We start from the raw sequence: 55,741 nt of genomic DNA, 5'->3' as shown, positions 1-55,741 counted from the left end.
GGTGCCCGACGAGCCGGCCATGGCGACGCAGGCGGTGGACGCGCGCGACCTCGCGGCCTGGCTGCTCGACGCCGCCGAGGCGGGCACGGTCGGCACGTACGACGCCGTCGGCCCGATCGTGCCCTTCGGGGAGTGGATCGAGCTGTCCAGGACGCTCGGCGGGCACACCGGCCCGGTGGTGACCGCCGAGTCGGCGTGGCTGGTCGCCAACGGCGTGGCCGAGTGGATGGGGCCGGAGTCGCTGCCGATGTGGGTGGGCCAGGAGGGCTGGGAGGGGTTCGCGACCAGGAAGGGGGCCGCCGCGCTGGCGGCGGGGCTGCGTCACAGGCCGAGGGACGAGATGCTGGCCGACACGCTGCGCTGGGAACGCGAGCAGGGCCTCGACCGGCCGCGCAGGGCGGGCCTCAGCGCCCAGCGCGAGCGCGAACTGCTCGACGCGCTCGGCTGACGGACACAGGAAGGCGCTCGGCTGACGGCCATACAGGAAGGTAGGAATGTCACTTCTGGCGCAATCGGGTGCGGGTGGCGGCTCGGTCTCCCTAGAGTCGTCCTCGTGATCGACAGGACCGTACGTGAGATCCGTCAGGCCACCAGAGCGGGTATGACCGGCTGATGGGCTTCTTCGGCACCTACCTGTACGACGGGCAGCGGTGGACCGCCCACGAGGACGACCCGCCGCCTCCCGCGACCGAGCCGTGGCTGATGGTCAACATCTACGACAGCGACATCGCGACGGTCGTCTACCAGCCGCAGGGGCGGGGGAGCGGCGTCGCGTACCTGGGGTTCACCCCTCGGACGTACTTCGAGGACGACGAGGCGTCGCCGCCCACGGACGTCGTACGCGAGGCGATGGGCCTCGCCGACTGGTGGATGTGGCGCGGCAGGGGCGAGGGCGAGGTCGAGCACGCCGTGAAGGCGAGCGAGCTGCTCGGCTACCTCGCCCACGACCAGGACCCGGAGGAGATCGAGCTGGACGACGAGGAGAACGTCGTCGATCTCGACGACGCCGACGTCTTCGTCGAGGTCAAGGCCGCCCGCTTCCTTGAGGCGCTCGACCTGCCGATCCCCGAGTTCTTCTCCGACTGACGCGCGATCACGACGATGGAGAGGGGCGGCGGCGTGAACGTGGGAGCGGCGCGGGCGGCGGCTGGCCGGTGGGTGGCGGGCCACCGGGTCGCGGGGTTCGTGGGCGCGTACGTGAGCGGTTCCGCCGCGTGGCTGCCGCCGGAGGCGGAGCTGCCGTACGCCTCCGACGTGGACGTCGTGATCGTGGTCGACGGAGACGTCCCGCCCAAGCTGGGCAAGTTCCGGCACGAGGGGGTGCTGCTGGACGTCGGGTACGTCCCGCTGGAGCCCGCGGAGCGGGTGCTGGCCTCGCCGGCCCTGGCGCCCGGGGCCAGCAGGGGCGTCGTCCTGGCCGACTCGGGCGGGCGGCTCGCCGCGCTGCACGCCGCCGTGGCCGCGGAGTTCGACCGGCCGTCCTGGGTGCGGGCCCGGTGCGCCGCCCTGGAGGAGCGGATCTCCGCCCTGTCGCGTCTCGACGTACGCCTGCCGCTCGCCGACCGGGTGCTCGCCTGGGTGTTCCCCGCCAGCCTGCCCACCCTGGTGGTGCTGACCGCGGCCCGCGCCAACCCGACCGTGCGCCGCCGGTACGCCGCCGCCCGTGACGTCCTCGCCGCCCGCGGGCTGGCCGGGTTCCACGAGGACCTGCTCGGCCTGCTCGGCTGCGCCCACCTCACGCAGGAACGGGTCGCCTGGCACCTCGACCGGCTGGCCGCCGTCTACGACGGCGTCCCGCGCGACCACGCGGGACCGTACCGGAGCGACCTGGCCCCGGAGGCCAGGAACGTCTCCATCGACGGCACCCGCGAACTGGTCGAGCGGGGCCTGCACCGGGAGGCGGTGTGGTGGATCGCGGTGACCTTCGCCCGGTGCCTGACGTCGGGCCCGTACGGCGCGGACGCCCTGCGGGACCTGCTCGACGACCTGGGCGCCGGGACGCCGGAGGCGATGCGCGGCAGGGCTGCGGCGGCGGTGGCGGCCCTGCCCGAGCTGCGCCGCGTGCGGGACACGCTGATCGGATGAGCCGCCCCGCCGGGGTCAGCCGCGCGAGGACAGTGACCAGCCGTTGTTCACCGGCGAGAACGCCACGTCGTGCAGCGGCCACCCGCCCGCCTGGAACGTCTTCATCTGCTGGAAGCACTCGTCGTCGATGCCGCGCGCGTGGAACGCGTCCTGGGCGACCACCGTCCAGCCGCCCGTGTACGGGAACGCGACCCGGGTGACGCGCCGGCCGCGCGACAGCTCGCGCATCTTCTGGTAGCACGCGTCGTCGACGCCCCGGGCGAAGAAGCCGTCGGTGCCGACGACGACCCAGCGGTCGCCTCCCGCCGGGGGGAACGCCACATGGACGACCGGCTGGTCCGCGGCGTAGTACCCGCCGATGCGCTTGTAGCACTCGTCCGGGATGTTGCGGGCGAAGAAGCTCCGGTCAGCCGTGATCACCCAGCGGTTGCCGCCCTCGGGGGCGAAGGCGACGCAGTGGATGCGCATGCCGGAGCGGATCATCTGGCCGAGCTTGGCGAAGCACTCGTCGGGGATGCCGCGCGCGAAGTACCGGCCGTTCTGGGCGACGACCACCCAGCCGTTGGACGGCGTGAACGAGAACGACGTGATGCCGGACGGCGCCAGCTCACCGATCTTCTTGTGCGCCTCGTCCGGGATGCGGCGGTTGAAGAAGCGGTAGCCGGCCGCCTGCGCGGGCGCGGCGAGGCCCCCCAGGGTGGCCAGGCCGGCGGCGCCGGTCAGGGCGAGGAAATGCCTGCGTTCCACGCGTCACCTCTCGGTCAGGTCCACGGTCAGGAGAGACCCGCCTCATTATGCGACGCGCGTCCCTCAGGACACGCGGGTTTCCGCCTGGTCGCCCTCCAGCAGCGCCAGGCACCGGAGCGCCTGGCGTTCCAGGGTGCCTGGCGGGTTGCGCGGATGGGCCGGGTCCTCGCGGGTGAGCATCATCAGCCACACGAGCGCCGCGACCAGCCGGCAGGCACGCAGCCGCCCGGCCTCCTCGGCGTCCAGCCCGCACGCTCCGAGGAACAGCGCGGCGTCGAACGTCGAGTCCACCCAGGCGGACACGTGCTCGACGATCGTCGCCAGGTCGAAGACGCGGTCGGTACGTCCCGAGTCCTCGAAGTCGACGAGGCGCACCCGGGAGCCGTCCCAGAGGAAGTTGGCGAGGTTGCCGTCGACAGGGCCGAAGACGGGCGTGACGCCGCGCTGTCCCGGGCCCGTGAGCGGCGAGCTGCCGAGCCAGCGCTCGCCGTGCTCGAACGCCTCCCGGGCCGGCCCGCCGAGACTCCGCCAGGAGCCCTCGCGGTAGTAGGACTCCAGCAGCGCGACCGCCCTGCCCGCCGTCCACGGGGCCTCCGGCAGCTCGGCGACCCGCGCGGGCGGCACGGCGGCGTGCATGGACGTGACGGCGGCGGCCAGCGCCGTCACCTGCGCGGACGTCACGCGGGCGCCGCGCAGCGGCTCGCCGGGCAGGCGCGACATCACGATCACGGGCGGGTCGGCGTCGAGGTCGGCCCGGACCGGCGCGGGAGCGAGGCCGGGCGCGTGCTCGGCCAGCAGGGTCAGCGCCCGCCACTCGCGGCGGTGCTCGTCGCGGCCGTGCGCCCGGAACCGCTTGACGACGACGCCGTCGCCCAGCTCGATGTCATGGGTGCTCCACCGTCCAGCCACGCCGCCTCCCCCTCGGTACGCCAGGTGGGCGAGCGTAGCGGAGCCTCCCGCCCCGGCGCGGCCATCCGGGAGTCCTTCGGCGACCGGCCTTCCGGGCCGTGCCTGGTGACCGGCTTCTGGAAGGCGGCGTCGAGGAGCGCGGACAGCGCGGGGTCCGCGGTGCCCCGCTCCTCGATCAGCGTGCGCGCATCGGACTCGGCGCCGACGGACGGTCAGCCCCTGGTGTCGGTCCAGCCGGACTCCAGCACGGTCGTGGAGTTCCACACCGCGCCGGGACGCAGGTCCGCCTGGAGCCCGCCGGGCTCGACGACGACGGTCTCGGTGGCGAGCGCCCGCCCGGTCGCCGCGTCGAAGATGAGCCGGCTCCGCAGCACGGCCCCGCCGTTGACCCGGAAGGGCTCCTTCAGCGCGACCGCGGTGCCGGAGCGGCCCTCGGCGTCGGTGACGTCCTCGGTGACGTCCACGCCGTCGAGCGCGGCCAGCATGCGGAACGCGGCCCCCCGCACCTCGGGCGTGACCGGCATGTCGGAGATGAGCCCCACGCTCACCTGGAACAGCCACGTGTCGGACGACATCGGCTCGTCGGACTCGGTGCTGTGGCCCCCGTACGAGCGCAGCAGCCAGGCCTTGAGCCGGTCCGGGTCGGACGGCAGCTCCCGCAGGTCCTTCATCGTCACGTTGCGGCCGAGCCAGAACACCTTGTCGCCGTCGACCAGCGGCGTGTGCCGGGTGCTCGGCTTCCCCGGTGAGGTGGACAGCGTCATCGGCTCCAGCTTCTTGCCGGGCACCTGGACGGTGAGCCGGGACGGCGACCCGGCCCGCTCCCAGGCCGCGCGGTCCTCGTCGGTGGCGGGGACGGCGCCGAGGTTCTGGTCGCGGCCCCACTGCTCGCCGCCGATCGCCCTGGGCGTCCACATCTCGCTCCGCTGGCGGTCCACCACCTGGTAGCCGCCGTCCTCGACGGTGTAGACGCTCCTGCTGACGGACACGGTGTGCCAGTACGCGGCGGTGGCCTCCGGCTGGTCGGCGGCCTTCTCCGCGGCGGCCAGCAGGATGGCGCGCGCCGGGAGCCGTACCTTGTGAGGCGCGCTGGAGGCGGGCGGGGCGGCGGCCGACGTGGGCGGCGCGCCACCGCCGCCGGTGCCGTTCACCACGACCACGGCCGCCGCGGTGAGCGCCGCCGCGGCCCCTGCCAGCCCGAGCCCCCAGACCGGCCGCGCGACGGCGCGCCTGCGCCGCTCCCGCGGCCGCGCCATCGCGTACGCCAGCTCGGCGGCCCTCGTACGCTCGTCCACGGGCGTGTCGCCCAGGTGGGCGGGCCTGGCGGCCCGCAGCTCGTCGATGGGGTTCATGACCACTCCTCGCTGAGGTTGCGCACCCGCGGACGCGACTCCTGACCCTGCGGCTCCCCGCCGCGCGGCTCCTGCCCGTGCCGCTCCTGCCCGTGCCGCTCCTGGCCGGGCTCCGCGGCCTGCATGGCCTGCTTGAGCCGTTTGCGCGCGCGGTGCAGGCGGACGCGGAAGGCGGTGGCGGAGCAGCCGACGACGCGGGCGGCGTCGCGCGGCGACAGGCCCTGCCAGGCGACGAGGACGAGGATCTCCCTGTCGTCGTCGGGCAGGGAGGCCAGCGCCCGCAGGACGCCCATCCGCTCGGCCACCTCGTCGGCGACGTCGCCCTCGGTCCAGGAGCGCAGCTCGGCGGCGAGCGCGTCGCGCCTGGCCTCGGCCCTGATGGTGTCGCGCAGGACGTTGCGCGCGACGCCGAGCAGCCACGGCAGGGCGGGGCTGGGGACGTCGTCGAGCCGCCGCCAGGCGATCGCGAACGTCTCGCTCACCACCTCGTCCGCCACCTGTCTGCCCGCGCGGCTGACCACGTAGGCCCAGACGCGTTGCCGACATTCGTCGTACATGCTGGTGAACCGGTGAGAATCATCCGTCACCGCCTCGCCCCCTCGTCCCGGGTGTCGTGCTTCTGTCACCAGGAAGTGGTACGAGCCCGCCCGTTGTTACCGCGAAGCCGAGAAATCCGTCAGGTGGGGGATCATGGGGGCCATGGACGTTCTCGCAGCCGTCGTGGCGGTCCTCGCCGTCGTGCTGAACGGCGTGATGGCAGGCGTGTTCTTCGCGTTCTCGGTGTCGGTGATGCCCGGCCTGGACGCGATCGACGAGGAGCGGGCGGCGGACGCCATGCGCAGTGCCAACAGGAAGATCCTCAACCCGGCGTTCCTGGCGGCGTTCACGCTCTCGCCGGTGGCGTCGCTCGCCGCGGGCGTGCTCATGCTGCTGGACGGCCGGACGGGGGCCGGGGTGCTGCTCCTCGCCGCCGCGCTCGCCTACGCCGTCGGCTGCTTCGCCGTCACCGCCGCCGTGAACGTCCCGATGAACAACGCGCTGGAGGCGGGAACGCTGGCCTGGAGCGGCTACTCGCCCCGCTGGACCCGCTGGAACCACCTGCGGACCTGGGTGTCGACGGCCGCCCTCGCGCTCGCCGGAGCGGCCCTGTGCCTGCCGGGGTGATCGGTACGGCGGGGCCGTACCGATCGCATCACCGGGACGCTCACATGTTGATCATGTGACCGGCGAGGCCGTGGACGGCCTCCTTGACCGCCTCACCGAGCGTCGGGTGGGCGTGCACGTTGCGCGCCACCTCGTGCACGGTCAGGTCCCACTGCTGGGCCAGGGTCAGCTCGGGCAGCAGCTCGGTGACCTCCGGGCCGATCAGGTGCGCGCCCAGCAGCTCGCCGTGCGTGTCGTCACTGATGATCTTCACGAAGCCGTTGCTGTCGCCCAGGCCGTGCGCCTTGCCGTTCGCCGTGAACGGGAACTTCGCCACCTTCACGTCGTAGCCCAGGTCGCGGGCCTGCGCCTCGGTGTAGCCGAAGCTCGCCACCTGCGGCTGGCAGTACGTGGCCCGCGGGATCATCACGTAGTCGAGCTCCATCGTCTCGGCGTCGCCGATGGTCTCGGCCGCGACGATGCCCATCGACTCCGCCGCGTGCGCCAGCATGAGCTTGGCCGTGACGTCGCCGATGGCGTAGATGTGCGGGACGTTCGTGCGGCAGCGGCCGTCGACGGCGATGGCGCCGCGCTCGGTCAGCGCGACCCCGGTCTTGTCCAGGCCGTAGCCCTCGACGCGCGGCTGGAAGCCGATGGCCTGCATGACCTTGTCGGCCTCGAGCACCTGCGTCTGGCCGTCGCGGGTCACCGTGACCTTGACGGAGGCGCCGTTGTCGTCGATGGCGTCGACGCGGGTGGAGGTCATCACCTCGATGCCGAGGCGCTTGTAGCGCTTGGCCAGCTCGGCGGAGACCTCTTCGTCCTCCAGCGGCACGATCCTGTCGAGGAACTCGACGATGGTCACCTTGACGCCGTAGTTGTGCAGCACGTACGCGAACTCCACGCCGATGGCGCCGGCGCCCGCGATGATGATGCTGGACGGCAGCCTGTCGGACATGATCTGCTCTTCGTACGTCACCACCCGCTCGGACAGCGACGTGCCGGGGATCAGCCTGGTGGTGGCCCCGGTGGCGATGATGCAGTTGGAGAAGGTGATCGTCTCGCCGTTCACCTGGATCGTGTTGGCGTCCAGGAACGTGCCGCGCCCGTCGAACTCGGTGATGGCGTTCTTCTTCATCAGGTAGTGAACGCCCTTGACCCGGCCGTCGGCCACCTTGCGGCTGCGCTGGAAGGCGGCGCCGTAGTCGAAGCTGACCTCACCGCTGATGCCGAAGGTCTTGGCCTCGTGGTGGAAGATGTGGGCGAGCTCGGCGTTGCGCAGCAGCGCCTTGGACGGGATGCAGCCCACGTTCAGGCAGACGCCACCCCAGTATTTCTCCTCGATGACCGCGGTACGCAGCCCGAGCTGGGCGGCGCGGACGGCGGCCGTGTATCCCCCCGGACCCGCGCCGAGAACGACGACGTCGTAGTGAGTGCTCATGAGTCGGACCATACCGCTGCCGGGAGAGCGCTCTGACGCTAGACCTCCACCTTGTACCCCAGGGCCAGCTCTTCGGCCGGAACCCCGCGAATACCCCAGTTGACCTTGGGCATCTCGATGATCACAATTTCCACATCTTCCGGGTCGTATCCCGACTTCTCGTAGATCTCCCGGATGAGGGCGCGCTTGGCGTCGTCGGTGCGCCCGGTGAAGCAGACGACCTCGATGACGAGGTAGTTCTCGCCGCGCTGCGGGCAGACGAAGTCCTCGGCGTCCAGCAGGAGGAACCGGTGGAACCGCTTGTCCTCGGGCAGCCCCCACGCGCTCACCAGGCACGCCTGCAGGAGATCGGAGACCTCCCGCTGCCTGCCCGCCCACACGTCCCGCCGGCCGTAGACCTTCACCTGTGCCATGCGAGGACTATAGGTCCGTCACCATGGAAGGCGTGATCCGCATACTCCTGGCCGACGACGAAGCCATGATGCGCGCGGGCGTCCGCGCGATCCTCGCCTCCGACCCCGAGCTGGAGGTCGTGGCGGAGGCGGGCGACGGCAGGCAGGCCGTCGAGCTGGCCATCGCCCACCGCCCCGACGTCGCCCTCCTGGACATCAGGATGCCCAGGCTCGACGGCCTCGCCGCCGCCGCCGAGCTGCGCCGCGCCGCCCCCGCCACCGGCGTCGTGATGCTCACCACGTTCGGCGAGGACGACTACATCGCCAAGGCGCTGGAGGTGGGCGCCAGCGGATTCCTCCTCAAGTCGGGCGACCCGCGCGAGCTGATCGCCGGGATCCACGCCGTGGCGGGCGGGGCGGCGTACCTGTCGCCCGAGGTCGCCAAGCGGGTCATCGCGCACCTCGGCGCGTCCAGGATGGCCAGGGGCGCCAAGGCGCGCGACCGCGTCGAGACGCTGACCGAGCGGGAGCGCGAGGTGCTGGCGCTCGTCGGCGCCGGCCTGTCCAACGCCGAGATCGCCCGCGAGCTGCACATCGTCGAGGGCACGGTCAAGGCGTACGTGAGCGCCATCCTCACCAGGCTCGACGTGCGCAACCGCGTACAGGCCGCGATCATCGCCCACGAGGCCGGGTTGGTAGCCTGACCCGTGATGTATCGCCTCGTGTTCACGCAGGTCTTGCGGCGGTTCGACGCCGAGGCCGTGCACCATTCGACCGTCAGGGGCCTCGCCGTGCTGGCGCGGACACCCCTGCTCAAGCGACTGCTCCATCGGGCGCTCGCACCGCACGACCCGGCCCTGCGGATCACCGCGTTCGGCGTGCACTTCCCCGGCCCGCTCGGCCTGGCCGCCGGATTCGACAAGGACGCCGCCTGCGCCGAGGGTCTCGCCGCGCTCGGGTTCGGCCACGTCGAGGTCGGCACCCTCACCGCGCACGCCCAGCCCGGCAACCCGCGTCCACGCCTGTTCCGCCTCGTGAAGGAGCGGGCGGTCATCAACAGGATGGGGTTCAACAACGAGGGCGCCGCCGCCGCGGCCCGCAGGCTGCGCCGCCCGCGCGGCGTGCCCGTGGTGGTCGGGGTGAACATCGGCAAGACGAAGGTGGTGCCGGAGTCCGGCGCCACGGCCGACTACGTCACCAGCGCCAAGGAGCTGGCCCCGCTGGCCGACTACCTCGTCGTCAACGTCAGCTCGCCCAACACCCCCGGCCTGCGCGACCTGCAGGCCGTGTCGCTGCTGCGTCCCCTGCTGACCGCCGTCAAGGAGGTCTGCGACGGCACCCCGCGCCGTACGCCGCTGCTGGTGAAGATCGCCCCCGACCTGGCCGACGACGACGTCGACGCCATCGCCGACCTCGCGCTCGACCTGGGCCTCGACGGCATCATCGCGACCAACACCACGATCAGGCACGGCGGCGAGAAGGGCGGCCTGTCGGGACGCCCGCTCAAGGCCCGCTCCCTGGAGGTGCTGCGCCGCCTGCGCGCCCGCGTGGGCGACCGTCTCACCCTCGTGTCCGTCGGCGGCGTCGAGGACGAGGACGACGTCTGGGAGCGCCTCCTCGCGGGCGCCACGCTCGTGCAGGGCTACACCGGATGGATCTACGGCGGGCCGCTGTGGGCGTCGCGCATCCACCGGGGGCTCGCGCGCAGGCTGCGCCGCCACGGCATGTCCTCCATCACCGAGGCCATCGGCCGCACCGCCTGACCGCCCCGCGCAGGGCGGTCAGGCCCCGCGCGCTCCCGCCGTGGGGTCAGAGGCTGGGACGGGTCGACTCCGCGTCGTGCGTCATCGCGTCGATGCGGGCCATCACCTGCTCCACGTCCACCACGCTCGGGCGGTGCGGGCGGCGGCGCTGCCACGGGTGCGGGCCGGCCAGGGGCCGGTACTCCACGCCCAGCGCGTCGAGCCGCCCGAGGTGGCGCTCCAGCCGGGCCGTGAAGTCGGGCCCCGCCGCGCCCGACCAGGTCACCTCGGCCAGCGCGCAGGCTCGCGGCCACATCCGGTAGTCGAGCGTGCGGGCGTCGGCCACCCGCTCCGTCCACAGCTGCGCCTGCGCGCCGACGACGCGGGCCCGCTCCTCCTCCGCCCACTCCTCGGGCGCGGGACGGAACGCGGCGACGTCCGCCACGGTGATCGTGTCGCCGATCGCCATCGGCTCGTCGGCCGAGGCGGACTCGGCGTAGTCGAAGTACAGCGGGAACACCGGCGTGGCGATCACCTCGTGCCCGGCCGCGGCGGCCCGCCTGCCGACGTTCATGCCGCGCCACGGCATGACGAGGGTGTCGAGCCGCAGCCCGCCGCTGACGAACGCCTCGTCCCACACCACGGCCCGCGTGCCGCGCTCGGCCAGCACGTCGGCCAGGCGGCGCAGGAACCACGCCTGGAGCTCGTTGGACGTCGCCAGGCCGAGCGAGTCGCGGTAGGCGGAGATCTCGGGCGAGGACGTCCAGTGGTCGAGCACGACCTCGTCGCCCCCGATGTGGACGTACGGGGTGTCGCCCAGCGCGCCGATCAGCTCGTCGAAGATCGCGGTGAGGAACTCGACGGTCGGCGGCAGCGGCGACAGGATCGCGGGGGAGATGCCCCACCGGTCGAGCACCTCGTACGGCTCCCCGGTGGCCCCCAGCATCGGGTACGCGGCCAGGATCGCCGAGGCGTGGCCGGGGACGTCGATCTCGGGCACGACGGTGACCGCGCGGGCCCGCGCGTACGCGCCGATCTCGGCGAGGTCGTCCAGGGTGTAGTAGCCGCCGTGCGGGATGTCGTCGTAGGTCTCGGGCTCGCGGTAGTAGTGCGTGGCGGTGCGCGGCCGGTGCGAGGAGACCTCGTGCAGCAGGGGGTAGGCGCGGCTCTCCACCCGCCAGCCCTGGTCGTCGGCCAGGTGCAGGTGCAGCCGGTTCAGCTTGTGGGCGGCCATGAGGTCGATCAGCCGCAGGATCTCCCGCTTGGGGAAGAAGTGCCTGGCCACGTCGAGGTGCAGGCCTCGCCAGGAGAACGCCGGGGAGTCCTCGATCCGCACGCCGGGCACGGGCCAGGACGCCCGCCCGGCCGTCCTGAACGCGGCGTCGGGGAGTAACTGGCGCAGCGACTGCGCCGCGTAGAAGGCGCCCGCCCGGCCGCCCGCGGCGATCTCGACGCCCCGCGAGCCGCTGACCAGGCGGTAGCCCTCGGCGTCGAGCGCGGGGTCCTCACGCAGCGCGATCTCCCCCGAGTCGCCGGGCCGCAGGTCGAGCACGGGCAGCGCGACCCGTACGGCGTCGACCAGGTCGGCGGGCCCGGAGACGACGGCGCCCGCCGTCAGCTCGAAGGAACCGGAGAGCTCGTTGAGCAGGTGTGGGCGAGGAATCATGATTGGAGATAGTGCTGCAATCCGTTCGCCAGCGCCAGGGCCATCCTCTGCCGGAAGCGGGGGTCCTGGAACTTGGCCGCCTCGGCGGCGTTGCGCATGTTGCCGCACTCGATGAAGATCTTCGGCACGGTCGAGAGGTTGAGCCCGCCCAGGTCGTTGCGGTAGTTCAGGGCGTCACGCCCGATGTACGTCGAGTACGGCAGCCCGGTGCCCTTGTGGAAGGCGTCGCGCACGTCGATGCCGAGCCTGCTCGACTTGGCCACGACCGGGTCGACCGGCCCGTTGATCTTCTTCGGCATGATCACATGGAAGCCGTGGTTCGCCGGGGCGGCGCCGTCGCCGTGGATCGAGATGGCGGCGTCGGCCTTGGCCTTGTTGCCGATGGCGGCCCGCTGGGTGATGCAGGGCCCGACGCCGTCGTTGCTGTTCCTCGTCAGCTTGACCGTGGCGCCGCGGGCCTTGAGGATCTTCGCCAGGCGGTTGGAGACGTCCCAGGAGAACGCGGCCTCGCTGTAGCCGCTGTTGGTCGAGGTGCCGGTGGTGTCGCAGGGCTTCCACTGGGTCAGGACGTTGACCTTGCGGTTGATGGCCTGCGGGTCGCGGTAGTTGCCGCCGTTGTGACCGGGGTCGATGACCACGACCTTGCCGGTGAGCGGCTCGGCCTCCTTCATCGGCGGGGTCGTCGCGGCCGGCGCGGCGGCCTTGGCCGCCGCGGGACCGCCGTTCACGACGGCCTGCCCGGCCGCGGAGCCGCCGGTGGCGGTGGCGGCGCCGCCGCACGCGGAGACGATCAGGCCGCAGGCGGCGAGTACGGAGGCTGGGAAAACGCGCATGGCCTCCAAAATACGTCACGCGCCGGGCCCCGGCCCGGTCCTTGGCGGAGTAAGGGGTGAACCGGGACCGGCCCCTCACCCATACCAAACACCCCCAAAACGGGCGCTTCCCCTGGTGGGGTTCCCGCCGCGGGTCAGGGCGTCACCAGACGCGCTCGCCGACCTCCTGGCGCTGCAGCAGCGCGGCGAGCTCCCGCGCGTCCTCCGCGTCGAGCCCCAGCACGACGCGGGGACGGCCCCACGGGTGGTCCAGCGAGTGGGCGACGTAGCTGGCGACCGACTCGGGGGCGGAGTCGGCGCCCCGCCCCCTGCCCGCTCTCCACTGCGCCCAGGCCCGCTCCAACTCGGCAGCGGCGCGCTGGGCGCAGGACACCAGTTCCGGATCACGCATGACTGTCCCCCGGATCAGACCGTGACCGGACGGCGCCGGCCACCACAAGCATGACCCTGACGAGTAAACCGCGACCCGGTGTCGCGGCCATGCGGCTTGACCCAGCCTTGGCACGCTCTTAGGCGGGGCCCGTACTCCGGCGGACGATCAGCTCGGGCTGCACCTCGCGCAACCTCGCCGCCTTGCCCGGGTCTCCGATCCTGTCGCTGAGCAGGGCGGCGGCCGACCTGCCCATGGAGCGCCTGGCCTGGTCCACCGAGGTGAGCGAGATGTGGTGCGAGGCCGACAAGTGGGTGTTGTCGTAGCCGACCACCGAGAGGTCCTCGGGGACTCTGAGGCCCAGCTCGCCCGCCGCGGACAGCACGCCGAGCGCCACCACGTCGTTGGCGGCGAAGATCGCGGTGGGCCTGGGTTCGCGGGTGAGCAGCGCGCGGGCGGCCTCCCTGCCGCCCTCCTCGGTCGAGTCCGCGGCCTCGACCATGATGTACGGCGCCAGCGCGTGCCGCCGCATGGCCACGAGGTAGCCCTCGCAGCGCGACGGTCGCGGCCCCTCGATGTGCGCGATGCGCTTGTGCCCGAGCCCGACCAGGTGGTCGATGGCCAGGCGGGCGCCGAGCTGGTCGTCGTCGACGACGATGTCGACGCCGTCGAGGAGGATGTCACGTTCCCCGACGACGACCGTGGGGGTGTAGGCCGTGGCCTCGACGAGCGTCTCGCTGGTGGGCGCGATGCCTAACAGGACGAGCCCGTCCACCCTGAGTTCGAGGAAGGACTCGACGGCCTCGTCCTCGAACGCCGGGTCCCACTGGCTGTTGCCGATCAGCATGCGCAGGCCGTCGCCGTGCAGGCTCTCCTGCAGGCCGTCCAGGAACTGCGCGTAGAACGGGTTGTGCAGGTCGGCCACGAGGGCTCCGACGAGGTGGGTGCGGCCCTCGACCAGGCTGCGCGCGACCGCGTTGGGCCGGTAGCCGAGCTCGCGGGCCGCCTGGAGCACGGCCTGGCGCCGGTGCTCGCTCACGTGCGGAGATCCGCGCAGCACGAGCGAGACCAGCGATTTCGAGACGCCGGCTCGCTCGGCGACGTTGCGGATCGTGGGTCGGGGCCGAGGCAACGCGTCCGGTTCGCGAAGCTCGGCGATGGTTGAAGTGTTGACGGGTGGTCCTGACATGTGTCTCCCCCGCGACGCGGAAATGGGCACCTGTCTGACCAAACGATCGAGGACGCGACAGGGTACGGCCTGAGGTTAGGACAGCCTGATATTGATCTCTGCGACACCCGCCGACATGGCCTGTGGCGTCGGATACTGTGCACCTGTGACCCCAGGAGAGCCAGCCGGGAACCCGCGGCCGGCACGCCGCAGGCTCAGCGTCGACCGGCGCCGCGAAGAGCTGATCGCGGCCGCCCTGGAGCTGTTCGGCGCCCGCGACGCCGAGGACGTCTCGATCGACGACGTGGCGTCGGCGGCGGGCGCGTCGAGGGCGCTGGTGTACCACTACTTCGGCGGCAAGCAGGAGCTCTACGTGGCCGCGCTGAGGAGCGCGGCGGAGCGGCTGGAGTCGCGGCTGCGCCCGCAGGAGGGCGGCACCCCGCTGGAGGAGCTGGCCTCGGGGCTCGGGCACTACTTCGACTTCGTCGAGGAGCACGCCGCCGGATTCGCCGCGCTGCTGCGCGGCGGGCCCGCCAACCGGGCGGGCGAGGTCGGGGAGATCGTCGACGGGGTCAGGCGGCGCCTGTTCCACCTGGTGCTCAGGCAGCTGAACGCCGACGAGCCGAGCCCGGTGCTGCGCGCGACCCTGAGGTCGTGGATCGCCTCGGTGGAGACGGCCGGACTCGACTGGCTGGAGCACCGCGACGTGGAGCGCGGGACGCTGGAGCGTGTGCTCGTGGACCAGATGGTGGCGCTGCTGGGGGTCGCCGCCGCGCACGACCCGGGCGTGCGCCTGCTGCTGGAGCAGCTCGAAGGAGAGCCGGCGGCCCGGGAGCCGGCCGCGCGGTGAGGCGATCGCCCTGCGGTCGGGGGATCTGCTCGTGCTCGGGGCGGGGTCGGGGGGATCTCTGCGGGTGCCCGGCTCGCGCCGGGGAAGGATGGCGCCGGGCGGGCGGCGCCAGCTTCCATGTGCACGTCATGTCGTCACGGTGGTGGACCGGGTCAGGCGCGAACCTGGTCCACCGCTACCCCCCTGAGGTGCGTGACGACCTCTCCCGACTACTCCGAGCGCTGCTGCGGAATGCCCGCCAGCAGCGCACGGACCTCGGTCTCGCGGTAACGCCGATGACCGCCGAGGGTGCGGATCGACGTCAACTTACCCGCCTTGGCCCACCGCGTGACGGTCTTGGGGTCGACCCTGAACATGGTCGCGACCTCGGCGGGCGTGAGCAGTGGCTCGGCCTCGGGTGTACGAGCTGACATTTGTGCGGCCTCTCCTCCGTGTGGACCGGCTTAGCGATCCTGTGACTGCCTTTGCGCGTGTCACGGATGTCCCCCTATGGCGCAGAGCGTGCGGCTTTTCTGAGCCATATGCGGCATCACCCGATGTGACCATACCGCCACGTAGAGCGATTGGCGAGCCCTTCTTTGACCCAACTGCCCGCCCTCGTGGCCATGTCACGCTCGGTGATTCTAGCGACACGTTTCGTGGTATCGCAGTGAAAACGGCAAACTACTCAGTTCGCAGAAGAGAGCAGCCGCGAGACGTGACCTACTCATGCAGGTCAGACGGTTGTTATGGGGCTCAGTTGGCAGATTCCAGAGATTGCATTGACTTCCAGCGAAGGATGACCCTCTGGTACATGGCGTAGGCAAGTTCTTCTTGACCCGTGTCCAGGCCCGTCAGCGCGGCCGACAGCTCCGCCACCGACTGGTCGGCCTGCAGAGCGTCGTCGTTCATCAGGTGGACCAGGCCGCCGTAGTCGAGCTCGACCAGCGAGTGCGGGTGGAACTCCTCCAGCCACCTCGCGACGTCCTCGACGTCCAGGTTCGCCGGCGCCGTGCCCAGGTGCTTGCGCACCACCTGCAGCGCCCGCGCCGCCCGCCTCCTCGCCTGCGCCATCGAGGTGACGTAGATGAGGTTGCGCCCCGTCGCCGTGGTGACGTCCTGGCCCGGGTTGGCCGTGCCCAGCACCAGCCAGCGCTCGTTCGCGTCGAAGGGCACGAACCACGCCTGTGGCACGTGCCAGGCCGTGGTGCGGATGTGCGTGCGCAACCCGGACGCGCCGGCCCTGCGCTTGTAGCGGTCGAAGTCGTCGGCCGTCTGGTCGGCGATGGCCTTCGGCACCAGACGGTCCATCATCTTCTTCGGAGTGGCGCCGCGCAGCCGCGAGAAGGCCAGCCACGAGCGCAGGCGGGTCTGCCAGGGGCAGACGTACAGGCGGTCCTCCACGCGCCGCAGATAGGCGTTGGGGCTCTCCTGGGCGGGCACCGGCTGCGGCGGCTTGCCGAGCAGCCGCATGACGGACTCCGCGTGCTCGACGTTGAGGGCGTTGGCCCGGCGGGGCCGGTCGCGCGACTCGGCGTACTCGGCCCACATCGTGCGCTCGGACTCGGGGAAGGCCGACAGTGGCTCATACACGCGGAGGTAGGCGGCATAGGGCAGCACGGAGGCATCGTGTCACGAAGACCATCCCCATGCACCGTCCAGTGTCATTACGCTGTGTGTGATCTCCGCCGCGAAGGGGCGGCGGACCGGACAGGGAGTCACTACCGTGACCGACGTCTTCGGCTCGTCCCACAAGGACGTCCACGAGCAGGTCGTGTTCTGCGCCGACGAGCAGAGCGGCCTGCGTGCCATCATCGCGATCTACAACACGGCGCTGGGCCCCGGCCTCGGGGGCACGAGGTTCTACCCGTACGAGAGCGAGCAGGCGGCGCTGGCCGACGTGCTCAACCTCTCCAAGGGCATGGCCTACAAGAACGCGCTCGCCGGGCTCGACCTGGGAGGCGGCAAGGCCGTCATCATCGGCGACCCGGCCAAGGACAAGAACGAGGCGCTGCTGCGCGCATACGGCAGGTTCGTCGAGTCGCTCGGCGGACGCTACATCACGGCCTGCGACGTCGGCACGTACAGCGAGGACATGGACGTCGTCGCCCGTGAGTCGCGGTTCGTGACGGGCCGCACCACGGCGCACGGCGGCGCCGGCGACTCGTCCATCCTCACCGCGTTCGGCGTCTACCAGGGCATGCGCGCCTCGGCCGAGCGGGTGTACGGCACCCCCTCGCTGCGCGGTCGTCGCGTCGGCGTCGAGGGCGTCGGCAAGGTCGGCCACCGCCTGGTCGAGCTGCTGCGCGAGGACGGCGCCGAGGTGGTGATCTGCGACGTGAGCCAGGAGGCCGTGGAGCGGGTGCGCGCCCGCCGTCCCGAGGTGGACGTCGTCGCCGACGCCGAGGCCCTCATCTCCTCCGACATCGACGTGTTCGCCCCCTGCGCCCTCGGCGGCGCGCTCGACGACGACACCGTGGCCCGCCTGCGCGCGAGGATCGTCTGCGGCGCGGCCAACAACCAGCTCGCCCACCCCGGGGTCGAGAAGCAGCTTGAGGAGCGCGGCATCCTCTACGCCCCCGACTACGTGGTCAACTCCGGCGGCGTGATCCAGGTGGCCGACGAGATCGAGGGCTTCAACATGGAGCGGGCCAGGGCCAAGGCGGCGCAGATCTACGACACGACTCTGAAGATCTTCACGATCGCCGCCGACGAGGGCGTCCCTCCGGCGGTCGCAGCAGATAGGCTAGCCGAGCGCAGAATGTCGGAAGTCGGGCGTATTAGGGGCATTTGGCTGGGCCGCTGACGCCCCACGCTGATACGGCGTACCGAGCTGGGCACAAAACAGGTACGGTAATAGGCGAACGATAGGCTGACGCCCAGAAGTCAGGTGGCGTCAGTGTGTGGTGCGTTAGCGACGAGGGGTCGGGGACGACCCCACACGAGGGGGTCGAGCCAATGGGGCGCGGCCGAGCAAAGGCCAAGCAGGTCAAGGTTGCTCGCCAGCTGAAGTACAACAGCGGTGGCACGGATCTTGACCGTCTTCGCGACGAACTCGGGGTCGGAGACTCCAGCCGCAATGACGACGCCGACGACCTCAACGACGAGCTGGCTGATCGCTATGCCGATTACGCCGATGACTACGGCGCAGGAGACGACGACGAAGGCCGCCCGTCCGGGCGCCGGTAGCCGCTCTTCTGGTTGAACGTGGCCGAGGGTCCGGCGTCGCCGGATCCTCGCTCACGAGGGTCGGGCCCCACGGGCAACCGTGGGGCTTTCGTCACGCTTGCCCGGAGATCATGCGGGCTTGCCTGTCATGCGAGCTCGCGCGCTGATCGTCCGGCTGCGCACGTTCAGGGTGCGAGGCGCGATCTACGTATGAGTCGCCGGCAGATCGCGCGAGCCCGCGTGCGGGATGTCTGATCGCGCGCGGCCAAGTGCTGCGCGCCGGCGTGCGACTGATTCGCCGGGTGCCGCGCCCAGGCCGGTGGGTTTCACCGGTGCAGGGCGCGGCCGGTCGGCTTTCCCGTCAGCGGTAGCGGGCGTCGCCCTTGCCGGGGACGATCTCGCCCATCACCCAGGCGGGCAGGCCGCGTGAGGTGAGCAGCCGGATCGCCGCGTCCGCCGCGTCGGGCGCCACGATCGCGGCCATCCCGACGCCCAGGTTGAACGTACGGTCCATGTCCTGCTGCGCGATGCGCCCGTGACCGGCGAGCACCTCGAAGATCGCCGGAGGCGTCCAGGAGGAGCGGTCGAGCACCGCGTCGAGGTGCGCGGGCAGGGAGCGCGACAGGTTGCCCTCGATGCCGCCGCCGGTGATGTGCGCGTACGCGTGCACCTCCGCGGAACGGGCCAGCTCCAGGCAGTCGAGCGAGTAGATGCGCGTGGGCTCCAGCAGTTCCTCGCCCAGCGGCCGACCCAGCTCGGGCAGCACCGCGTCGAGCGACAGCGACGCCTCGCGCAGCACGTGCCGTACCAGCGAGTAGCCGTTGGAGTGGACGCCCGACGAGGCGAGACCGAGCACCACGTCACCCTCGCGCACCCGGTCGGGGCCGAGCATCTCGGACGCCTCGACCACACCCGTGCCCGCGCCCGCGAGGTCGTACTCGTCGGGGCCCATAGCGCCGGGGTGCTCGGCGGTCTCGCCGCCGACCAGCGCCGCGCCCGCCAGCCGGCAGCCCTCGGCCACACCGCCGACGATCTCGGCGACGCGCTCGGGCACCACCTTGCCGCAGGCGATGTAGTCGGTCATGAACAGCGGCTCGGCCCCGCACACGACGAGGTCGTCGAGCACCATGCCGACGAGGTCGATGCCGATGGTGTCGTGCTTGCCGTACCGCTGCGCGAGCATGACCTTCGTGCCCACGCCGTCGGTGGAGGTGGCGAGCAGCGGGCGGCGGTAGCGCAGCAGCGCCGACGCGTCGAACAGGCCCGCGAAGCCGCTCGCGTCGTCGACCACCTCCGGCCGGCGCGAGCGCGCCACCTTGTCCTTCATCAGCGTGACGGCGCGCTCGCCCGCCTCGATGTCGACCCCGGCGGCCTCGTACGTACTCACGCCTTGCTCTCCAACACGAACTTGCCCACGTTGTCCTGGTCGATGGGGATCGGGTACGAGCCGTTGAAACACGCCATGCACAGGCGTTCGGCGGGGATCGTGGTGGCCTTCGTCAGGCCCTCCAGCGAGATGTAGCCCAGCGAGTCGGCCCCGATGGAGGCCCTGATCTCCTCGACCGACAGCGACCCCGCGATCAGCTCCGCCCTGGTGGCGAAGTCGATGCCGTAGAAGCAGGGCCAGGCCACGGGCGGGGACGAGATGCGTACGTGCACCTCGCGGGCCCCGGCCTCGCGCAGCATGCGGACGATGGCGCGCTGCGTGTTGCCGCGCACGATGGAGTCGTCGACGACGACCAGGCGCTTGCCCTCGACCACCTCGCGGAGGGGGTTGAGCTTCAGCCTGATGCCGAGCTGCCTGATGGTCTGCGACGGCTGGATGAAGGTGCGGCCCACGTAGGAGTTCTTCACCAGGCCCTGCCCGTACGGGATGCCGCTCTCCTCGGCGTAGCCGACGGCGGCCGGGGTGCCGGACTCGGGCGTGGGGATGACGAGGTCGGCCTCGACCGGGTGCTCGCGGGCCAGGATGCGGCCCACCTCGACCCGCGTGACCTGGACGCCGCGGCCCGCGATCGTGGTGTCGGGACGGGCCAGGTAGACGTACTCGAACAGGCAGCCCTTGGGCTCGGCCAGCGCGAACCTGCGCGACCTGACGCCGCGCTCGTCGATGGTGAGCAGCTCGCCGGGCTCGATCTCGCGGACGAACGTGGCGCCAACGATGTCGAGGGCGGCCGTCTCGGACGCCACCACCCAGCCGCGCTCCAGGCGGCCCAGCACCAGCGGGCGGATGCCCTGCGGGTCGCGGGCGGCGTAGAGCGTCTTCTCGTCCATGAACACCAGCGAGTACGCGCCCTTGACCTGCGGCAGGAGCTCGGCCGCGGAGTCCTCGATGGAGCGGGAGCGGTCCTGGGCCAGGAGGGTGGTGAGGACCTCGGTGTCGGTGGTGGCCTTGATGGAGCCGGGCGCGAGGCGCTGCGCCAGCTCCGGAGTGTTGATGAGGTTGCCGTTGTGCGCGAGCGCCAGCCCGCCGACGTCGGTGGAGCTCAGCGTGGGCTGCGCGTTCTCCCACACGCTGGAACCCGTGGTCGAGTAGCGGCAGTGGCCCACCGCGAGGTGGCCGCGCAGCGTGCCCAGCACGGACTCGTCGAAGACCTGGGCCACGAGGCCCATGTCCTTGTACACGAGGATGCGGCTGCCTTCACTGACCGCGATGCCCGCGGACTCCTGGCCGCGGTGCTGCAACGCGTACAGCCCGTAGTAGGTGAGTTTGGACACTTCCTCGCCTGGCGCCCACACACCGAAGACACCGCATGCGTCCTTGGGTGCACGGTCTTGGGGGTCCAGGTCATGGCCGAGCCGGCCGTCGCCCTTCAGCACATGCTTCAGTCTAGGTTGACGCGTTCCGTGCTCGTACACCCGGGGTGCGGCATCGGCCGTTCTGACCTGGCGCCTCGCCGCCCCTCCCGGCGGCGGGAGGGGCGGCGGCTGCGGTGTTTTGCGCATGGTGACCCAAGGATGAACGGGCTCTTACCGTGTCGGATGGTTCTGTCGCTGCTGTCCGCGAAAAAGTGAGGTATCCGGCATACAGACCCGTCGGGAGACGCAGAAGTGACGACACCTGGGAACCCGGAGGAGCCGCGCGAGGGCCGCCCGGAGGAGCGCGAGCCCGCCCGCGAGAGGCCGGAGCCGCCGTACGAGCCCCAGCGCCAGCCCCGGAGCGGGCCCGGGGACGAGCCTCAGCGCGAGCCCCGGAGCCGGCCCGAGGACGAGCCTCAGCGCGAGCCCCGGAGTCGGCCCGAGGACGAGCCCGCGAACGAGCCTCCGCGTGAGCCGCCCCACGAGCCGCCCTACGAGGGGGAGGAGCCGGTCGCGCCCGCCCCGCCCGTCGTGCCAGGCCCGCCGGAGCCGCCGGAGCGCGAGCCGCGGCCGGTGGGGGAGCCGGGGCGTCCGGCCCACCCGGACCTGCCGACGGCGCCGGAGACCCCCGGCCCCATGGTGGGCCGCCCGGAGCCGGGCGACGCCGAGCGGCCGGGCGACGCCGAGCGGCCGGGTGACGCCGAGCGGCCGGGGGACGCCGAGCGGCCGGGGGGCGCCGAGCAGACGCAGGCGTACCCGATGCCCGGGGCGCGGCCCGCGTACCCGGGCTGGGAGAGCGCGCCGGAGGAGCCGCCCGCCACCCAGGAGCCGCCCGCCAGGCGGGAGCCGTCACGGTACGAGCAGCCCGAGGAGCCGCCGGGCGAGCACCCCGGCCCGCCGGGGGCCGCGGCCGGGCAGCCGTACGGGGGGCCTGGGCAGCCGTACGGGGGACCTGGGCGGCCCGGAGGCCCTCAGGAGCCGGGAGGAGCGGGAGCCCCCCAGGGCGGCCCCCAGGGCGGCGGGCCGCAGGGCGGCGGGCCGCAGGGTGGCGGGCCGCAGGGTGGGGTGCCGCCCGTTCCCGGGACGACGCCGTCCAGCCCCTACGGCGGGCCGCCCGGGTACGGGCCCCCGCCGCCCGGCTACGGCCTCCAGGGCCCGTACGCGCCCGGCCCGCCGCCGGGGCAGCCGGGCAGCGGGCTGGCCACCGCCTCGCTCGTGCTGGGCGTGGCGAGCCCGTTCCTCGTGTTCGTCTGCTTCACCGGCGTGATCACGGCCATCCTGTCGATCGTGTTCGGCGGCGTGGCCCTGGCCAAGCGGGCAGGCAGGGGCCGGGCCATCACCGGGATCGTCATCAGCGTCCTGTCGCTGATCCTCTTCGCGGTGGTGGCGATCTGGTTCTGGAACGTGGTGCAGGAGTGCGGGCGCCTGCCGGGCGAGCTGGCCGACCGCTGCTTCGAGCGCAAGATCCCGTGGATGGGCGGGACGCGTTAGAGCGGCAGGTACGGCGACAGGTCGGCGCGGGAGCCGCTCGCCGAGACGGCGCCCGCCGCCACGGCGTCGTCCCAGGACAGCCGTCCGAGCGCGAGCAGGATCCAGGTGCGCGCGTCGGTCTCGACGACGTTCGGCGGGGTGCCCCTGGTGTGCCGGGGGCCCTCGATCGCCTGGACGGCCGCGTACGGCGGCACCCGCACCTCGACGGTCCTGCCGGGCGCGGTGGCGGCCAGCCTGCCGAGCAGGTGGCTCACCGCCTGCCTGGCCGCGTCGCGCTCCGGCCGGAGCCCCCGGTCGTAGGCGGCGAGCACGGCCGCGACGAGCGCGTCGGGCAGCGCGGACGCGGGCCCGTCGTACGGCGGCTCGTCGAGGGCGACGAGCTGGCCGTCGAGCGCGGCCCGCAGTTTCTCGGGATCCTGCTTGCGTGGTGGCACCCCTGCATTCTCTCGCGGGAAGCGTTCATCGGGACGGAGTCCGTCGTTCACCGGAGGTTTCGACGGCGGCCGTAGCGTCCCCGCCGTACGACCGCGCACATTCATGGAGGACCTGTGGCGAACCCCGATGCGGGCGGACGGCTGCTGCCGCTGCTCTCCACCCCGCACAAAGGTGGCCGATCCGCGCTGACCTGTCAGTTCCGCTGCGGAAACGCGTGCGCGCATGACGTGGCCAACACCAGCGGCAACGCCTACTTCGGCGACGTGGTGCGCGAGGCGCTGACGCGGCGCGGCGTGCTGCGCGCGGGCGCGCTCGGCGCGCTGGTCGCGGGTGTGGGGGTGGCGGGTGCCGTTCCGGCGCTCGCCGACGAGCCTGAGCAGGCGCAGCCGTCCGGGCAGCCCGACGAGGCGGAGCGGTTCGGGCGGGGCGGGAGCGACATCGCGTTCACGCCGGTGCCGCCGAACACCGACGACGCGCTGCGCATCCCCGACGGCTACGCCTCCTCCGTGGTGGTGCGGTGGGGCGACCCGGTGCTGCCCGACGCGCCCGCCTTCGACTTCGACGACCAGTCGGCGGACGCGCAGGCCAAGCAGTTCGGCTACAACTGCGACTTCGTCACGTTCTTCCCGATGGGTCACAACCGCGCCCTGCTGTGGGTGAACCACGAGTACACCGACGAGAACCTGATGTTCCGCGGGTACACGGGCGGCGCGGCGGCCACCGAGGAGCAGATCAGGATCGCGCTGGCCGCGCACGGCGGCTCGGTGGTGGAGATCGAGCGGGTGCGCGGCACCGGCGAGTGGCGCCTGGTGACGAAGGGACGCCGCCGCTACAACCGGCGCGTCACCGCGCAGACCCAGATGCGCTTCAGCGGCCCGGCGGCGGGCAGCGACCTGCTGAAGACGGCCGCCGACCCGGTGGGCCTGAACCCGGTCGGCATGCTGAACAACTGCTCGGGCGGCTCGACCCCGTGGGGCACGGTGCTGACCGCCGAGGAGAACTTCGACCAGTACTTCGTCAACGGCGGCAAGGTGCCGCCCGCGCAGCTGCCGTACATCTCGCGGTACACGATCCCGGCGGGGGTCACGTCGGGCAGCCGCCGCTTCGACCGGGTCGAGGAGCGTTTCGACCTGGCCAGGCACCCGAACGAGGTGAACAGGTTCGGGTGGATCGTGGAGATCGACCCGTTCGACCCGACGTCCACGCCGGTCAAGCGGACGGCGCTCGGCCGCTTCAAGCACGAGGCCGCCACGACGACGCTGGCCCGCGACGGCCGCCTGGTCGTCTACATGGGCGACGACTCGCGCTTCGAGTACGTCTACAAGTTCGTCTCGAAGAAGCGCTACATCCCGGGCTTCGACCGGCACAACCGGACGCTGCTGGACGAGGGCACGCTCTACGTGGCCAGGTTCACCGGCGACAGCCCGGCGTCGGAGATCGACGGGTCGGGCAGGCTGCCCTCCGACGGCCTGTTCGACGGGTCGGGCGAGTGGATCCCGCTGGTGTCGGGGGACCGGTCGTACGTCGACGGCATGACGGCGGCCGAGGTGCTGGTCTACACCCGCGCGGCGGCCGACAAGGTGGGCGCGACGAAGATGGACCGCCCCGAGGACGTCGAGCGCAACCCGGTGACGGGCGCGGTGTACGTGGCGCTGACGAACAACAGCAACCGCACGGCCGCCCAGGTGGACGAGGCCAACCCGCGCCCGTCCAACAAGCACGGCCACGTCCTGGAGATCGTCGAGAAGGGCGACGACGCGGGCGAGACCACGTTCGCCTGGTCGCTCCCGCTGGTCTGCGGCGACCCGAACGACCCGGCGACGTACTTCGCCGGGTACGACAAGACGAAGGTGTCGCCGATCTCCTGCCCGGACAACGTGGCGTTCGACCGCGACGGCAACCTGTGGATCGCCACCGACGGCAACCAGCTCGGCAGCAACGACGGCCTGTTCGTCATGCCGCTGCGCGGCAAGGAGCGCGGCCACCTGCGCCAGTTCCTCACCGTGCCGGTGGGCGCCGAGACCTGCGGCCCGATGGTCACGCAGGACCAGCGCAGCGTGTTCGTGGCGGTGCAGCACCCGGGCGAGATCGACGGCGCCACCCCGGACAACCCCGCCAGCCACTGGCCGGACGGCGCGCAGCCGCGCCCGTCGGTCGCGGTGGTGTGGCACGGCGCGGGCCGCAGGATCGGGGCCTGACGCCGGGGCGGGTTGACCTCAAGTTCACTTGAGGCCCTAGGTTCGCTTCCCATGAGCATGGAAGTGACCGCCTGGCACCAGTTGTACTCGTTGAACAACAGGACGGAGCGTCGCCCGCTGTCACGGGCGACGCTCCGTCGCATCGCGGGCTTCGCCCGCCCCCATCGCCGCAGAATCGTCCTGTTCCTGCTGCTCAGCGTGCTGCTGGCGGGCCTCGCGGTGGTGTCTCCGCTGCTGGCGGGCCGGGTGGTCGACGCCATCTTCCAGCGTGAGCCGATCGGCGTGGTCGTCACCGTGTCGCTGCTGATCGCCGGTCTGGCCCTCGCCGAGGCCGGGCTCGGGCTGCTGAACAGGTGGCTGTCGGCGACCATCGGCGAGGGCCTGATCCTCGACCTGCGCACGTCGGTCTTCGACCACGTCCAGCGCATGCCGGTCGCGTTCTTCACCAGGACCCGTACGGGGGCGCTGGTGAGCCGGCTGAACAACGACGTGATCGGCGCGCAGCGGGCCTTCACCGACACGCTGTCCGGCGTGGTGGGCAACCTCGTGACGCTGGTGCTCACCCTGACCGTGATGATCGGCATCTCGTGGCAGATCACGCTGCTCGCGCTGGTGCTGCTGCCGGTGTTCGTGCTGCCCGCGCGGCGGATGGGGGTCAGGATCGCCCGCCTGCGGCGCGAGGCGGCCGACCACAACGCGGCGATGGGCACCCAGATGACCGAGCGCTTCTCGGCGCCCGGCGCGACCCTGGTGAAGCTGTTCGGCCGTCCGGCGCGTGAGTCGGCCGAGTTCGCCGCGCGGGCCGGTCGGGTGCGCGACATCGGGGTGCGCACCGCCATGAACCAGTCCGTCTTCGTCACCGCGCTCACGCTGGTCTCGGCGCTCGCCCTGGCCCTCGTCTACGGCCTCGGCGGCTTCTACGCCCTGACCGCGCGGCTCGACCCCGGCGCCGTCGTGTCGCTGGCGCTGCTGCTCACCCGCCTGTACGCCCCGCTGACCGCGCTCGCGAACGCCCGCGTGGACGTCATGAGCGCGGTCGTCAGCTTCGAGCGGGTCTTCGAGGTGCTCGACCTCCAGCCGCTCATCCAGGAGCGTCCCGGCGCCCGCGCGGTGCCCGACGGACCGGTCTCGGTGGAGTTCGACGACGTGCGCTTCGCCTACCCCTCGGCCGACAAGGTGTCGCTCGCCTCGCTGGAGGAGGTCGCCACGCTGGACTCGCGTGGCGGCGTCGAGGTGCTGCACGGCGTGTCGTTCCGGGCCGAGCCCGGGCAGATGGTGGCGCTGGTCGGCTCGTCGGGGGCGGGCAAGTCCACGATCGCCCAGCTCCTGCCGCGCCTGTACGACGTGGACGCGGGCGCGGTGCGCCTGGGCGGCGTGGACGTGCGCGACCTGACCTTCGACGCCGTCCGCGACACGCTCGGCATGGTCACGCAGGACGGCCACCTGTTCCACGACACCATCAGGGCGAACCTGCTGCTGGCCAGGCCCGAGGCCACCGACGAGGAGATCTGGGACGCCCTCACCAGGGCCAGGCTGGCCACGATGATCGCGTCGCTGCCCGACGGGCTGGACACGGTCGTCGGAGAGCGCGGGTACCGGCTGTCGGGCGGCGAGCGCCAGCGCCTCACCATCGCCAGGCTGCTGCTGGCCAGGCCCAGGGTGGTCATCCTGGACGAGGCCACGGCGGCGCTCGACTCGACGTCGGAGGCGGCGGTGCAGGAGGCGCTGGGCGAGGCGCTGCAGGGCAGGACGGCGGTCGTGATCGCGCACCGGCTGTCCACGATCAGGGCCGCCGACCTCATCCTCGTGATCGAGGACGGCCGGGTGGTCGAGCGGGGCACGCACGCCGAGCTGCTGGCCGCCGAGGGCCGCTACGAGGAGCTGTACCGCACTCAGTTCGCCGACCCCGCGGTCTCGGGAGCCGCGGCCTGAGGGCCGGTGGCCTTCTCCTCGACGGGCGAGGGGCGGCCGGGGCGCAGGGAGTACAGGGCGACGGCCGCCCCTGCCAGGATCAGGGCCACGGCGATGCCGAGCGTGAAGCGGTAGGCGTCGAGGAAGGCCGGCAGCGGCGGCTCGGCGCTCGCGCTCTGCCGTGAGCCGAGCACTGCCCCGAGCACGGTGATGCCGAGCAGGCCGAACACCTCGCGCGAGACGTTCAGCACGCCGGAGGCGACGCCGGAGCGGCCCGCGGGCATGCCGCCGAGCACGGCGGCCGTGAGCGGCACGAGCATGCCGCCGCCGAGGCCGTACAGGAGGAACCAGGGGAGGACGTCGGCGTAGCCGGCGTCGGCGCCCAGGCGGGAGATGAACAGGACGGCGGCGGCCATGAGCGTCATGCCGAGCGCGACCGTGCGGGCGAGGCCGACCCGCCCGGCGAGGCGCTGCGACAGGAGCGCCACCACGGCCATGACCACCGCCATCGGCACGAACCCAGCCCCCGCCTGGGTGGGGCTGAGCCCCAGGACGTTCTGCAGCCACATGGCGCTGAAGAAGTAGATGCCGAACACGCCGAACGACCACACGCCCATGGTGAGCAGGCCGCCGCTGAACAAGCGGGCGCGGAACAGCGACAGGTCGATCATCGGCTCGGCGGCGCGCGCCTCGACGGCGACGAAGGCCAGGGCGGCGGCGGCCGCCACCCCGAAGGCGCCGAGGATCTGCGGCGACGTCCAGCCCGCGCCGGAGCCCTCGATGAGCGCGTACGTCAGGGCGGACAGCGCGAGCGCGGAGGTGGCCAGGCCGGGCAGGTCGAGGCCGCGCCGCACCCGGGTGAAGGCCGGGCGCACCGCCCACGCCGCCAGCCCGAACGTCAGCGCGCCGATCGGCACGTTGATCAGGTAGATCCAGCCCCAGTGCAGGTGCTCGCTGATGAAGCCGCCCGCGAACGGCCCGAGCGCCATGGACAGCGCGCCCGACGCGCTCCAGACGCCCACGGCCCTGCCCCGCTCAGCGGGGTCGGGGAAGATCTGGCGGATCAGCGACAGCGACGTGGGCGTGAGCAGCGCCGCGCCGACGCCCTGCGCGGCGCGGGCGGCGATGAGCGCGGCGCCGCTGGTGGACAGCCCGGCGGCCAGCGACGCGAGCGTGAAGACGGTCAGGCCCGCGAGGAAGACCCTGCGCGCGCCGAAGACGTCGGCCAGCCTGCCGCCGACGAGCATGAGCCCGGCGAACACCAGGATGTACCCGCTCACGATCCACTCCAGGCCGGAGATCGTCAGCCCCAGCTCGCGCTGGATGGTGGGCAACGCCACGTTGCCCACGTTGTTGTCCAGGTAAGTCATGAAGGTGCCCAGTGTCACGGCACCCAACGCCCACCATCGCATGGCGGCCCCTCCTATACGCCGTACTTGTACGGCGTACAGTCGAACCTGTACCGCGTATAGTTGTCAACCGTGATGGGAAAACTGACCGCGGCGGCCATCGTCGAGCGGGCCCTGGAGATCGGCGACACCGAAGGGCTCGACGCGGTGACGATCCGCCGCCTCGCCGCCGACCTCGGCGTCACCCCCATGGCCCTGTACTGGCACTTCAAGAACAAGGAGCAGCTGCTCGCCGGCATGGCCGACCACCTCATCGCCGGCTTCGCCCTGGAGCCCGCCGACGAGCGTCCCTGCCGCGAGCAGCTCCACGACCTGATGGTGGGCCTGATCCGGGCGCTGCGCGCCCACCCCTGCGCGCGGACCGTGCTCGAACAGGTCGACACCATGGCCGTGCCGGCCTTCCTCGGCGTGTGGGACCGCGCGCTCGGCCTGATCCGTTCCGCGGGCTTCACCAGGAACGAGAGCTGCCTGATCACGAAGTACCTGCTGCAGAGCGCCGTCTCCATCGCCGACGCCCCCGTGCACTACCGCGCGGGCCGCGACAGCGCCCAGGTCGCCGAGCTCGTGCGGGCCAAGCGGCTGGCCCTGCAGTCGCTGCCGCCGGAGACGTACCCGAACATCGTGGAGATGGCCACGCCGATGGCGGGGGAGCTGCCCCCCTCGCTGTACGACGGCTTCGGCGTCGACCTGATCCTCGCCGGCATCGACGCCCTGGCCGCCGAGCGATAGCCGGGCGTTACCGGGACGTGGAGGCGCGCCCGGCGGGGGCGCCGGGCTGAACGGCGGTGGGGCGTGAACGGGCGAGGGCGGCGAGCACGGCGCCCGCCAGCGCCACGGCGAACAGCACCGCGTACGTGCGCTGGAAGCCGTCCATGAGGTGGTCCACGGCCACCGGCGACAGCCGCGACAGCGTGGCCGCGTACACCTGGGCGCGCAGCTCGGGGCCCACCGAGCTGGTCAGGACGCTCAGTGAGAGTCCCACGCTGAGCACGATGCCGACGTTCATGATCATGACGCGGAAGCCGTTGACGACGCCGAGGCTGCCGCTCGGCAGCGCCCGCATGACCTGCGTGGTGTTGCCGGTGAGGAACGTGCCGCTGCCGCAGCCCGCCACGAACAGGCCGAGGCCGATCACCCAGTACGGCGTGGCCGGGTCGGCCGTCAGCATGAGGGTGCCGAGCCCGGCCGTGCTCATGGCGGCCCCGCCGACCGACACCGCGTACGGCGACAGGCGGCGTCCCAGCACCCCTGCCACGGGCGAGGCGAGGCCGATGCCGACGGGCAGCGGCAGCACGCTCAGGCCCGCCGTGAACGCGTCGTAGCCCCTCGCGGCCTGGAAGTAGAGCGCGACCACGAGGATCAGCGCGGAGCGCGCCAGAGCGTTGCAGAACGACGCCAGGTTGGCGTAGGCGAGCAGCCGGCCGCCGAACAGCCGCAGGTCGAGCACCGGGTTGGCGGACCTGCGCTCGGCCAGCGCGACCAGCGGCACGAGCACCAGGAACGCCCCGGCTCCGGCGAGGACGACGGGGCTGGCCAGGCCGCGCGAGCCCGTCTCCGACAGGGCGAGCAGCGCGGCCGACAGCGCGGCGAACAGCAGCACGTTGCCCAGGGCGTCCACGGGCTCCTTGGGCCGCCTCGGCGTCCTGCGCAGGACGGCTGCCCCCCAGCCGAGCGCGACGAGCCCGGCGGGCACGTTCACCCAGAAGATCCACTGCCAGCCCGCGGCCTCGGCGATGAGCCCGCCCAGCGTCGGCCCGAGGAGTTGGGCGACGGACAGCGTGCCGATGTAGACGCCCATGCCCTGGCTGAGCCGCTCGGGCGGGAACGCGTCGGTGATGATGACGGTGCCGTTCGCGAGGATCATCGACGCGCCGAGCGCCTGCAGCACGCGCATCGCGACGAGGAACCACACGTTCGGCGACAGACCGGCCAGCAGCGACGCCACGGTGAACAGGGCGAAGCCGGCGAGGTAGACCTCACGCCGGCCGAGCAGGTCGGCCACGCGGCCGAAGAACACCAGGCTGGCCGTGTTGACCAGCAGGAACGACAGCAGGATCCAGCCGGATTCGAGCGGGCCGGCGTGGAAGTGGCGCACCACCACGGGCAGCGCCACGTTGAGCGTGCTCCCCGCGATGCCGATGAGGACGAGGCCCAGGCTGGTGACGGAGCACACCCGCCAGGCGTAACGCAGGCGGCTGTCGGCTCCGGGGGTGACCGCGACCATGGACTCCACTATGACGTACGACGTACGTCCGATTTGTGGCAGGGGTCACTTCTGACCCACTGCTCGCACGACGGCCGGTCAATCCGGTCAGTAACCCTCCGCTTCGTGACATACACGTTATGTAGTTCTTGCCATCCTTTGGACCGTTTCAAACGTGATCACTGCGGCAACACCCGCACCATTGGAAGGAATGTCGTGGCTATCAACGTTCGCGGTGGGCGCACGCTCACCCTTGCCACCGTCGGCGCGCTCGCCGCTTCGCTGCTCGCCGTCGGTGGAGTCGCCACCGCGTCGGCAGCGGGCAGCGAGGTGAACGCCTGCGTGAACAAGAAGACCCGCTACGTCCGCATCGTCAACCCGGGCGCGGCCTGCCGGAAGACGGAGGAGAGCGTGACGATCGGCGGCGGCGGCACCGAGACCGCCGTCACCGCCGGCCCCAAGGGCGACAGGGGCGCCCAGGGCCCGCAGGGCCCGAAGGGCGAGACCGGTCCCCAGGGCCCGCAGGGCCTGAAGGGCGCCACCGGCCCGCAGGGCCCCAAGGGCGACACGGGCCCGCAGGGCCCGGCCGGTCCCCAGGGCCCCCAGGGTGAGCCCGGCGACGCCGGCAGGCTCATCACCTACGTCAACAACACCAGCCTGAACTCGACCGGCCACGCCCAGGCCAGCTGTGCCAAGGGCGACATCGCCACCGGCGGCGGCTTCGACTTCAACGAGCTGAAGAACGCCACCGTCATGGGCAGCGCGCCCTCCGGCTCGTCGGCCTGGGAGGTCACCGTCGGCAAGATCGACCTCGGCATCAACATCGAGCACTACGGCGTCAGCGCCGACAAGGGCGCGCAGGGTGCCAGTGAGAAGGGCATCTTCAACCCGAAGGTCTCCGGCACCGTCTACGTCGTCTGCGTGAAGTCCGGCAAGAAGTTGTAGCTGACAACGCGGAGGGCCCGGCACGTCGTGCCGGGCCCTCCGTGCGTCCTGGTCAGCCGAAGATCGCGGGCAGGGCCGCCGCGTGGGTCTCGCGCAGCTCCTCCACCGGGACCTCCAGCACGCCCTCGACCACCAGCGACGCGCCCCCCGTGGTGCCGAGGCCGGAGCAGGGCACCTCGTGGTCGCCGCACAGCGCCGCGAACTCCTCGAACGCCTCCTCGCGCACCGCGACCAGCGCCCGCGCGGCGGACTCGCTGAACAGCGCGGTGAACGGGTCGCCGGTCAGCGCCACGGTGGCGCCGACGCCGCGCGCCATGCACGACTCGGCCAGCGCGATCGCCAGGCCGCCGTCGGACAGGTCGTGCGAGCCCTCGATCAGCCCGCGCCGGGCGGCCTCGACGAGCACGGCGGCGAGCGCCCGCTCGGCGTCGAGGTCGGCCCGCGGCGGCAGGCCGCCCAGGTGGCCGTGCGCGACGTGCGCCCACTCGGAGCCGCCGAACTCCTCGCCGGTCTCGCCGAGCAGGACGACCCGCAGCCCCTCGGCGGTGAAGCCGGTGGGCACCCGCTTGGCGACGTCCTCGATGACGCCGAGGACGCCCACGACGGGCGTCGGGTTGATCGCGGTGGAGCCGGTCTGGTTGTAGAAGGACACGTTGCCGCCGGTGACGGGCACGCCGAGCGTCTTGCAGGCGTCGGCCAGGCCGCGTACGGCCTCGGCGAACTGCCACATGACCTCGGGGTCCTCGGGGGAGCCGAAGTTGAGGCAGTTGGTGACGGCGAGCGGCTCGGCACCGGTGACGGCGACGTTCCTGTACGCCTCGGACAGCGCGAGCTGCGCCCCCGCGTACGGGTCGAGCTTGGCGTAGCGGCCGTTGCCGTCGGTGGACAGTGCGATGCCCCTGGTGGTGGGCTCGGCGCCGGCCATGGCCTCGGAGATGCGCAGCATGCCCGCGTCGGCCGGCTGGGCCAGCACGGTGTTGGAGCGGACGTACCGGTCGTACTGGGAGGTGACCCACTCCCTGGACGCCAGGTTGGGTGAGCCGAGGAGCCGCAGCAGCGTGGCACGCAGGTCGTCGGGCCTGGGCAGCCGGTCGGGGGTGTCGGCGTTGAGCGCCGCCTGGCCGGCGGGCTCGTGGTAGGGCCGCTCGTACACGGGGCCCTCGTCGGCGGCGGTGCCGGGCGGGATGTCGACGATGACCTCGCCGTCCCAGGTCATGACCAGGCGGCCGGTGTCGGTGACCTCGCCGATGACGGTGGCGGGGACGTCCCACTTGGCGCAGATCGCCATGAACGCCGGGATGTCGGACGGCCGGACGACCGCCATCATCCGCTCCTGCGACTCGCTCATGAGGATCTCCTCGGGCCTGAGCGAGGGGTCGCGGAGCGGGACCAGGTTGAGGTCGACCTGCATGCCGCCGGTGCCCTTGGCGGCCAGCTCGGTGGTGGCGCAGGAGACGCCGGCCGCGCCGAGGTCCTGGATGCCCACGACCACGTCGGCGGCGTACAGCTCCAGGCAGCACTCGATGAGCAGCTTCTCCATGAACGGGTCGCCGACCTGGACGGCGGGCCGCTTGGCGTGCGACTCGTCCTCGAAGGTGGCGCTGGCGAGGACGCTGGCGCCGCCGATGCCGTCGGGCCCGGTGGAGGCGCCGAACAGCACCACCTTGTTGCCGGGGCCGGGCGCGGTGGCCAGCTTGATCTGGTCCTTGCGCAGCAGGCCCACGCAGAGGGCGTTGACGAGCGGGTTGCCGATGTAGCAGGGGTCGAAGACGACCTCGCCGCCGATGTTGGGCAGGCCCAGGCAGTTGCCGTAGTGGCTGATGCCCTCGACGACGCCGGGCAGGACGCGCCGGGTGTCGGGGGCGTCGGCCGCGCCGAAGCGCAGGGAGTCCATGACGGCGATGGGGCGGGCGCCCATCGACATGATGTCGCGCACGATGCCGCCGACGCCGGTGGCGGCGCCCTGGTGCGGCTCGACGTACGACGGGTGGTTGTGCGACTCGATCTTGAAGGTGGCGGCCCAGCCGTCGCCGATGTCGACGACGCCGGCGTTCTCGCCCATGCCGACGAGCAGCGCCTCGGACTTGGGGGCCTTGGTGGCGAACTGCCGCAGGTGCACCTTCGACGACTTGTACGAGCAGTGCTCGGACCACATGACGCTGTAGATGGCCAGCTCGGAGCCGGTGGGACGGCGGCCGAGGATCTGCTTGACCCGGTCGTACTCGTCCTGCTTCATCCCGAGCTCGGCGTACGGCATCGGCTCGTCGGGGGTCTCGGCCGCCCGCTTCACGCTGTCGGTCATGCGTTCACCAGCTTCTTGAGGATGGAGGTGAAGAAGCCGAGACCGTCGGTGCTCGGGGCGCCGACGAGGTCCTCGACGGCGTGCTCGGGGTGCGGCATGAGGCCCACCACGTTGCCCGCCTCGTTCCTGATGCCCGCGATGTCGTTCATCGAGCCGTTGGGGTTGCCGACGTACCGCACGACGACGTGCCCGCCCGCCTCCAGGGCGGCGAGCGTGTCGGTGTCGGCGACGTAGCGGCCCTCACCGTGCTTGACCGGCAGGACGATCTCCTGGTCGGCGCCGAACGAGTTCGTCCACGCCGTGCCGGTCTGCTCGATCCTGACCTTCTGGTCGCGGCAGACGTAGTGGAGCGAGGCGTTGCGGGTGAGCGCGCCGGGCAGCAGGTGCGCCTCGCAGAGGATCTGGAACCCGTTGCAGGTGCCCAGCACGGGAAGCCCCGCCCTGGCCGCCGGGATCAGCTCCTCCATCAGGGGGGCGAACCGGGAGATGGCGCCGCAGCGCAGATAGTCGCCGTAGGAGAAGCCGCCGGGCAGGAAGACGGCGTCGACTCCCTTCAGGTCGTGGTCGGCGTGCCACAGCGGCACCGCCTCCGCGCCCACGAGGCGCACGGCTCTGGCGGCGTCCTGGTCGTCGAGAGTTCCTGGAAACGTGACTACGCCCACACGGGCAGCGCTCATGACAGTCGTCCCCTCCGAGGAATGCGCGCGCACGCGCCACCGTCTCTTCGGGTGGACGGCGGTCTGCGGCGGTGTACCCAGGTTATCCGGTGCGCTCTGGTGTGCCACATCCCGGGCGGACGGCGGCTCCGGGAGGGCGCGTGCCCCCGTGCGGAGGGACGGCGCGGTCAGACGGCGGCGAGCTCGCGCGGCCTGGCGGCGCGGTCGTCGTCCCAGTCGAGGGTCTTGCGCAGGTGGACGGTGGTGCCGCGGCCGGGCGTGACGCCGAAGGAGATCTCGTCGACCACGGAGCGCATGATGAGCAGCCCGCGGCCGTTCTCGGTGTCGGGCGGCGGGAAGCGCAGCGGCACGGACGGCAGGCCGTCGCCGTTGTCGGCCACGCGGACGTCGCAGCGCCCGTAGCCGATGGCGGCCGACACCTCGTAACGGTTGGCGGGCCCCCCGTGCCGGACCGCGTTGGAGCACGCCTCGGAGACCGCGAGCAGCATGTCGGCGATGCAGGTCTCGCTCACGTTGAGTGACCGCATCGCGTCGCCAAGCACTCGCCTGACCATCGGTATGCCGATAGCATCCCGAGGCAGTGCCAACGAGAACTCAATATCCACCGGACTCCTCCGGGCGCCGGAACGTCACCTGGAGTAGGTTTCCCTGAGAAAACGGGGCTAACCGCAAAATCACGTTGTTGTTATTCCCCCTTGGCAAGCCCGTGGCATTGTGGCACGGCCGAACCCGGCTTTAACCGGCCAGGGGGAATTCCGGGGGCAAAAGTGCCGCTAGCCCTCAACTCGGACGGTGTAGTCCTCGATCACCGTGTTGGCCAGCAGCGTCTCGGCCATCTTGCGCACGCTGTCGAGCGCCGCCTCGTCGGCCGGCCCGTCGAGCTCGATCTCGAACCGCTTGCCCTGACGGACGGCCGAGACGCCGGAGAAGCCGAGCCTGGGCAGCGCCCGCGCGATGGCCTGGCCCTGCGGGTCGAGGATCTCGGGCTTCAGCATGACGTCCACGATGACGCGCGCCACTGTGTTCCTCCTGGTGCGCTGGGTGATGGGAAAGCCAGCCTACCGGCCGCGTGTGGCCACCGGCACAACGGGAACGGGGAGGACATGGGGGCTTGCGCTGGGGGCTGTGACGTCTGCCACCATGTCCCCAAACGCGTACGAACCACCACCAGATGGTCCGACGCTCAGAAGGCTGGCCTCAGATGGCAAACCCATCAGAACCAGCCCTGACCGCACAGGAGTGGCCCGTGACAGCCGAAGCCTCTCGTGGTGCCGAAGCACCCCCTGAGCTCGTCCAGCTGCTCACCCCCGAAGGAGAGCGGGTCGAGCACCCCGACTACGACATCGACCTCACCCCCGAAGAGGTCAGGTCCCTCTACCGCGACCTGGTGCTCGTCCGGAGCATCGACCTGGAAGCCGTGGCCCTCCAGCGGCAGGGCGAGCTGGGCATCTGGGCCTCGCTGCTCGGGCAGGAGGCCGCCCAGATCGGCTCGGGCCGCGCCCTCACCGACGCCGACATGGCCTTCCCCACCTACCGCGAGCACGGCGTGGCCTGGTGCCGCGACGTCGACCCCGTCAAGCTGCTCGGCCTCTTCCGCGGCGTCAACCACGGCGGATGGGACCCCAAGGAGCACAACTTCCACCTGTACACGATCGTGATCGGCAGCCAGACGCTGCACGCCGTCGGCTACGCCATGGGCATCCAGCGCGACGACGCGGCCGCCGCCACCCTGGTCTACTTCGGCGACGGCGCCACCTCCCAGGGCGACGTGAACGAGTCGTTCATCTGGGCCAGCGTGTTCAACGCGCCGATCGTGTTCTTCTGCCAGAACAACCAGTGGGCGATCTCCGAGCCGCTGGAGAAGCAGACCCGCATCCCCCTCTACCGCCGCGCCTCCGGCTTCGGCTTCCCCGGCGTCCGCGTCGACGGCAACGACGTCTTCGCCTGCCTCGCCGTGACGAGGAAGGCGCTCGAAGCCGCCCGCACCGGCCAGGGCCCGACCCTCATCGAGGCGTTCACGTACCGGATGGGCGCGCACACCACCACCGACGACCCCACCCGCTACCGCGTCGCCAGCGAGCTGGAGGCGTGGAAGCTGAAGGACCCGATCGAGCGCGTCAAGGCGTACCTGTTCAAGAACGAGCTGGCCGACCAGGCGTTCTTCGACGCGCTCGACGCCGAGGCCGACCAGCTCGGAGCGGACCTGCGCAGGCGCTGCCTGGCCATGCCCGACCCCCAGCCGCTCGACATCTTCGACCACGTCTACAGGGAGCCCCACTCCCTGATCGACGAGGAGCGCGCCCAGTTCGCCGCCTACCTGGAGGGGTTCGAGAAGTGACCGTGCTGAGCCTGTCCAAGGCGCTCAACGAGGGCATGCGCAAGGCCATGGAGGACGACCCCAAGGTCCTCGTCATGGGCGAGGACGTCGGCAAGCTCGGAGGCGTGTTCCGCGTCACCGACGGCCTGCAGAAGGACTTCGGCGAGGACCGCGTCATCGACACCCCGCTCGCGGAGTCGGGCATCATCGGCACCGCGATCGGCCTCGCGCTGCGCGGCTACCGGCCGGTCTGCGAGATCCAGTTCGACGGCTTCGTCTTCCCCGCGGCCGACCAGATCATCACCCAGCTCGCCAAGATGCCGATGCGCTCGCTCGGCGCGATCAAGCTGCCCGTCGTCGTCCGCATCCCCTGCGGCGGCGGCATCGGCGCGGTCGAGCACCACAGCGAGTCGCCCGAGGCGTACTTCACGCACACCGCCGGCCTGCGGGTCGTGGCCTGCTCCAACCCGGCCGACGCGTACAGCATGATCCAGCAGGCGATCCGCTGCGACGACCCGGTCGTCTTCTTCGAGCCCAAGCGCCGCTACTGGGAGAAGGCCGACGTCGACACCTCCTCCACCGACTGGTGGACGCCGTTCGACCGGGCGCGGGTGGTGCGGCCGGGCGCCGACGCGACGCTGCTCGCGTACGGGCCGATGGTCAAGACCTGCCTGCAGGCCGCCGCGGCGGCCGAGGAGGACGGGCGCGACCTCGAGGTGGTGGACCTGCGCTCGCTCAACCCGCTCGACCAGCCGCTCGTCATGGAGTCCGTACGCAGGACCGGCAGGGTCGTGGTCGTGCACGAGGCCCCCGTCAACAGCGGCTTCGGCGCGGAGCTGGCGGCCCGCATCACCGAGCAGTGCTTCTACCACCTGGAGGCGCCCGTCCTGCGGGTCGGCGGGTTCTCGACGCCGTACCCTCCGTCCAAGCTGGAGGAGCACTACCTGCCGGATCTGGACCGCGTGCTCGACGCCGTCGACCGCGCCTTCGGCTACTGAGAGGAGGCCGGCATGCGACGCGAGTTCAAGCTCCCCGACGTGGGTGAGGGCCTGACGGAGGCGGAGATCGTCCGCTGGCTCGTCAAGCCGGGGGACCAGGTCAAGGTCAAGCAGAACGTCGTGGAGATCGAGACCGCCAAGTCCATCGTCGAGCTGCCCATCCCCTGGGACGGCGTGGTGGCGGCCCTGATGGCGGACGAGGGCCAGACGGTGGACGTCGGCCTGCCGATCATCGCCGTCGACACGGCGGAGCCGGGCGAGCCCGCCGGCGGCGGCGCGGCGGGCACGGCGGCCGGTGCGGCTCCCGGCGAGGCGATCAAGGCTCTGGCCGACGACATGGTGCCCAGGCCGCCCGCCGAGGGCGCGGTCGAGCCCGGCGCGCACGGCAGCCCCGCCCCCAAGGAGGAGCGGCAGGCCGTCCTCGTCGGGTACGGCGTCAAGACGGGCGCGACGAAGCGCAGGCCGCGCAAGGCGCCTGCGCCGCCCGCCGCCGCCCCCGCGGCTCCGGCGATCCCCGCCGCTCCGGTCGCGAACCCGTCCCGGGTGGAGGTGACCGCGCACCCCGTCCCCGCCCGGGTGGCGGTGCTGGCCAAGCCCCCGGTACGCAAGCTCGCCAAGGACCTCGGCGTGGACCTCGCCGCGGTCACCGGCACCGGCCCCGAGGGGTCGATCACCCGCGAGGACGTCAGGGCGGCGGCCGAGACCGTCGCCCAGCCGGAGGCTCGGCCTGCCAGGGTCGCGGCCCCGGTCGGCGCCGAGGAACGCGTCCCGGTCAAGGGCGTGCGCAGGATGACCGCGCAGGCCATGGTGGGCAGCGCGTTCACCGCCCCGCACGTCACCGAGTTCCTCCAGGTGGACGTGACGGAGACGATGAACGCCGTCGCCCGCCTGCGCGCGATGCCCGACTTCGCGGACGTGAAGGTCTCGCCGCTGCTCCTCGTGGCCAGGGCGGTCGTCACGGCGGCCAGGCGGCACCCGATGATCAACTCCTCCTGGGACGAGGAGGCGCAGGAGATCGTGGTCAAGCACTACGTGAACCTGGGCATCGCCGCCGCCACCCCGCGCGGGCTGGTCGTCCCGAACGTCAAGAACGCCCACGAGCTGTCGCTGCCCGAGCTGGCCAGGAGCCTCGGCGAGCTGGCGGAGACGGCGCGCGCGGGCCGCACCCAGCCGGCGGAGATGGCGGGCGGCACGATCACCATCACCAACGTCGGCGTCTTCGGCGTCGACGCCGGCACCCCGATCCTGAACCCCGGCGAGGCCGCCATCCTCGCGTTCGGTCAGGTCAGGGACATGCCGTGGGTGGTCGGCGGTGAACTCGCGGTACGCAAGGTCACCACGCTGGCGCTGTCGTTCGACCACCGCATCGTGGACGGCGAGCTGGGCTCGCTGTTCCTGCGGGACGTGGGCGCGATGCTGGAGGATCCCCTCCGCATGCTCGCCTGGAGCTGACCCGCTCCCGACACGGTCCGGCGGTCGCCCTCCCGGCGGCCGCCGGCCGCGTCCCGGTCGGTAGGGTGGCCGCATGATCCGCCACATCGTGCTGTTCACCTGGACCGACGGCGCCACCGACGAGCAGAAGGCGGCCGTGGCCGACGAGCTGCGCGCCCTGATCGGGGTCATCCCGGAGATCCGCTCGTTCACGGTCGGCCACGACGCCGGCATCAACCAGGGCAACCACGACTTCGCCGTCGTCGCCGACTTCGACACCGTCGACGACTACCTCGTCTACCGCGACCACCCCCGCCACCAGGAGGTGATCGCGCAGCGCATCAAGCCGATCCTCGCCTCACGCGCGGCCGTCCAGCTCGGCCTCTGACGCCGTCACAGGTCAGGCGGGCGGTTCTCCCTCCGGATCAGCGCGTCGTCGGAGGTGCGCCCCCGCCTGGGCGCCAGGACGATGCTCAGCACCACGCCCACACCACCCACGATCATGAAGATGATCCCGATGATGTCCATGTGGACGGCCTTGCCGAAGACGTCGGGCTCGATCGCGAACTTCAGGATGGCGCCGAGCGTGAGGAAGAAGATGCTGACCCCGACACCCATCAAGGACCTCCAGGCAAACGGCCGGTACGCCCACGGTCATACCCGGGTATCGGTGATCGCATCCCCCCAGGCTCAGGCGAAACAGGACAGCGGCCGGCCCCCGTTGTAGGTGATCATGTCGAGCACCGCGGCGGCCAGGTCGATGTCGCCGCCCGGGGGCAGCCCGTCCAGCTCGGCGAACGCGCGGTGCAGGTTGCCGACGATCCGTTCCGTGTCGGTCAGGCCGGCCCACTCGCCGAGGTCGGTCTCCCTGGCGGTCTCCAGCGGCGACAGCCCCGCCGCCCGCCCGCGTTCCGCCGTGTCCAGCACGAACCGCAGGTACGCCTCCATCCTGTCGATCGCCTCGGGCCCGCAGACGTCGCCGTGGCCCGGCACGATCGTCTCCGCGCCCAGCTCCCTGAGCCGGCCGAGCGCCTCGATCGACCCGGTGACGGAGCCCATGAGCACGAACGGGGTGCCGCCGTTGAAGACGAGGTCGCCGGAGAACAGCACGCGCCGCTCGGGGATCCACACGACGGAGTCGTTCGTGGTGTGGGCGGCGACGCCGATGTGCCTGACGTCGCAGCGCAGTTCGTCGGAGTGGACGGTCACGCCGTCGGTGTAGGTGAGGAACGGCGGCACGAGGTCGAGGGCGCCCCACTCCACGTCGGGTGACCAGGCGGCGCGGTAGGTGGGGACGCCGTCGGCGAGGATGCGCTCGCGCACCCCTTCGTGCCCCACGATGGTGGCCTCGGGGAACAGCCAGTTCCCGAAGGTGTGGTCGCCGTGGTGGTGGGTGTTGATCAGCGTGGTGACGGGCCGGTCGCTGACCTTGCCGATGGCCTCGCGGAAGGCCCTGGTGCGGCGCTCGGTCGAGCAGGCGTCGACGCAGACGACGCCGCGGCGTCCGGCGAGGAAGCCGGTGTTGTTGATCCACCAGCTCCCGTCGGGCTGGAGGTAGGCGTAGACGCCGTCGGAGACCTCCTCCACGCGCGGCGGCGGGAGCGGGTGGTCGTGGGAGGACGAGCTCATGGGCAGACCGTACCGCTCCCCGGCCCGCTCCCGTGGACGGCGGACGCCCGCCCCCCGGGGACGGGGGAGCGGGCGTCAGCGGCCGGGTGACGGAGGCGTCAGAAGGCCTCCTCAGGGAGGTCCATCAGCTCCAGGCCGGTGCCCTCCAGCACGCGCCGCTCGGCCGCGAGCCGCGGCAGCACGTTGGTGGCGAAGAACGACGCCGCGGCCACCTTGCCCTGGTAGAACGGGTCCTCGCCGCCGGCCAGCGCGGCCAGGGCCACCTCGGCCTGACGCAGCAGCAGCCAGCCGATCACGAGGTCGCCGAGGGCCAGCAGGAGCCTGGTGGTGTTGAGCCCGACCTTGTAGACCTCGCGCGGCGACTCCAGCGAGGAGATCGCCCAGCCGGCCATCGTGTCGCCCATGGCCTTGACGTCGGCGGCGGCGTCGGCGAGCAGCTTGCGCTCCTCCTTGAGCCTGCCGTTGCCGGCCTCGGACGAGGCGAAGGCCCCGATCTCGGCGAGCAGCGCACCGATGGCGGCGCCCTGGTTGCGCAGGATCTTGCGGAAGAACAGGTCGAGGCCCTGGATCGCGGTGGTGCCCTCGTACAGGGAGTCGATCTTCGCGTCGCGGATGTACTGCTCGATCGGGTAGTCCTGCAGGTAGCCGGAGCCGCCCAGCGTCTGCAGCGAGCGCGACAGCAGCTCGTACGACCGCTCGGAGCCGACCCCCTTGACCAGCGGCAGCAGCAGGTCGTTCATGGCCTGCGCGTGCCGGTCGTCCGGGTCGATCTGGATGGCGTCCTGGAAGGTGGCGGTGTAGAGCACGAGCGCCCGCATGCCCTCCGCGTACGTCTTCTGCAGCATGAGCTCGCGGCGGACGTCCGGGTGGTGGGTGATGGTGACGCGGGGCGCGCTCTTGTCGGTCATCTGGGTGAGGTCGGCGCCCTGCACGCGGGCCTTGGCGTACTCAAGGGCGTTGAGGTAGCCGGTGGAGAGCGTGGCGATGGCCTTGGTGCCGACCATCATGCGGGCGTGCTCGATCACCATGAACATCTGCTTGATGCCCTCGTGCACCTCGCCGACCAGCCAGCCGACGGCCGGGTGCTTGTCGCCGAAGGTGAGCTCGCAGGTGGTGGAGACCTTCAGGCCCATCTTCTTCTCGACGTTGGTGACGTAGACGCCGTTGCGCTCGCCCAGCTCGCCGGTCTCCAGGTCCACGTGGAACTTCGGCACGAGGAACATCGACAGGCCCTTGGTGCCGGCGCCGTGGCCCTCGGGGCGGGCCAGCACGAGGTGGAAGATGTTCTCGGCCATGTCGTGCTCGGCGCTGGTGATGAAGCGCTTGACGCCCTCGATGTGCCACGAGCCGTCGGCCTGGCGCACCGCGCGGGTGCGGCCCGCGCCCACGTCGGAGCCCGCGTCGGGCTCGGTCAGCACCATGGTGGCGCCCCAGTTGCGCTCGATGGCGAGCTCGGCGAAGCGCTTCTGCTCGTCGGTGCCGAGCTTCCACAGCGTGTACGCGAAGTTGGGCCCGGCGGCGTACATGTAGAGCGCGGGGTTCGCGCCCAGCACCATCTCGGCCGTGGCCCAGGCGAGGCTGCGCGGGATGCCGGGGCCGCCCAGGTCGGCGGGCAGGTCGAGGTGCGCCCAGCCGCCGTCCACGAGGGCCTTGAACGACTTCTTGAAGCCTTCGGGGATCTTGACGGTGCTCGTCTTGGGGTCGAACACCGGGGGCTTCCTGTCGCCCTCCTCGAAGGAGTCGGCGAGCACGCCGGTGGCGAGCCTGTTGACCTCGTCCAGGATGCTGCGGGCGACGTCCTCGTCGACGTCCGCGAACGGCCCCGTGCCGAGGATCTCCCTGCGCCCGAACACCTCGAAGAGGTTGAACTCCAGGTCACGCATGTTGCTCTTGTAGTGGCCCATGGGTGTCGATCTCCTTGAACCGCGGCCTTCTGTACTGGCGAGTAACCTTACTCCGAATGCTACCCGCGGGTAACCACCGCTATGCATGGCATGCTCGGTGCATGGACGCCGAAGAACTCGCCGCCCGCTGGCGCGAGCGACTGGACGCGTGGGCGATCCCCGCCGAGATCCTGGCCCGCGCGCCCCGCGACCCCTGGGGCCACGCGCCCGAGCGGTTCGCCGCGCGCACCGACAGGGCGCTGGCCGAGCGCGACGAGGGCCCCACCATGACCCGGGTGGCCGAGGCGCTGCCCGAGGGCGGCACCCTGCTCGACGTCGGCGCGGGCGTCGGCGCCGCGTCCCTGCCCCTCCACGGCCGTCTCGGCCGCCTGTACGCCGTCGACAGCTCCGCTGCGATGCTCGACGCGCTCACCGAACGGGCCGACAAGCTCGACCTGCCCGTCACCACCGTGGAGGGCCGCTGGCCCGACGTGTCCGGCGAGACGCCCGTCGCCGACGTGGCCGTCTGCGCGCACGTCGTCTACAACGTCCCCGACCTGCCCGCCTTCCTGCGCGCCCTGGACGAGCACGCCTCGCGCCGGGTCGTGCTCGAACTGTCACACCGCCACCCGATGGCCTGGATGACGCCGCTCTGGCAGCACTTCCACGGGGTCGACCGCCCCGTCAGGCCGGTCGCCGAGGACTGCGTGGCGCTGGCCGCCGCGCTCGGCTACGCGGTGCGGGTGGAGGAGCGCGAGGCGCCGCTGGAACGATTCGGCAGCCTGGACGAGCTCGCCGCCAGTGTCTGCCGCCGCCTCTGCCTCGACCCGGGGAGGGCCGGCGAGGTGGCCGGCACCGTGGCCGAACTCGGCATGTGGCCCGTGCCCCGCGACCGCTGGGTCACCGTCTGGTGGGAATGACGCGGGCCTCGCCGCCGTTCCCCCTCATGAGCCCCCGGCTCCCGGACGAGACGCGCCGTACCCGGTAAGCGAAGACGACGCACGACACCGTCGTCTCGTCGTCAGGAGTCACGTCATGGCGTGGATCGTTCTCGTGCTCGCCGGCCTCTCCGAGGTCGCCATGGCACTGTCGCTCAAGCAGAGCAACGGCTTCACCCACCTGTGGTGGACGCTGTCCTTCCTCGGCACGGCCGCGCTGAGCTTCGGCCTGCTCGCGTACGCGCTCAAGTCGCTCGACGTCGGCGCCGCCTACGCCGTCTGGACCGGCATCGGCGCCGTGGGGACGGCGGTGCTCGGCATGGTGGTCATGGGTGACGACGTGTCACCGGCCCGCATCGGGGCCATCGCCCTCATCGTGGCAGGCGTCATCGGGCTGCGACTCGCCGCGTAGACACTGGCTTGACGGTTTTGGCGGTGTCGCGGTTGGCTGTCCTCATGATCGAGCTTCAGGCAGTGACCGTCGATGCCGCCGACCCGTACGCCATCGCCTCGTGGTGGAGCGAGGCCACGGGGATTCCCGTGGACGAGGAGAGCAAACCGGGCGACGAGGAAGTGCTCATCAGGACGCCGGGCGGCCTCATGCTGCTGTTCATCCGCGTCCCCGAGGGCAAGACCGTCAAGAACCGCGTTCACCTCGACGTCAACGGCGCCGACGGGCGCACCCGCGACGAGGAGGTCGAGCGGCTGCTCGGCCTCGGCGCGACCCTGCACGAGGACCACCGGCAGGCCGACGGCTCCGGCTGGGTCACGCTGCGCGACCCCGAGGGCAACGAGTTCTGCGTCTGCAGGAGCGAGGCCGAGAGGAACGCCACGGCCTGACGCGGCCGCGCCCGCCGGGTCACCCGCCCGACCTGGCGCGGCCCTTCAGTGTGAGCGTCAGGATGCCGGCGATGAGGTAGACCAGCGCGCCGTGCCACAGCGACTGCACCGCGGAGCCGAACACGCCCTCGTCGTCCAGCACGAGCTGCACCGGGTAGTCGAGCACCACGGTGATGGCCGCGGGCAGCAGCGAGAACTTCCACGGGTGACGCAGGGACCACAGCCGCGCCTGCCGGGTGACCCGGTCACCCTCGTGCGGCTTGGCGACCGCGCCGATCGCGGCGATCAGCGCGAAGAGGCTGATGCCGAGCCCGAGGGCCCACACCAGGTCGCCGCCGCCGGTCAGGACGCCCACGCCGAAGCTGGCGGCCGTGACCACGCCGCCGCCGATGGCGGCGGCCTTCCAAGGGGCGCCGCGCAGCGCGGCGCCCGACAGCGAGACCTCGTCCCGTCGCGTGATTTCGTTCATGTACCTCATGCTGCCCATCCGTCCCCCTCGACGGCATCGGGGACGGACCCTGAACTGTCCCTGACATGATGCGGACATGCAGAAAACGGTCATAGAGCAGCTCGGTCCGGACGATGGCGAACGGCTGAAGGAGATCCGGCTCCGCGCGCTCCAGGAGGCGCCTGGCGCGTTCGGCTCCACGTACGCCAGGGAGGCGGCCTTCACCCCCGAGACGTGGGCGGAGCGGCTGCGGAACCCGGGCACGCGGTACTGGGTGGCGACGTCCGAGACCGGCCAGGACATCGGGATCGTCTGCGTCTACACCCACCGCGAGGGCCTGGAACTGGTCTCCATGTGGGTCGCGCCGGAGGCGCGCGGGCGCGGCGTGGCGGGCCGGCTGGTGGACGCGGCCGTCGAGTACGCGCGCGGCACCGGCGCGGAAGAGCTCACCCTCTGGGTCATCGGCGGCAACGAGGCCTCCCGCTCCCTGTACGTGTCCAAGGGCTTCGTCCCCACCGGCAGGGAGCAGGCGCTGCCGTCCGACCCGACCGTCACGGAGGTCCGCTACGCCCTTTCGTTCCTGTTCCGCGAGGCCAGGAGGGAGGACGTGCCCGCCATCGTGGCCATGCTGATCGACGACCACCTCGGAGCCACCCGCGAGGGCGACCCGCACGACCCGCGCTACCTGGAGGCGTTCGACCGCATCGCCGCCAACCCGTACGAGGAGCTGATCGTCGCCGAGCGCGACGGCGAGGTGATCGGGACGATGCAGCTCAGCTACCTGTCGGGCCTGGCGCGGCTGGGGGCCACCCGCTGCCAGATCGAGGCCGTCAGGGTCGCCGCCGCCCGGCGCGGCGAGGGGCTGGGCCGCAGGATGATCCAGTGGGCCGTGGACAGGGCGCGCGCCCGCGGCTGCGTCCTCGTGCAGCTGACCTCGGACAAGTCCCGTGTCGACGCGCACCGCTTCTACGACTCGCTCGGCTTCGTCGATTCCCACATCGGCTACAAGCTGTCGCTCTAGGCCCCTTCGCCCCCCGGCGGTCAGCCGCCGTCGCCGAGCTGTGAGAGCACCCACCTGCACCACTCGGCCCTGTGCCGCTCGTAGCCCAGCCCGCAGCGCAGCGTGGCGTAGTTGCCGAACCGGGGGTCGCCGAAGGGCGGAGGCCCGTCGTACGACGCCTCGGCCTGCTCATAGTCGGCCAGCCGCGCCTCGTGCAGCGCGAGCTGGTCGGCGAACAGCCGCCTGACCGTCTCAGGGTCCGCCAGCCACGACGCGTACGTCTTCAGCACGAGCTCGTCGCGCTCGACCCGCTCGCGCGGCGGCGCCGTCACCCACTCCCGCAGCGCGGCCTCCCCGGCCGCGGTCAGGCGGTAGACCTTCTTGTCCTGCGGGCCGGGCCCGTGCGCGGTCTCGAACTCCACCAGGCAGGCCGTCCGCAGCTTCTGCAGCTCGCCGTGGATCTGGCTGTGCCCGGCCGTCCAGAAGTAGCCGACGGGCCGCCGCATGGCCGCGGCGATGTCGTAGCCCGTGCGGTCGCCGCGCGCCAGCACGGCCAGGATCGCGAATCCCAGCGTTGAGGTCATGGTGCGGTCAAGGATATGGTGCCCTTGCGACTATGTCACTTTAGACATAGTAGGGAAGAAGGGTGTGGTCATGAGGCGAATCGTCGGTTCGTTAGCGCTCGTCCTGGCGGTGACCGCCTGCGGGGGCGAGGTCACCACCGCGTCGGGAGGCGGCACGGCGAGCGCCTCTCCCGCACCCTCCGGCTCCGCGAGCGCGGCGGCGACGACAGCGCCGCCCGCGGAGACCCCCGCACCCCTGCCCACCGGGCCCAACGTCTCCGGCTGCTTCACCGAGAAGGACGGCGTGATCTTCAAGCACGCCAACGACCTGCCCGGCGTCATCACGGGCAAGGGGCCGGTGGGCGTCGTCATCACGTACGAGCGCCGCGGCAGCGTGTGCGACTGGCGGCCGCTCTCCGACCGCCTGGTCGCGGCCGGCTACCGCGTCCTGCTCTACAACCGCGACTCCAGCATCTTCCCCGAGGACGGCGCCGTGGCGATGGGCAAGCGGCTGGCCAAGGAGAAGGGCGTCAAGCGGATCTTCGTGGTCGGCGGGTCGATCGGCGCCACCACCGCCGTGCCCGCCGCGGAACGGCTCGTCTCCGAGGCCAAGGGCGTGAAGGTGGCCGGCGTGGTCGCGCTGTCAGGCGAGGCCGACACCGAGAAGGCCGCCGCCCTCACCGTGCCGCTGCTCCAGATCGGCAGCGAGAACGACGGCTACGGCGGCGCCGACTCCATCCAGCGGATCGACGCCGCCGCCACCAAGGCCCCCGACAAGGACAAGCTGATCATCGCGGGCGAGTCGCTGCACGCCTCGGCCCTGTTCGACAGCCGTTACGGCCAGGAGGTCATCGAGAAGATCGTGACGTTCATGGACCGTCACAAGGGCTGATCTCCACCAGGTTGTCGTGGTAGACGGCGCCCCTGCCCATGTCGGCGTCGCGCTCCTCGACGACGGCGTTCGCGTTCGCGCCCCCGGGGCTGAACTTCGGCCAGCGCCCCTTCGGCGAGGCCACCACCCCGGGCGCCACCCGGTCGCTCACCTCCACGTCGGCCAGGAAGGCGCCGGCGTCGTTGTGCACCCGCACCCGCCGCCCGCTCTCCAGCCCGCGCGCCGCCGCGTCGGCCGGGTTCACCAGCACCACCGGCCCCTTGGCCCGCCGCCGCAGCTCCGGGTTGTTGCCGAACGTCGTGTTGAGGAACGTGTGCGGCGCCGGCGTCACCAGCGTCAGCGGGTACGGCGTCCGCCCGGCGTTGCGCGTCGCGTACGACGGCACGTACGCCTGGCCCGCGGGCGGGAAGCGCAGCCGCCCCGACGGCGTCGGGAAGCCCTCGGCGAACGGCGTGAACGGCTTGGGATAGCTCATCCGCACCCAGCCCTCCTTACGTAGCCTGTCAAGGGTGATGCCCTCCAGCGAGGGATGCCCGCTCGACAGCAGTTCCTCCGCCAGCTCCAGGTCCGAGGCGAACAGCGACGGCTCCGTCATCCCCATGTGCGCCGCCAGCCTGCGGAACGTCTCCGTCGTGGACAGGCACTCGCCCGGCGGCTCCACGGCCGGCTCGTTCCACAGCAGGTACAGATGGCCGTACCCGGCGTGCAGGTCCATGTGCTCGGTCTGCATCGTCGCGGGCAGCACCAGGTCGGCGTAGTCCACCGTGTCGGTCGGGAAGTGCTCCATGACCACCGTGAACAGGTCCTCGCGCGCCAGCTGCCGCCTGATCCTCGTCGTGTCCGACGTCGAGCCCACCGGGTTCGCGCCGTACACCCACAGGCACCTGACCGTGTCCAGCTCCGACGCCAGCCGCGTCATGACCCGCGTCCGCACCGGCCCAGGCAGCAGGTCGTCGCGGGCGTCGATGGTGAAGTGAACGTGCCCGCTCGTCGAGTACGCCACGCCGCCGCCCGGATGCCGCCAGTCGCCCGTCACCCCCGGGATCGCCGCGATCGTCCGCAGCGCCGCCCCGCCGCCCTCGTGCCGCTGGATGCCCATCGTGGCCCGGATCGCCGTCGGCCTCGTACGCGCCAGCCGCGTCCCCAGCGCCCGGATCCGCTCCGCCGGGATGCCGGTGATCTCCGCCACCCGCTCCACCGGATGGCGCAGGATCTCCTCGCGGAAGCCGTCCCAGCCCTGCGTGTGCTCGGCCAGGAACGCGTCGTCCTGCGCGCCCTCCTCCAGCACCACGTTGAGCAGGCCCAGGGCGAGCGCCGCGTCCGTGCCCGGCCTGATCGCCAGATGCTCGTCCGCCTGGTCGGCCGTCCTGGTACGGATCGGGTCGATCGCCACGACGTACGCGCCGTCCGCGCGCGCGTCCTGGATGAACTTCCACAGGTGGTGCCCGCTGGTCAGCGTGTTCGTGCCCCACAGCAGGATCAGCCTCGACAGCGCGAAGTCCTCGGGGTCCATGCCGCCCGCGGTGCCGTTCGCCCTGGTCAGACCGGCCGTGCCCGCCGCCGAGCAGATGTTCAGCCAGTGCTTCGAGGCCCCGAGCGCGTTCCAGAACCGCCGCCCCGCCAGGCCCTCGCAGCCCTGCAGGTAGCCGAGCGTGCCCGTGCCCACGTACGGCCAGATCGCCTCGCCGCCGTGCTCGTCCACGATCGCCCGCAGCCGCGCCGCGATCTCGTCCAGCGCCTCGTCCCAGGTGATCCGCTCGAACCGGCCCTCGCCCTTCGGCCCGACCCGCCGCATCGGGTACAGGATGCGGTCGGCCGCCCGCGTCTGCTCCAGGTAGCGGTTGACCTTCACGCACAGCGCGCCCCGCGTGTAGGGGTGGTCGGGATTGCCGCGCATCGTCACGGCCTCGCCGTCGCGCACGGTCACCACCCACGAGCAGGTGTCCGGGCAGTCCAGCGGACACGCCCCCAGAACCTTGAGTTCACCCGACATGCCCGACAGCCTATGCGGCCCTCCGCGGGCCAGGAGGTGAAGGGGCGGCGGTCCACCGTGTAGCCTGCCTCGCGCGACCTGGCGGCGCATCGGGGGCGTCACAGCCGGGGCGGCGGCATCGCGGGGAGCGGGCGACGCTTCGAGGGGCTCAGGCGCGGGCAGGGGAAGAGCTGGCCAAGTCCATACCCTGCCGCGATGACGGGAGTGACGTGAGGACACTGGGGGCTAGACATCGTACGGTCCGGCCGGGAAGGTGCAGAATCTCAGGCGGTGGCCGAAATCAGGGAACGAGATGACGCGGAGGACCTCGCGGAGGGGGATCCGGCCGTGGCTGAGGCGCGCGCCGACGGCGACGTCTACGTAGTCGAGCCGCTGCTGCCCCAGCGCCTGCGCCGCCCCTCCGACCTGCTGCGCTTCATCGCCACGCTGATCGTGCTCGGCGCGGTGATCCTGCTCGCGCTCGTCGCGAAGCAGACGCTGAACGGCCTGGAGGCCGACGTCACGGAAGGCGCGACGCTCGTCCCGCTGCTCAGCCGCATCGCGGCCTTCCTGGGCGGCGCGGCCGTGCTCATCGTGCCCGCCGCGTTCGCGGTCGAGCGGGTGTTCCACCGCGACGGGCTGCGCGTGGCCGAAGGTCTCATCGCGGCCATCATCGGCATGGCCGGATCGTTCCTGTTCGGGCAGTGGCTGGTCAGCGGCAACCTCACCGACCTCAACCAGCTCCTCACCGGCGGGCGCTCCATCGAGCCGCTGAACACGCTGCTCACGTCCGTGATCGCCTACGCCACCGCCGTGCGCATCTCGCGCCGGCCCACCTGGCGGGCGCTCATGTGGACCACCATCGCCCTCTACATCCTCGCGTTCTTCTCCGGCCGGCAGATGACCCTGCCGGGCGCCGCCGTCACCGTCCTCGTCGGCATGGCCATCGGCTACGCCACCCTGTACGGCGTCGGCAGCCCCAACACCCGGCCGCCCGGCAACGCCGTCGTCGCCGCGCTGCGCAAGCTGTCGTTCACCCCGGTGTCGGCCCGCCGCGTCGAGGACGACCACCAGGGCAGCCGCCGCTACGCCGTCGGGCTCGCCGACGGCACCAGCCTCGACGTCACCGTCCTCGACCGAGACCGCCAGGTGGCCGGGCTGCCGTACCGGCTGTGGCGGCGCATCAGGCTCAACTCCGAGACCAGGCGCAGAGCCATCAGGTCGCTGCGGGCCGAGCTGGAGCGCGAGGCCCTCATGGCGTACGCCGCCCAGGCCGCGGGCGCCGGCACCCCCAGGCTGCTCGGCACCAGCGAGATCGGCACCGAGGCCGCCCTCCTCGCCTACGAGCACATCGAGACCCGCCCCCTCGACGACCTGTCCGACTCCGACATCACCGACGAGCTGCTCGCCCAGATCTGGGAGCAGGTCGGGCTGCTGCAGATCCAGCGGCTCGCCCACCGGCGGCTCACCGGCGACAGCATCCACCTCGACCGGGCCGGCCGCGTCGTGCTGACCGACGCCCGCAGCGGCGAGATCGCCGCGGGCGACCTGCTGCTGCGCCTCGACATCGCGCAGCTGCTCACCTACCTGGCGCTGCGCGTCGGCGCAGAACGCTCGGTGCGCGCCGCCGCCGCCGTCATGGGCCCCGACGCGCTGGCCGCCGCCCTGCCGCTGCTCCAGCGCATCGCGCTGACCAGGGAGACCCGCGCGGCCCTCGCCAAGCAGAAGAACATGCTCGCCGCCATCCGCGAGCAGATCGGCGCGCTGCGCCCGCAGGGCAAGGTCGAGGAGGTACGGCTCGAACGGTTCAGGCCGCGCACCCTCATCACCATCATCGCCAGCACGCTGGCCGCCTACTTCCTGCTGTCGCAGCTCAGCCAGGTGAACATCTACCAGGTCGTCACCACCGCCAACTGGGCCTGGTCGGGCCTGGCGCTGCTGGCGTCGTTCGTGAGCTTCGTCGCGGCCGCGCTGATGCTCAGAGGGTTCGTGCCCGAGCACCTGCCGCTGTGGCGGACCGTGCTCGTGCAGTTCGCCGCCTCGTTCGTCAAGCTCGTCGCGCCCGCCGCCGTGGGCGGCGTCGCCATCAACACCCGCTACCTGCAGAAGCGCGGCATCTCCCCGGCGCTCGCCGTGGCCAGCGTGGGCGCCTCCCAGCTCATCATGATGATCTTCCACATCGGGCTGCTGCTGCTGTTCGCCTACATCACCGGCTCCAACACCACCACCTCGTTCACGCCGTCTCGCGGGCTCGTGCTCGTGCTGCTGGCGGTGGCGGTGCTGGTGGTGATCGTGCTCGGGGTGCCGCCGCTGCGCAGGATCGTCACCTCGCGCATGCGCAGGCTGTTCTCCAACGTGCTGCCCCGGCTGCTGGACGTGCTCCAGTCGCCGCGCAAGGTGGTCGAGGGCTGCGTCGGCACCCTGATGATCACCATCGCGTTCATCGTCTGCCTCGACGCCTGCGTCTCGGCGTTCGGCGGCACGCTCAGCTTCACCGCCGTCGCCGTCGTCTACCTCACGGCCAACGCGATCGGCTCGGCGGCGCCCACCCCCGGCGGCCTCGGCGCCGTGGAGGGCGCGCTCACCCTGGGGCTGACCGTCGCGGGACTGTCCCCCGAGCTCGCCACGTCGGCCGTGCTGCTGCACCGGCTGCTCACGTTCTGGCTGCCGGTGCTGCCCGGCTGGGCCTCCTTCACCTACCTCCAGCGCCACGAGGCCCTCTGATCCGCCCCGCTCCCGCCCGAGAAAGGGGCGGCGACCCGCAAGGCCGCAGGGCGGCCCTGGAACGGCGGTGTGGCGCGCCCGCGCCCCTTGGAGAACGGCGGGTGTGGCGCGTCCGGGCCGTGCGCCGGTCCGGAGAACGGCGGGATGGCGCGCCTGGCCGCGGAGCGGGCCTGGAACGCCGGGGGTGGCACCTCCGGGCCGTGCGTCGGTCTGGAGGACGGCGGGTGTGGCGGGTCCGCCCGTGGCGGGCCTGGGGGCCCGCCGCGCGCGGTCATGACGCCGGGGCGACCCGGGTGGTGATCTTGTCGATGGCCTCCAGCTCGTCCTCGGTGAACACGGGGCCGTCGACGCAGGCCACGTTGTCCTCCAGCTGCCTGACACTGCTGGCGCCGATCAGCACGCTCGTCACCCTGGGGTCTCTCATGGCCCACGACAGCGCCATCTGCGCCAGCGTCTGCCCCCTGCCCCTCGCGACCTCGTCGAGGTCGCGCGCCAGCTCCACGTTGACCTGCTCGGCGCTCAGGAACCTGCTCGTCGCCGCCCGCGAGTCGGCGGGCACGCCGTTCAGGTAACGGTCGGTCAGCAGGCCCTGCGCCAGCGGCGAGAACACGATGCAGCCCATGCCCGCCTCCTCCAGCACGTCGAGCAGCCCGCCCTCGATCCACCGGTTCACCATCGAGTACGACGGCTGGTGGATGAGCAGCGGCGTGCCCAGCTCCCGCATGATCCGCGCCGCCTGCGCCGTCTGCTCCGGCGAGTAGTTGGAGACGCCCGCGTACAGCGCCTTGCCCGAGCGCACCGCGTGGTCGAGCGCGCCCATCGTCTCCTCCAGCGGCGTCTCCGGGTCGGGACGGTGGCTGTAGAAGACGTCGACGTACTCCAGCCCCATGCGCCGCAGCGACTGGTCGAGGCTGGCCAGGACGTACTTGCGCGACCCCCACTCGCCGTACGGGCCCGGCCACATGTCGTAGCCCGCCTTCGTCGAGATGATCAGCTCGTCGCGGTACGGCGTGAAGTCCTCGCGGAGGATCCTGCCGAAGTTCCGCTCGGCCGACCCGTACGGCACGCCGTAGTTGTTGGCCAGGTCGAAGTGCGTCACGCCGAGGTCGAACGCGCGGCGCAGGATCGCTCGCGACGTCGCGATCGGCCGGTCGTCGCCGAAGTTGTGCCACAGCCCGAGCGACACCGCGGGCAGCTTCAGCCCGCTGCGCCCGCTCCGGTTGTACGGCTGCCGCTCGTAGCGGCCAGGATCGGCCTGGTAGGTCATGCCGTGCCCCTTTCGATGATCCAGGAGAGCGCGAACGCCTCCTCGCGCCAGGCGTCGTACCGCCCGCTGCGCCCGCCGTGCCCCGCTCCCATCTCCGTCTTGAGCAGGAACGGCCCGCCGCCCGCCGTCGCGCGCAGGCGCGCGACCCACTTGGCCGGTTCGTGGTAGAGCACGCGCGTGTCGTTCAGGCTCGTGATCGCCAGAATCGGCGGGTACTCCCTCCCGTCGACGTTCTCGTACGGCGAGTAGCTCTTCATGTAGGCGTAGACCTCGGGATTGTGCAGAGGGTCGCCCCATTCGTCCCATTCGATCACGGTCAGCGGCAGCGACGGGTCGAGGATCGTGTTGAGCGCGTCCACGAACGGCACCTCGGCCACCACGCCCGCGAACTCCTCGGGCGCCAGGTTCGCCACCGCGCCCATCAGCAGCCCGCCCGCCGAGCCGCCCCTCGCGATGACCCGATCGCTCCAGCCCGACGCCTTGAGGTGCCTGGCCGCCGCCACGAAGTCGGTGAACGTGTTCCGCTTCCTGGTGAGCTTGCCGTCCTCGTACCAGTGGCGGCCCATCTCGCCGCCGCCCCTGACGTGCGCGACGGCGAAGACGAACCCGCGGTCGAGCAGCGACAGCCGCGGCACCGAGAACGCCGGGTCGATCGACGTCTCGTAGCTGCCGTAGCCGTACAGCACGGTGGGGGCGGGGGTGGCGGTGTCCTTGCGCTTGACGACCGAGACGGGCACCCGGGTGCCGTCGTCGGCCGTGGCCCACTCGCGGAACTGCTCGTAGTCGGCGGGGTCGTAGCCGCCGAGCACCGCGCGCCGCTTGAGGAGGATCAGCTCGCGGGTGGCGAGGTCGTAGTCGTAGACGCTGGCCGGGGTGACCATGCTGGTGTAGCCCAGGCGCAGCCGCCCCGTCGTGAACTCGGGGTTGCCGGCGGGAGCGACGTCGTACAGGGGCTCGGGGAAGCCGATCTCGTACGCGTCCTCGACGGCGCGCTCCGCCCTGGGACGCCAGCCGCCGTCGCCGGCCTCGGGATAGGGCAGGACGCGCAGGCCGGTCAGCCCGGCGCGCCGGAAGTGCACCACCGCGTGGTCGGAGAACGCGTCGATCTCCAGGAGCCGCGTGTCGTCGCGGTGCGCGACGAGCGGCGTCCACTCGCCGGGCGCGTCGAGCGGGGCCGTGGCCAGCTCGAAGTTCTCGGCGTTCTCGTTGTGCAGCACGTAGAAGAAGTCGCCGGCGTGCTCGATGCCGTACTCGACTCCGGTCTTCCTGGGACGCACCAGGCGGAACTCGCCGGACGGGTCGGACGCGTCGAGGACGCGCACCTCGCTGGTGATCTTGCTGCCCGCACCGAGCACGAGGTACTTCTCGCTGCGCGTCAGCCCGATGCCGACCCAGTAGCGCTCGTCGTCCTCCTGGTAGACGAGGACGTCCTCCTCCGTGCCGAGCGTGTGCCGGTAGACCTGGAAGGGCCTCCACGCGTCGTCCACGCGGGTGTAGAAGAACGCCGAGCCGTCGGCCGACCAGGCGCCGCCGTAGAAGATGCCCTCGATGACGTCGGGGAGCACCTCGCCGGTCTCCAGGTTCCTGAACCTCAGGGTGAAACGCTCGTCGCCCTTGAAGTCGGTGGAGTAGGCGAGCATCGTGCCGTCGGGGGTGACGGCGCTCGTGCCGATCGAGAAGAACGGGCTGTCGCCGGCGAGCTCGTTGCCGTCGAGGATGACCTGCTCCCGGTCGAGCCGCTCGCCCGGCGTGACCACCGGGGGCGCGTCGCCGTCGGCGGGGACGCGGCAGGAGATGCCGTACTGCTTCCCCTCCTCCGTGCGGGAGAAATACCACCACGCGCCCTTGCGGCTCGGGACCGACAGATCGGTTTCCTGGGTCCGGCCCTTGATCTCCTGGAACACCTGCTCCTGGAGCTCGGCGAGATGAGCGGTCTGCTGCTTGAGGAACTCGTTCTCGGCCTCGAGATAGGCGATGGTGTCGGGGTCCTCCTTGTTGCTCAGCCACGCGTACTCGTCGATGACGGTGTCGCCGTGATGGGTGCGCTCCGTAGGGATCTTCTTCGCCACTGGCGGCGTGTTGCTGCTCACGTGGGGAGTCTATGGTCGGCCGTGATCGTTCTGTGGCCTTGTGCGGCGGGCGAACGCGTCTCGAGCGCTCGGATGCGCTGCTAATCTTGTTGAGCCGACGCGGTGCGGCACAACTCTCCCTCACTCACTCCGGTGACTTCGGTGCGTTGTGGTGTGCTCGTGCTGGTAAGCTTGAAGAGTTGTCCCGGAAACGGGGCGGCGGTTATTCCGGAAAGTCGATCGAGTCCCGGTCAATTTGACAGAGACTGGAACGGCTGAAAGAATAAAGACACAACGAAAACGAAATGAACGCCTCAAAGTTCGAGAGCCGAACGGTTTGAGAACGACGAAGAACGCGTCCGTTTCTTGAGAACTCAACAGTGTGCTTAAAGCCAGTGCATGATTATCATGTAACACCCCGTCATTATTGACGGATTCCTTTTGGTTGGGATTCAACCAGCTTCAAACATTGTTTGGAGAGTTTGATCCTGGCTCAGGACGAACGCTGGCGGCGTGCTTAACACATGCAAGTCGAGCGGAAAGGCCCTTCGGGGT

At 71.7% G+C, this 55,741-nt stretch carries 53 protein-coding genes, 1 rRNA gene and 1 riboswitch (1 of these 55 cut by a window edge); of the genes, 25 read left to right on the top strand and 29 right to left on the bottom strand.

What is annotated here, in order from left to right:
• The 3 genes from BMX74_RS40400 to BMX74_RS40390 form a co-directional block, all read left to right on the top strand.
• Positions 1-448, top strand: the end of a protein-coding gene (locus tag BMX74_RS40400) for an NAD-dependent epimerase/dehydratase family protein (RefSeq protein WP_091105705.1). It extends 539 nt beyond the left edge of the window; 448 of the gene's 987 nt are visible here — the last part of the coding sequence; the start codon falls outside the window, past its left edge; the stop codon is at positions 446-448.
• Between the two features lie 164 nt (positions 449-612).
• Positions 613-1,086, top strand: coding sequence for a hypothetical protein (locus tag BMX74_RS40395; protein WP_055509411.1), 474 nt, complete (start codon positions 613-615; stop codon positions 1,084-1,086).
• A gap of 33 nt (positions 1,087-1,119) precedes the next feature.
• On the top strand, positions 1,120-2,085 hold the full coding sequence (locus BMX74_RS40390; protein ID WP_143078935.1) for a hypothetical protein: 966 nt from the start codon (positions 1,120-1,122) through the stop codon (positions 2,083-2,085).
• 15 nt (positions 2,086-2,100) lie between these two features.
• Here the strand turns inward: BMX74_RS40390 and BMX74_RS40385 are convergent, their stop codons facing one another.
• The 4 genes from BMX74_RS40385 to BMX74_RS40370 form a co-directional block, all read right to left on the bottom strand.
• A complete protein-coding gene (locus tag BMX74_RS40385) occupies positions 2,101-2,832 on the bottom strand; it encodes a WD40 repeat domain-containing protein (protein ID WP_055509415.1) in 732 nt (243 codons plus the stop codon).
• 63 nt (positions 2,833-2,895) lie between these two features.
• The gene (locus tag BMX74_RS40380; protein ID WP_091105702.1) at positions 2,896-3,741 is read right to left on the bottom strand and encodes a phosphotransferase family protein; all 846 of its coding nucleotides are present in this window, start codon (positions 3,739-3,741) and stop codon (positions 2,896-2,898) included.
• Between the two features lie 212 nt (positions 3,742-3,953).
• Complete coding sequence (locus BMX74_RS40375) at positions 3,954-5,093, bottom strand: CU044_5270 family protein (RefSeq protein WP_091105700.1); 1,140 nt, start codon at positions 5,091-5,093, stop codon at positions 3,954-3,956.
• Complete coding sequence (locus BMX74_RS40370) at positions 5,090-5,680, bottom strand: RNA polymerase sigma factor (protein WP_236715142.1); 591 nt, start codon at positions 5,678-5,680, stop codon at positions 5,090-5,092. The genes BMX74_RS40375 and BMX74_RS40370 overlap by 4 nt, the downstream gene beginning before the upstream one ends.
• A gap of 112 nt (positions 5,681-5,792) precedes the next feature.
• Here BMX74_RS40370 and BMX74_RS40365 point away from each other — a divergent pair, with 112 nt between their 5' ends.
• On the top strand, positions 5,793-6,257 hold the full coding sequence (locus tag BMX74_RS40365) for an anthrone oxygenase family protein (RefSeq protein WP_091105718.1): 465 nt from the start codon (positions 5,793-5,795) through the stop codon (positions 6,255-6,257).
• A gap of 40 nt (positions 6,258-6,297) precedes the next feature.
• Here BMX74_RS40365 and lpdA read toward each other — a convergent pair whose 3' ends face one another.
• Positions 6,298-7,677: a dihydrolipoyl dehydrogenase gene (gene lpdA, locus BMX74_RS40360; protein WP_091105717.1), complete on the bottom strand. Its 1,380-nt coding sequence runs from the start codon at positions 7,675-7,677 to the stop codon at positions 6,298-6,300.
• 38 nt (positions 7,678-7,715) lie between these two features.
• Positions 7,716-8,090: a tautomerase family protein gene (locus BMX74_RS40355; RefSeq protein ID WP_091105698.1), complete on the bottom strand. Its 375-nt coding sequence runs from the start codon at positions 8,088-8,090 to the stop codon at positions 7,716-7,718.
• A 32-nt stretch (positions 8,091-8,122) separates the two neighbouring features.
• Here BMX74_RS40355 and BMX74_RS40350 point away from each other — a divergent pair, with 32 nt between their 5' ends.
• Both BMX74_RS40350 and BMX74_RS40345 read left to right on the top strand, forming a co-directional pair.
• Positions 8,123-8,773, top strand: coding sequence for a response regulator (locus tag BMX74_RS40350; protein ID WP_091105715.1), 651 nt, complete (start codon positions 8,123-8,125; stop codon positions 8,771-8,773).
• A gap of 6 nt (positions 8,774-8,779) precedes the next feature.
• A complete protein-coding gene (locus BMX74_RS40345; protein WP_176573582.1) occupies positions 8,780-9,832 on the top strand; it encodes a quinone-dependent dihydroorotate dehydrogenase in 1,053 nt (350 codons plus the stop codon).
• A 46-nt stretch (positions 9,833-9,878) separates the two neighbouring features.
• Here the strand turns inward: BMX74_RS40345 and BMX74_RS40340 are convergent, their stop codons facing one another.
• From BMX74_RS40340 to BMX74_RS40325, 4 genes are all read right to left on the bottom strand, one after another.
• The gene (locus tag BMX74_RS40340) at positions 9,879-11,477 is read right to left on the bottom strand and encodes a beta-N-acetylhexosaminidase (protein ID WP_091105697.1); all 1,599 of its coding nucleotides are present in this window, start codon (positions 11,475-11,477) and stop codon (positions 9,879-9,881) included.
• Positions 11,474-12,310: an N-acetylmuramoyl-L-alanine amidase gene (locus tag BMX74_RS40335; protein ID WP_091105695.1), complete on the bottom strand. Its 837-nt coding sequence runs from the start codon at positions 12,308-12,310 to the stop codon at positions 11,474-11,476. The genes BMX74_RS40340 and BMX74_RS40335 overlap by 4 nt, the downstream gene beginning before the upstream one ends.
• 142 nt (positions 12,311-12,452) lie before the next feature.
• On the bottom strand, positions 12,453-12,701 hold the full coding sequence (locus BMX74_RS40330) for a hypothetical protein (protein ID WP_055509429.1): 249 nt from the start codon (positions 12,699-12,701) through the stop codon (positions 12,453-12,455).
• 118 nt (positions 12,702-12,819) lie between these two features.
• Positions 12,820-13,869: a LacI family DNA-binding transcriptional regulator gene (locus tag BMX74_RS40325; protein ID WP_055509431.1), complete on the bottom strand. Its 1,050-nt coding sequence runs from the start codon at positions 13,867-13,869 to the stop codon at positions 12,820-12,822.
• Positions 13,870-14,014: 145 nt separating this feature from the next.
• Between BMX74_RS40325 and BMX74_RS40320 the strand changes: the two genes are divergently transcribed.
• Positions 14,015-14,698 carry a TetR/AcrR family transcriptional regulator gene (locus BMX74_RS40320; RefSeq protein WP_236715143.1) on the top strand — a complete coding sequence of 228 codons (684 nt, stop codon included), beginning with the start codon at positions 14,015-14,017 and terminating at the stop codon, positions 14,696-14,698.
• Between the two features lie 209 nt (positions 14,699-14,907).
• Here BMX74_RS40320 and bldC read toward each other — a convergent pair whose 3' ends face one another.
• Both bldC and BMX74_RS40310 read right to left on the bottom strand, forming a co-directional pair.
• A complete protein-coding gene (gene bldC, locus BMX74_RS40315) occupies positions 14,908-15,111 on the bottom strand; it encodes a developmental transcriptional regulator BldC (protein ID WP_013133571.1) in 204 nt (67 codons plus the stop codon).
• 322 nt (positions 15,112-15,433) lie between these two features.
• Complete coding sequence (locus BMX74_RS40310) at positions 15,434-16,297, bottom strand: DUF8083 family protein (RefSeq protein ID WP_091105692.1); 864 nt, start codon at positions 16,295-16,297, stop codon at positions 15,434-15,436.
• Between the two features lie 106 nt (positions 16,298-16,403).
• On the opposite strand from BMX74_RS40310, the gene BMX74_RS40305 reads away from it, so the two are divergent.
• Positions 16,404-17,483, top strand: a complete 1,080-nt coding sequence (locus BMX74_RS40305) for a Leu/Phe/Val dehydrogenase (RefSeq protein ID WP_055509435.1) — start codon at positions 16,404-16,406, stop codon at positions 17,481-17,483.
• A gap of 152 nt (positions 17,484-17,635) precedes the next feature.
• Complete coding sequence (locus BMX74_RS40300) at positions 17,636-17,866, top strand: DUF3073 domain-containing protein (RefSeq protein ID WP_055509614.1); 231 nt, start codon at positions 17,636-17,638, stop codon at positions 17,864-17,866.
• A 340-nt stretch (positions 17,867-18,206) separates the two neighbouring features.
• Here the strand turns inward: BMX74_RS40300 and purM are convergent, their stop codons facing one another.
• Both purM and purF read right to left on the bottom strand, forming a co-directional pair.
• Entirely contained in the window at positions 18,207-19,232 is a 1,026-nt protein-coding gene (gene purM, locus BMX74_RS40295; protein WP_091105690.1) for a phosphoribosylformylglycinamidine cyclo-ligase, read from the bottom strand.
• Positions 19,229-20,665, bottom strand: a complete 1,437-nt coding sequence (gene purF / locus BMX74_RS40290; protein ID WP_055509439.1) for an amidophosphoribosyltransferase — start codon at positions 20,663-20,665, stop codon at positions 19,229-19,231. Before purF ends, purM begins: the two co-directional genes overlap by 4 nt.
• A gap of 231 nt (positions 20,666-20,896) precedes the next feature.
• Between purF and BMX74_RS40285 the strand changes: the two genes are divergently transcribed.
• Positions 20,897-22,135, top strand: coding sequence for a DUF4190 domain-containing protein (locus BMX74_RS40285; protein ID WP_091105688.1), 1,239 nt, complete (start codon positions 20,897-20,899; stop codon positions 22,133-22,135).
• On the opposite strand, the gene BMX74_RS40280 is transcribed toward BMX74_RS40285, so the two are convergent.
• A complete protein-coding gene (locus BMX74_RS40280; protein ID WP_091105686.1) occupies positions 22,132-22,569 on the bottom strand; it encodes a sterol carrier family protein in 438 nt (145 codons plus the stop codon). The two genes, BMX74_RS40285 and BMX74_RS40280, sit on opposite strands and share 4 nt — an antisense overlap.
• A 114-nt stretch (positions 22,570-22,683) precedes the next feature.
• Here BMX74_RS40280 and BMX74_RS40275 point away from each other — a divergent pair, with 114 nt between their 5' ends.
• Positions 22,684-24,768, top strand: coding sequence for a PhoX family protein (locus BMX74_RS40275; protein WP_091105685.1), 2,085 nt, complete (start codon positions 22,684-22,686; stop codon positions 24,766-24,768).
• Positions 24,769-24,819: 51 nt separating this feature from the next.
• A complete protein-coding gene (locus BMX74_RS40270) occupies positions 24,820-26,700 on the top strand; it encodes an ABC transporter ATP-binding protein (RefSeq protein WP_055509446.1) in 1,881 nt (626 codons plus the stop codon).
• Here the strand turns inward: BMX74_RS40270 and BMX74_RS40265 are convergent.
• Entirely contained in the window at positions 26,661-28,091 is a 1,431-nt protein-coding gene (locus tag BMX74_RS40265; RefSeq protein ID WP_091105683.1) for a DHA2 family efflux MFS transporter permease subunit, read from the bottom strand. The two genes, BMX74_RS40270 and BMX74_RS40265, sit on opposite strands and share 40 nt — an antisense overlap.
• Positions 28,092-28,163: 72 nt before the next feature.
• Between BMX74_RS40265 and BMX74_RS46435 the strand changes: the two genes are divergently transcribed.
• A complete protein-coding gene (locus BMX74_RS46435) occupies positions 28,164-28,817 on the top strand; it encodes a TetR/AcrR family transcriptional regulator (RefSeq protein ID WP_091105682.1) in 654 nt (217 codons plus the stop codon).
• A gap of 7 nt (positions 28,818-28,824) precedes the next feature.
• Here BMX74_RS46435 and BMX74_RS40255 read toward each other — a convergent pair whose 3' ends face one another.
• Entirely contained in the window at positions 28,825-30,312 is a 1,488-nt protein-coding gene (locus tag BMX74_RS40255; RefSeq protein WP_091105680.1) for an MFS transporter, read from the bottom strand.
• Between the two features lie 195 nt (positions 30,313-30,507).
• Between BMX74_RS40255 and BMX74_RS46430 the strand changes: the two genes are divergently transcribed.
• Entirely contained in the window at positions 30,508-31,236 is a 729-nt protein-coding gene (locus tag BMX74_RS46430; RefSeq protein WP_218154224.1) for a collagen-like protein, read from the top strand.
• A gap of 52 nt (positions 31,237-31,288) precedes the next feature.
• Here BMX74_RS46430 and purL read toward each other — a convergent pair whose 3' ends face one another.
• The 4 genes from purL to purS all read right to left on the bottom strand — a co-directional run bounded on the left by purL (position 31,289) and on the right by purS (position 35,234).
• Positions 31,289-33,538, bottom strand: a complete 2,250-nt coding sequence (gene purL / locus BMX74_RS40245) for a phosphoribosylformylglycinamidine synthase subunit PurL (protein ID WP_091105677.1) — start codon at positions 33,536-33,538, stop codon at positions 31,289-31,291.
• Positions 33,535-34,215, bottom strand: coding sequence for a phosphoribosylformylglycinamidine synthase subunit PurQ (purQ, locus tag BMX74_RS40240; protein ID WP_055509457.1), 681 nt, complete (start codon positions 34,213-34,215; stop codon positions 33,535-33,537). The genes purL and purQ overlap by 4 nt, the downstream gene beginning before the upstream one ends.
• 167 nt (positions 34,216-34,382) lie before the next feature.
• Positions 34,383-34,769, bottom strand: a complete 387-nt coding sequence (locus BMX74_RS40235; protein ID WP_055509459.1) for an ATP-binding protein — start codon at positions 34,767-34,769, stop codon at positions 34,383-34,385.
• 219 nt (positions 34,770-34,988) lie between these two features.
• Positions 34,989-35,234 (bottom strand): phosphoribosylformylglycinamidine synthase subunit PurS, encoded by a 246-nt coding sequence (gene purS, locus BMX74_RS40230; protein WP_082535629.1) that lies wholly within the window; start codon positions 35,232-35,234, stop codon positions 34,989-34,991.
• Positions 35,235-35,461: 227 nt separating this feature from the next.
• Between purS and pdhA the strand changes: the two genes are divergently transcribed.
• The 4 genes from pdhA to BMX74_RS40210 all read left to right on the top strand — a co-directional run bounded on the left by pdhA (position 35,462) and on the right by BMX74_RS40210 (position 39,349).
• Complete coding sequence (pdhA, locus tag BMX74_RS40225) at positions 35,462-36,553, top strand: pyruvate dehydrogenase (acetyl-transferring) E1 component subunit alpha (RefSeq protein ID WP_091105675.1); 1,092 nt, start codon at positions 35,462-35,464, stop codon at positions 36,551-36,553.
• Positions 36,550-37,530, top strand: coding sequence for an alpha-ketoacid dehydrogenase subunit beta (locus BMX74_RS40220; RefSeq protein ID WP_082535630.1), 981 nt, complete (start codon positions 36,550-36,552; stop codon positions 37,528-37,530). Before pdhA ends, BMX74_RS40220 begins: the two co-directional genes overlap by 4 nt.
• Positions 37,531-37,542: 12 nt before the next feature.
• A complete protein-coding gene (locus BMX74_RS40215) occupies positions 37,543-38,982 on the top strand; it encodes a dihydrolipoamide acetyltransferase family protein (protein ID WP_091105673.1) in 1,440 nt (479 codons plus the stop codon).
• Between the two features lie 73 nt (positions 38,983-39,055).
• Positions 39,056-39,349, top strand: a complete 294-nt coding sequence (locus BMX74_RS40210) for a Dabb family protein (RefSeq protein WP_055509465.1) — start codon at positions 39,056-39,058, stop codon at positions 39,347-39,349.
• Positions 39,350-39,354: 5 nt separating this feature from the next.
• Here the strand turns inward: BMX74_RS40210 and BMX74_RS40205 are convergent, their stop codons facing one another.
• The 3 genes from BMX74_RS40205 to BMX74_RS40195 all read right to left on the bottom strand — a co-directional run bounded on the left by BMX74_RS40205 (position 39,355) and on the right by BMX74_RS40195 (position 42,494).
• The gene (locus tag BMX74_RS40205) at positions 39,355-39,579 is read right to left on the bottom strand and encodes a hypothetical protein (RefSeq protein ID WP_055509467.1); all 225 of its coding nucleotides are present in this window, start codon (positions 39,577-39,579) and stop codon (positions 39,355-39,357) included.
• 72 nt (positions 39,580-39,651) lie between these two features.
• Entirely contained in the window at positions 39,652-40,590 is a 939-nt protein-coding gene (locus tag BMX74_RS40200) for an MBL fold metallo-hydrolase (RefSeq protein WP_091105671.1), read from the bottom strand.
• Between the two features lie 98 nt (positions 40,591-40,688).
• Entirely contained in the window at positions 40,689-42,494 is a 1,806-nt protein-coding gene (locus BMX74_RS40195; protein ID WP_091105669.1) for an acyl-CoA dehydrogenase, read from the bottom strand.
• A gap of 101 nt (positions 42,495-42,595) precedes the next feature.
• Between BMX74_RS40195 and BMX74_RS40190 the strand changes: the two genes are divergently transcribed.
• From BMX74_RS40190 to BMX74_RS40180, 3 genes are all read left to right on the top strand, one after another.
• Positions 42,596-43,393, top strand: coding sequence for a class I SAM-dependent methyltransferase (locus tag BMX74_RS40190; protein WP_055509473.1), 798 nt, complete (start codon positions 42,596-42,598; stop codon positions 43,391-43,393).
• A 25-nt stretch (positions 43,394-43,418) separates the two neighbouring features.
• Positions 43,419-43,477, top strand: a riboswitch (guanidine-III (ykkC-III) riboswitch).
• 31 nt (positions 43,478-43,508) lie between these two features.
• Entirely contained in the window at positions 43,509-43,823 is a 315-nt protein-coding gene (locus BMX74_RS40185; protein WP_055509474.1) for a DMT family transporter, read from the top strand.
• A 44-nt stretch (positions 43,824-43,867) separates the two neighbouring features.
• Positions 43,868-44,251 (top strand): VOC family protein, encoded by a 384-nt coding sequence (locus tag BMX74_RS40180; RefSeq protein WP_055509476.1) that lies wholly within the window; start codon positions 43,868-43,870, stop codon positions 44,249-44,251.
• A 19-nt stretch (positions 44,252-44,270) separates the two neighbouring features.
• Here BMX74_RS40180 and BMX74_RS40175 read toward each other — a convergent pair whose 3' ends face one another.
• On the bottom strand, positions 44,271-44,720 hold the full coding sequence (locus BMX74_RS40175) for a hypothetical protein (protein ID WP_055509478.1): 450 nt from the start codon (positions 44,718-44,720) through the stop codon (positions 44,271-44,273).
• A gap of 76 nt (positions 44,721-44,796) precedes the next feature.
• Here BMX74_RS40175 and BMX74_RS46540 point away from each other — a divergent pair, with 76 nt between their 5' ends.
• The gene (locus BMX74_RS46540; RefSeq protein WP_091105668.1) at positions 44,797-45,720 is read left to right on the top strand and encodes a GNAT family N-acetyltransferase; all 924 of its coding nucleotides are present in this window, start codon (positions 44,797-44,799) and stop codon (positions 45,718-45,720) included.
• Between the two features lie 20 nt (positions 45,721-45,740).
• On the opposite strand, the gene BMX74_RS40165 is transcribed toward BMX74_RS46540, so the two are convergent.
• Positions 45,741-46,283: a PadR family transcriptional regulator gene (locus BMX74_RS40165; protein ID WP_055509480.1), complete on the bottom strand. Its 543-nt coding sequence runs from the start codon at positions 46,281-46,283 to the stop codon at positions 45,741-45,743.
• Between the two features lie 70 nt (positions 46,284-46,353).
• On the opposite strand from BMX74_RS40165, the gene BMX74_RS40160 reads away from it, so the two are divergent.
• Complete coding sequence (locus BMX74_RS40160; RefSeq protein ID WP_143078933.1) at positions 46,354-47,154, top strand: alpha/beta hydrolase; 801 nt, start codon at positions 46,354-46,356, stop codon at positions 47,152-47,154.
• Here the strand turns inward: BMX74_RS40160 and BMX74_RS40155 are convergent.
• Positions 47,132-49,147 carry a molybdopterin-containing oxidoreductase family protein gene (locus BMX74_RS40155; protein ID WP_091105666.1) on the bottom strand — a complete coding sequence of 672 codons (2,016 nt, stop codon included), beginning with the start codon at positions 49,145-49,147 and terminating at the stop codon, positions 47,132-47,134. The genes BMX74_RS40160 and BMX74_RS40155 overlap by 23 nt on opposite strands.
• A 327-nt stretch (positions 49,148-49,474) precedes the next feature.
• On the opposite strand from BMX74_RS40155, the gene BMX74_RS40150 reads away from it, so the two are divergent.
• Entirely contained in the window at positions 49,475-51,850 is a 2,376-nt protein-coding gene (locus tag BMX74_RS40150) for a lysylphosphatidylglycerol synthase transmembrane domain-containing protein (protein WP_055509623.1), read from the top strand.
• A 271-nt stretch (positions 51,851-52,121) separates the two neighbouring features.
• Here the strand turns inward: BMX74_RS40150 and mgrA are convergent, their stop codons facing one another.
• Together mgrA and BMX74_RS40140 are read right to left on the bottom strand one after the other, a co-directional pair.
• Positions 52,122-53,117, bottom strand: a complete 996-nt coding sequence (mgrA, locus tag BMX74_RS40145) for an L-glyceraldehyde 3-phosphate reductase (protein ID WP_055509487.1) — start codon at positions 53,115-53,117, stop codon at positions 52,122-52,124.
• The gene (locus BMX74_RS40140; RefSeq protein WP_091105664.1) at positions 53,114-55,207 is read right to left on the bottom strand and encodes a S9 family peptidase; all 2,094 of its coding nucleotides are present in this window, start codon (positions 55,205-55,207) and stop codon (positions 53,114-53,116) included. Before BMX74_RS40140 ends, mgrA begins: the two co-directional genes overlap by 4 nt.
• 449 nt (positions 55,208-55,656) lie before the next feature.
• On the opposite strand from BMX74_RS40140, the gene BMX74_RS40135 reads away from it, so the two are divergent.
• A 16S ribosomal RNA gene (locus BMX74_RS40135) occupies positions 55,657-55,741 on the top strand; the annotation flags it as partial.

Origin of the sequence: Nonomuraea pusilla (genome assembly GCF_900109355.1) — a bacterium.
GTDB lineage: Bacteria > Actinomycetota > Actinomycetes > Streptosporangiales > Streptosporangiaceae > Nonomuraea > Nonomuraea pusilla.
Note: the sequence above shows the minus strand (reverse complement) of the source record. Positions and strands in the feature narration are given on the sequence as shown.

What these genes read in the sequence shown, in the direction of transcription:
- BMX74_RS46540 (WP_091105668.1), top strand. Translation starts at nt 44,797, where the DNA reads ATGCAGAAAACGGTCATAGAGCAGCTCGGTCCGGACGATGGCGAACGG.
- BMX74_RS40270 (WP_055509446.1), top strand. Translation starts at nt 24,820, where the DNA reads ATGAGCATGGAAGTGACCGCCTGGCACCAGTTGTACTCGTTGAACAAC.
- BMX74_RS40325 (WP_055509431.1), bottom strand. Translation starts at nt 13,869, where the DNA reads ATGTCAGGACCACCCGTCAACACTTCAACCATCGCCGAGCTTCGCGAA.
- BMX74_RS40395 (WP_055509411.1), top strand. Translation starts at nt 613, where the DNA reads ATGGGCTTCTTCGGCACCTACCTGTACGACGGGCAGCGGTGGACCGCC.
- BMX74_RS40335 (WP_091105695.1), bottom strand. Translation starts at nt 12,310, where the DNA reads ATGCGCGTTTTCCCAGCCTCCGTACTCGCCGCCTGCGGCCTGATCGTC.
- BMX74_RS40175 (WP_055509478.1), bottom strand. Translation starts at nt 44,720, where the DNA reads ATGAACGAAATCACGCGACGGGACGAGGTCTCGCTGTCGGGCGCCGCG.
- BMX74_RS40200 (WP_091105671.1), bottom strand. Translation starts at nt 40,590, where the DNA reads ATGAGCTCGTCCTCCCACGACCACCCGCTCCCGCCGCCGCGCGTGGAG.
- BMX74_RS40235 (WP_055509459.1), bottom strand. Translation starts at nt 34,769, where the DNA reads ATGGTCAGGCGAGTGCTTGGCGACGCGATGCGGTCACTCAACGTGAGC.
- BMX74_RS40180 (WP_055509476.1), top strand. Translation starts at nt 43,868, where the DNA reads ATGATCGAGCTTCAGGCAGTGACCGTCGATGCCGCCGACCCGTACGCC.
- BMX74_RS40300 (WP_055509614.1), top strand. Translation starts at nt 17,636, where the DNA reads ATGGGGCGCGGCCGAGCAAAGGCCAAGCAGGTCAAGGTTGCTCGCCAG.
- BMX74_RS40165 (WP_055509480.1), bottom strand. Translation starts at nt 46,283, where the DNA reads ATGACCTCAACGCTGGGATTCGCGATCCTGGCCGTGCTGGCGCGCGGC.
- mgrA (WP_055509487.1), bottom strand. Translation starts at nt 53,117, where the DNA reads ATGACCTACCAGGCCGATCCTGGCCGCTACGAGCGGCAGCCGTACAAC.
- bldC (WP_013133571.1), bottom strand. Translation starts at nt 15,111, where the DNA reads ATGTCAGCTCGTACACCCGAGGCCGAGCCACTGCTCACGCCCGCCGAG.
- BMX74_RS40155 (WP_091105666.1), bottom strand. Translation starts at nt 49,147, where the DNA reads ATGTCGGGTGAACTCAAGGTTCTGGGGGCGTGTCCGCTGGACTGCCCG.
- BMX74_RS40340 (WP_091105697.1), bottom strand. Translation starts at nt 11,477, where the DNA reads ATGATTCCTCGCCCACACCTGCTCAACGAGCTCTCCGGTTCCTTCGAG.
- BMX74_RS40195 (WP_091105669.1), bottom strand. Translation starts at nt 42,494, where the DNA reads ATGGGCCACTACAAGAGCAACATGCGTGACCTGGAGTTCAACCTCTTC.
- BMX74_RS40265 (WP_091105683.1), bottom strand. Translation starts at nt 28,091, where the DNA reads ATGCGATGGTGGGCGTTGGGTGCCGTGACACTGGGCACCTTCATGACT.
- BMX74_RS40215 (WP_091105673.1), top strand. Translation starts at nt 37,543, where the DNA reads ATGCGACGCGAGTTCAAGCTCCCCGACGTGGGTGAGGGCCTGACGGAG.
- purL (WP_091105677.1), bottom strand. Translation starts at nt 33,538, where the DNA reads ATGACCGACAGCGTGAAGCGGGCGGCCGAGACCCCCGACGAGCCGATG.
- BMX74_RS40355 (WP_091105698.1), bottom strand. Translation starts at nt 8,090, where the DNA reads ATGGCACAGGTGAAGGTCTACGGCCGGCGGGACGTGTGGGCGGGCAGG.
- BMX74_RS40190 (WP_055509473.1), top strand. Translation starts at nt 42,596, where the DNA reads ATGGACGCCGAAGAACTCGCCGCCCGCTGGCGCGAGCGACTGGACGCG.
- purQ (WP_055509457.1), bottom strand. Translation starts at nt 34,215, where the DNA reads ATGAGCGCTGCCCGTGTGGGCGTAGTCACGTTTCCAGGAACTCTCGAC.
- BMX74_RS40330 (WP_055509429.1), bottom strand. Translation starts at nt 12,701, where the DNA reads ATGCGTGATCCGGAACTGGTGTCCTGCGCCCAGCGCGCCGCTGCCGAG.
- BMX74_RS40160 (WP_143078933.1), top strand. Translation starts at nt 46,354, where the DNA reads ATGAGGCGAATCGTCGGTTCGTTAGCGCTCGTCCTGGCGGTGACCGCC.
- BMX74_RS40205 (WP_055509467.1), bottom strand. Translation starts at nt 39,579, where the DNA reads ATGGGTGTCGGGGTCAGCATCTTCTTCCTCACGCTCGGCGCCATCCTG.
- BMX74_RS40255 (WP_091105680.1), bottom strand. Translation starts at nt 30,312, where the DNA reads ATGGTCGCGGTCACCCCCGGAGCCGACAGCCGCCTGCGTTACGCCTGG.
- BMX74_RS40345 (WP_176573582.1), top strand. Translation starts at nt 8,780, where the DNA reads ATGTATCGCCTCGTGTTCACGCAGGTCTTGCGGCGGTTCGACGCCGAG.
- lpdA (WP_091105717.1), bottom strand. Translation starts at nt 7,677, where the DNA reads ATGAGCACTCACTACGACGTCGTCGTTCTCGGCGCGGGTCCGGGGGGA.
- BMX74_RS40185 (WP_055509474.1), top strand. Translation starts at nt 43,509, where the DNA reads ATGGCGTGGATCGTTCTCGTGCTCGCCGGCCTCTCCGAGGTCGCCATG.
- BMX74_RS40375 (WP_091105700.1), bottom strand. Translation starts at nt 5,093, where the DNA reads ATGAACCCCATCGACGAGCTGCGGGCCGCCAGGCCCGCCCACCTGGGC.
- BMX74_RS40210 (WP_055509465.1), top strand. Translation starts at nt 39,056, where the DNA reads ATGATCCGCCACATCGTGCTGTTCACCTGGACCGACGGCGCCACCGAC.
- BMX74_RS40365 (WP_091105718.1), top strand. Translation starts at nt 5,793, where the DNA reads ATGGACGTTCTCGCAGCCGTCGTGGCGGTCCTCGCCGTCGTGCTGAAC.
- BMX74_RS46435 (WP_091105682.1), top strand. Translation starts at nt 28,164, where the DNA reads ATGGGAAAACTGACCGCGGCGGCCATCGTCGAGCGGGCCCTGGAGATC.